The sequence below is a fragment of the Serratia myotis genome (genome assembly GCF_027474885.1).
Taxonomy (GTDB): domain Bacteria; phylum Pseudomonadota; class Gammaproteobacteria; order Enterobacterales; family Enterobacteriaceae; genus Serratia; species Serratia proteamaculans.
Genome location: NZ_CP099707.1, coordinates 4,254,007 through 4,307,978, shown reverse-complemented (window position 1 = coordinate 4,307,978; position 53,972 = coordinate 4,254,007). Strand labels below are relative to the sequence as shown.

61 protein-coding genes, 1 other RNA gene and 1 pseudogene (1 of these 63 running past the window's edge) are annotated in these 53,972 nt (G+C 53.0%); 34 read left to right on the top strand and 29 right to left on the bottom strand.

Annotated features, from left to right (window positions below; all coding sequences use genetic code 11):
• Positions 1–11: 11 nt before the first annotated feature.
• Positions 12–392: a DUF4440 domain-containing protein gene (locus NHG65_RS20320; RefSeq protein WP_219016831.1), complete on the bottom strand. Its 381-nt coding sequence runs from the start codon at positions 390–392 to the stop codon at positions 12–14.
• Positions 389–1,771, bottom strand: a complete 1,383-nt coding sequence (locus NHG65_RS20315; protein WP_262261949.1) for an MFS transporter — start codon at positions 1,769–1,771, stop codon at positions 389–391. Before NHG65_RS20315 ends, NHG65_RS20320 begins: the two co-directional genes overlap by 4 nt.
• A 106-nt stretch (positions 1,772–1,877) precedes the next feature.
• Here NHG65_RS20315 and NHG65_RS20310 point away from each other — a divergent pair, with 106 nt between their 5' ends.
• Positions 1,878–2,774, top strand: coding sequence for a LysR family transcriptional regulator (locus NHG65_RS20310; RefSeq protein ID WP_219016829.1), 897 nt, complete (start codon positions 1,878–1,880; stop codon positions 2,772–2,774).
• Here the strand turns inward: NHG65_RS20310 and NHG65_RS20305 are convergent.
• Positions 2,734–3,774: an alpha/beta hydrolase family protein gene (locus tag NHG65_RS20305; RefSeq protein ID WP_413478517.1), complete on the bottom strand. Its 1,041-nt coding sequence runs from the start codon at positions 3,772–3,774 to the stop codon at positions 2,734–2,736. The genes NHG65_RS20310 and NHG65_RS20305 overlap by 41 nt on opposite strands.
• A 128-nt stretch (positions 3,775–3,902) precedes the next feature.
• On the opposite strand from NHG65_RS20305, the gene NHG65_RS20300 reads away from it, so the two are divergent.
• The 3 genes from NHG65_RS20300 (at position 3,903) to NHG65_RS20290 (ending at position 6,642) form a co-directional block, all read left to right on the top strand.
• Positions 3,903–4,916 carry a helix-turn-helix domain-containing protein gene (locus NHG65_RS20300; RefSeq protein WP_413478515.1) on the top strand — a complete coding sequence of 338 codons (1,014 nt, stop codon included), beginning with the start codon at positions 3,903–3,905 and terminating at the stop codon, positions 4,914–4,916.
• 94 nt (positions 4,917–5,010) lie between these two features.
• Positions 5,011–6,201 carry an MFS transporter gene (locus NHG65_RS20295; protein WP_099062726.1) on the top strand — a complete coding sequence of 397 codons (1,191 nt, stop codon included), beginning with the start codon at positions 5,011–5,013 and terminating at the stop codon, positions 6,199–6,201.
• 102 nt (positions 6,202–6,303) lie between these two features.
• Positions 6,304–6,642 (top strand): DUF2002 family protein, encoded by a 339-nt coding sequence (locus tag NHG65_RS20290; protein WP_012146416.1) that lies wholly within the window; start codon positions 6,304–6,306, stop codon positions 6,640–6,642.
• Between the two features lie 29 nt (positions 6,643–6,671).
• On the opposite strand, the gene NHG65_RS20285 is transcribed toward NHG65_RS20290, so the two are convergent.
• Positions 6,672–7,118 (bottom strand): DUF1198 family protein, encoded by a 447-nt coding sequence (locus tag NHG65_RS20285; RefSeq protein WP_085118398.1) that lies wholly within the window; start codon positions 7,116–7,118, stop codon positions 6,672–6,674.
• A gap of 66 nt (positions 7,119–7,184) precedes the next feature.
• On the bottom strand, positions 7,185–7,523 hold the full coding sequence (locus NHG65_RS20280) for an MbeD/MobD family mobilization/exclusion family protein (RefSeq protein WP_099062725.1): 339 nt from the start codon (positions 7,521–7,523) through the stop codon (positions 7,185–7,187).
• Positions 7,524–7,695: 172 nt separating this feature from the next.
• Here NHG65_RS20280 and smrA point away from each other — a divergent pair, with 172 nt between their 5' ends.
• A complete protein-coding gene (gene smrA, locus NHG65_RS20275) occupies positions 7,696–8,268 on the top strand; it encodes a DNA endonuclease SmrA (protein WP_261427834.1) in 573 nt (190 codons plus the stop codon).
• 47 nt (positions 8,269–8,315) lie between these two features.
• Here the strand turns inward: smrA and NHG65_RS20270 are convergent, their stop codons facing one another.
• Positions 8,316–8,729, bottom strand: a complete 414-nt coding sequence (locus NHG65_RS20270) for a DoxX family protein (protein ID WP_085118394.1) — start codon at positions 8,727–8,729, stop codon at positions 8,316–8,318.
• Positions 8,730–9,034: 305 nt separating this feature from the next.
• On the opposite strand from NHG65_RS20270, the gene NHG65_RS20265 reads away from it, so the two are divergent.
• Positions 9,035–9,313, top strand: a complete 279-nt coding sequence (locus tag NHG65_RS20265) for a GNAT family N-acetyltransferase (RefSeq protein WP_085118392.1) — start codon at positions 9,035–9,037, stop codon at positions 9,311–9,313.
• Between the two features lie 81 nt (positions 9,314–9,394).
• Here NHG65_RS20265 and NHG65_RS20260 read toward each other — a convergent pair whose 3' ends face one another.
• Positions 9,395–10,129 (bottom strand): class I SAM-dependent methyltransferase, encoded by a 735-nt coding sequence (locus NHG65_RS20260; RefSeq protein WP_499182602.1) that lies wholly within the window; start codon positions 10,127–10,129, stop codon positions 9,395–9,397.
• A 120-nt stretch (positions 10,130–10,249) separates the two neighbouring features.
• Positions 10,250–11,113, bottom strand: coding sequence for an aldo/keto reductase family oxidoreductase (locus NHG65_RS20255; protein WP_099062722.1), 864 nt, complete (start codon positions 11,111–11,113; stop codon positions 10,250–10,252).
• A gap of 110 nt (positions 11,114–11,223) precedes the next feature.
• Between NHG65_RS20255 and NHG65_RS20250 the strand changes: the two genes are divergently transcribed.
• On the top strand, positions 11,224–12,132 hold the full coding sequence (locus NHG65_RS20250) for a LysR family transcriptional regulator (RefSeq protein ID WP_261258875.1): 909 nt from the start codon (positions 11,224–11,226) through the stop codon (positions 12,130–12,132).
• Between the two features lie 14 nt (positions 12,133–12,146).
• On the opposite strand, the gene NHG65_RS20245 is transcribed toward NHG65_RS20250, so the two are convergent.
• Positions 12,147–13,082: a LysR family transcriptional regulator gene (locus NHG65_RS20245; protein WP_413502920.1), complete on the bottom strand. Its 936-nt coding sequence runs from the start codon at positions 13,080–13,082 to the stop codon at positions 12,147–12,149.
• A gap of 137 nt (positions 13,083–13,219) precedes the next feature.
• Here NHG65_RS20245 and NHG65_RS20240 point away from each other — a divergent pair, with 137 nt between their 5' ends.
• From NHG65_RS20240 to NHG65_RS20210, 7 genes and pseudogenes are all read left to right on the top strand, one after another.
• Positions 13,220–13,873, top strand: coding sequence for a DUF3313 domain-containing protein (locus tag NHG65_RS20240; protein ID WP_261427840.1), 654 nt, complete (start codon positions 13,220–13,222; stop codon positions 13,871–13,873).
• Between the two features lie 40 nt (positions 13,874–13,913).
• Positions 13,914–14,261, top strand: coding sequence for a DUF3302 domain-containing protein (locus NHG65_RS20235; RefSeq protein ID WP_499182601.1), 348 nt, complete (start codon positions 13,914–13,916; stop codon positions 14,259–14,261).
• A gap of 9 nt (positions 14,262–14,270) precedes the next feature.
• Positions 14,271–15,407, top strand: coding sequence for an HlyD family secretion protein (locus tag NHG65_RS20230; protein ID WP_499182600.1), 1,137 nt, complete (start codon positions 14,271–14,273; stop codon positions 15,405–15,407).
• Positions 15,408–15,905: 498 nt separating this feature from the next.
• Positions 15,906–16,111 (top strand): annotated as a pseudogene (locus NHG65_RS20225) (recombinase family protein); the annotation flags it as partial.
• 149 nt (positions 16,112–16,260) lie between these two features.
• Positions 16,261–17,022, top strand: coding sequence for a dCTP deaminase (locus tag NHG65_RS20220; protein WP_499182599.1), 762 nt, complete (start codon positions 16,261–16,263; stop codon positions 17,020–17,022).
• A gap of 10 nt (positions 17,023–17,032) precedes the next feature.
• Positions 17,033–17,815, top strand: coding sequence for an FAD-dependent thymidylate synthase (thyX, locus tag NHG65_RS20215; RefSeq protein ID WP_499182598.1), 783 nt, complete (start codon positions 17,033–17,035; stop codon positions 17,813–17,815).
• A 290-nt stretch (positions 17,816–18,105) separates the two neighbouring features.
• The gene (locus NHG65_RS20210) at positions 18,106–18,453 is read left to right on the top strand and encodes a DUF6404 family protein (protein ID WP_499183500.1); all 348 of its coding nucleotides are present in this window, start codon (positions 18,106–18,108) and stop codon (positions 18,451–18,453) included.
• A 403-nt stretch (positions 18,454–18,856) separates the two neighbouring features.
• Here NHG65_RS20210 and NHG65_RS20205 read toward each other — a convergent pair whose 3' ends face one another.
• From NHG65_RS20205 to NHG65_RS20180, 6 genes are read right to left on the bottom strand one after another with little or no spacing between them, the layout of a single operon-like run.
• Positions 18,857–21,190, bottom strand: a complete 2,334-nt coding sequence (locus NHG65_RS20205) for a primase-helicase zinc-binding domain-containing protein (protein ID WP_499182597.1) — start codon at positions 21,188–21,190, stop codon at positions 18,857–18,859.
• A gap of 12 nt (positions 21,191–21,202) precedes the next feature.
• Positions 21,203–21,541 (bottom strand): DUF5375 family protein, encoded by a 339-nt coding sequence (locus NHG65_RS20200; protein WP_197821431.1) that lies wholly within the window; start codon positions 21,539–21,541, stop codon positions 21,203–21,205.
• Positions 21,538–21,801, bottom strand: a complete 264-nt coding sequence (locus tag NHG65_RS20195; RefSeq protein ID WP_499182596.1) for a hypothetical protein — start codon at positions 21,799–21,801, stop codon at positions 21,538–21,540. Before NHG65_RS20195 ends, NHG65_RS20200 begins: the two co-directional genes overlap by 4 nt.
• A complete protein-coding gene (locus NHG65_RS20190) occupies positions 21,798–22,343 on the bottom strand; it encodes a host cell division inhibitor Icd-like protein (protein ID WP_499182595.1) in 546 nt (181 codons plus the stop codon). The genes NHG65_RS20195 and NHG65_RS20190 overlap by 4 nt, the downstream gene beginning before the upstream one ends.
• 5 nt (positions 22,344–22,348) lie before the next feature.
• Positions 22,349–22,594, bottom strand: a complete 246-nt coding sequence (locus tag NHG65_RS20185; RefSeq protein WP_499182594.1) for a hypothetical protein — start codon at positions 22,592–22,594, stop codon at positions 22,349–22,351.
• On the bottom strand, positions 22,591–22,851 hold the full coding sequence (locus NHG65_RS20180; protein WP_261092931.1) for a helix-turn-helix transcriptional regulator: 261 nt from the start codon (positions 22,849–22,851) through the stop codon (positions 22,591–22,593). Before NHG65_RS20180 ends, NHG65_RS20185 begins: the two co-directional genes overlap by 4 nt.
• A gap of 545 nt (positions 22,852–23,396) precedes the next feature.
• Between NHG65_RS20180 and sid the strand changes: the two genes are divergently transcribed.
• Both sid and NHG65_RS20170 read left to right on the top strand, forming a co-directional pair.
• Complete coding sequence (gene sid / locus NHG65_RS20175) at positions 23,397–24,134, top strand: capsid size-determining scaffold Sid (protein ID WP_499182593.1); 738 nt, start codon at positions 23,397–23,399, stop codon at positions 24,132–24,134.
• Complete coding sequence (locus tag NHG65_RS20170) at positions 24,131–24,385, top strand: ogr/Delta-like zinc finger family protein (protein ID WP_499182592.1); 255 nt, start codon at positions 24,131–24,133, stop codon at positions 24,383–24,385. Before sid ends, NHG65_RS20170 begins: the two co-directional genes overlap by 4 nt.
• 656 nt (positions 24,386–25,041) lie before the next feature.
• Here NHG65_RS20170 and NHG65_RS20165 read toward each other — a convergent pair.
• The 4 genes from NHG65_RS20165 to smpB all read right to left on the bottom strand — a co-directional run bounded on the left by NHG65_RS20165 (position 25,042) and on the right by smpB (position 29,223).
• Complete coding sequence (locus tag NHG65_RS20165; protein ID WP_499182591.1) at positions 25,042–26,682, bottom strand: P-loop ATPase, Sll1717 family; 1,641 nt, start codon at positions 26,680–26,682, stop codon at positions 25,042–25,044.
• A 242-nt stretch (positions 26,683–26,924) separates the two neighbouring features.
• The gene (locus NHG65_RS20160) at positions 26,925–28,118 is read right to left on the bottom strand and encodes an integrase domain-containing protein (protein WP_499183499.1); all 1,194 of its coding nucleotides are present in this window, start codon (positions 28,116–28,118) and stop codon (positions 26,925–26,927) included.
• A 192-nt stretch (positions 28,119–28,310) separates the two neighbouring features.
• Positions 28,311–28,691: a transfer-messenger RNA gene (gene ssrA, locus NHG65_RS20155) on the bottom strand.
• A 49-nt stretch (positions 28,692–28,740) separates the two neighbouring features.
• The gene (gene smpB / locus NHG65_RS20150) at positions 28,741–29,223 is read right to left on the bottom strand and encodes an SsrA-binding protein SmpB (protein ID WP_085118380.1); all 483 of its coding nucleotides are present in this window, start codon (positions 29,221–29,223) and stop codon (positions 28,741–28,743) included.
• 161 nt (positions 29,224–29,384) lie between these two features.
• Between smpB and NHG65_RS20145 the strand changes: the two genes are divergently transcribed.
• Both NHG65_RS20145 and NHG65_RS20140 read left to right on the top strand, forming a co-directional pair.
• Positions 29,385–29,819 carry a type II toxin-antitoxin system RatA family toxin gene (locus tag NHG65_RS20145; protein ID WP_020828273.1) on the top strand — a complete coding sequence of 145 codons (435 nt, stop codon included), beginning with the start codon at positions 29,385–29,387 and terminating at the stop codon, positions 29,817–29,819.
• On the top strand, positions 29,812–30,096 hold the full coding sequence (locus tag NHG65_RS20140; RefSeq protein ID WP_099062716.1) for an RnfH family protein: 285 nt from the start codon (positions 29,812–29,814) through the stop codon (positions 30,094–30,096). Before NHG65_RS20145 ends, NHG65_RS20140 begins: the two co-directional genes overlap by 8 nt.
• 114 nt (positions 30,097–30,210) lie before the next feature.
• On the opposite strand, the gene bamE is transcribed toward NHG65_RS20140, so the two are convergent.
• The 3 genes from bamE to nadK form a co-directional block, all read right to left on the bottom strand.
• Entirely contained in the window at positions 30,211–30,549 is a 339-nt protein-coding gene (gene bamE / locus NHG65_RS20135) for an outer membrane protein assembly factor BamE (protein ID WP_012146393.1), read from the bottom strand.
• 113 nt (positions 30,550–30,662) lie between these two features.
• Entirely contained in the window at positions 30,663–32,324 is a 1,662-nt protein-coding gene (gene recN, locus NHG65_RS20130; RefSeq protein ID WP_499182590.1) for a DNA repair protein RecN, read from the bottom strand.
• A gap of 86 nt (positions 32,325–32,410) precedes the next feature.
• On the bottom strand, positions 32,411–33,289 hold the full coding sequence (gene nadK, locus NHG65_RS20125) for an NAD(+) kinase (protein ID WP_085118374.1): 879 nt from the start codon (positions 33,287–33,289) through the stop codon (positions 32,411–32,413).
• Between the two features lie 124 nt (positions 33,290–33,413).
• Here nadK and grpE point away from each other — a divergent pair, with 124 nt between their 5' ends.
• Entirely contained in the window at positions 33,414–33,986 is a 573-nt protein-coding gene (gene grpE / locus NHG65_RS20120) for a nucleotide exchange factor GrpE (RefSeq protein ID WP_261417018.1), read from the top strand.
• 12 nt (positions 33,987–33,998) lie between these two features.
• On the opposite strand, the gene NHG65_RS20115 is transcribed toward grpE, so the two are convergent.
• A protein-coding gene (locus tag NHG65_RS20115) for an IS3 family transposase (protein ID WP_499182589.1) occupies positions 33,999–35,251 on the bottom strand; the annotation gives its coding sequence in 2 pieces (ribosomal slippage) (positions 33,999–34,903 and positions 34,903–35,251; 1,254 coding nt in all).
• Positions 35,252–35,352: 101 nt separating this feature from the next.
• Positions 35,353–36,036 carry a uracil-DNA glycosylase gene (gene ung / locus NHG65_RS20110; RefSeq protein ID WP_112348575.1) on the bottom strand — a complete coding sequence of 228 codons (684 nt, stop codon included), beginning with the start codon at positions 36,034–36,036 and terminating at the stop codon, positions 35,353–35,355.
• Between the two features lie 345 nt (positions 36,037–36,381).
• On the opposite strand from ung, the gene grcA reads away from it, so the two are divergent.
• The 3 genes from grcA (at position 36,382) to NHG65_RS20095 (ending at position 38,662) form a co-directional block, all read left to right on the top strand.
• Entirely contained in the window at positions 36,382–36,765 is a 384-nt protein-coding gene (gene grcA / locus NHG65_RS20105; RefSeq protein WP_085118371.1) for an autonomous glycyl radical cofactor GrcA, read from the top strand.
• 186 nt (positions 36,766–36,951) lie between these two features.
• Positions 36,952–37,914, top strand: coding sequence for a Tle-like phospholipase domain-containing protein (locus NHG65_RS20100; RefSeq protein WP_099062713.1), 963 nt, complete (start codon positions 36,952–36,954; stop codon positions 37,912–37,914).
• Positions 37,907–38,662, top strand: a complete 756-nt coding sequence (locus tag NHG65_RS20095) for an ankyrin repeat domain-containing protein (RefSeq protein ID WP_207979557.1) — start codon at positions 37,907–37,909, stop codon at positions 38,660–38,662. The genes NHG65_RS20100 and NHG65_RS20095 overlap by 8 nt, the downstream gene beginning before the upstream one ends.
• 59 nt (positions 38,663–38,721) lie before the next feature.
• Here NHG65_RS20095 and srmB read toward each other — a convergent pair whose 3' ends face one another.
• Entirely contained in the window at positions 38,722–40,047 is a 1,326-nt protein-coding gene (srmB, locus tag NHG65_RS20090) for an ATP-dependent RNA helicase SrmB (protein ID WP_099062711.1), read from the bottom strand.
• A gap of 99 nt (positions 40,048–40,146) precedes the next feature.
• Here srmB and trmN point away from each other — a divergent pair, with 99 nt between their 5' ends.
• Positions 40,147–40,929 (top strand): tRNA(1)(Val) (adenine(37)-N(6))-methyltransferase TrmN, encoded by a 783-nt coding sequence (trmN, locus tag NHG65_RS20085; RefSeq protein WP_099062710.1) that lies wholly within the window; start codon positions 40,147–40,149, stop codon positions 40,927–40,929.
• Between the two features lie 39 nt (positions 40,930–40,968).
• Here the strand turns inward: trmN and nadB are convergent, their stop codons facing one another.
• On the bottom strand, positions 40,969–42,570 hold the full coding sequence (nadB, locus tag NHG65_RS20080; protein WP_170925066.1) for an L-aspartate oxidase: 1,602 nt from the start codon (positions 42,568–42,570) through the stop codon (positions 40,969–40,971).
• Between the two features lie 213 nt (positions 42,571–42,783).
• On the opposite strand from nadB, the gene rpoE reads away from it, so the two are divergent.
• From rpoE to rseC, 4 genes are read left to right on the top strand one after another with little or no spacing between them, the layout of a single operon-like run.
• A complete protein-coding gene (gene rpoE / locus NHG65_RS20075; protein ID WP_012146382.1) occupies positions 42,784–43,359 on the top strand; it encodes an RNA polymerase sigma factor RpoE in 576 nt (191 codons plus the stop codon).
• Positions 43,360–43,389: 30 nt separating this feature from the next.
• Complete coding sequence (rseA, locus tag NHG65_RS20070; protein ID WP_012146381.1) at positions 43,390–44,043, top strand: anti-sigma-E factor RseA; 654 nt, start codon at positions 43,390–43,392, stop codon at positions 44,041–44,043.
• On the top strand, positions 44,043–45,002 hold the full coding sequence (rseB, locus tag NHG65_RS20065) for a sigma-E factor regulatory protein RseB (protein WP_099062707.1): 960 nt from the start codon (positions 44,043–44,045) through the stop codon (positions 45,000–45,002). The genes rseA and rseB overlap by 1 nt, the downstream gene beginning before the upstream one ends.
• Entirely contained in the window at positions 44,999–45,475 is a 477-nt protein-coding gene (rseC, locus tag NHG65_RS20060; protein ID WP_099062706.1) for a SoxR-reducing system protein RseC, read from the top strand. The genes rseB and rseC overlap by 4 nt, the downstream gene beginning before the upstream one ends.
• Here rseC and NHG65_RS20055 read toward each other — a convergent pair.
• A complete protein-coding gene (locus NHG65_RS20055; protein WP_499182588.1) occupies positions 45,472–46,311 on the bottom strand; it encodes a hypothetical protein in 840 nt (279 codons plus the stop codon). The genes rseC and NHG65_RS20055 overlap by 4 nt on opposite strands.
• Positions 46,312–46,853: 542 nt before the next feature.
• On the opposite strand from NHG65_RS20055, the gene lepA reads away from it, so the two are divergent.
• The 7 genes from lepA to acpS all read left to right on the top strand — a co-directional run bounded on the left by lepA (position 46,854) and on the right by acpS (position 53,357).
• Entirely contained in the window at positions 46,854–48,650 is a 1,797-nt protein-coding gene (lepA, locus tag NHG65_RS20050) for a translation elongation factor 4 (RefSeq protein ID WP_112348584.1), read from the top strand.
• Positions 48,651–48,686: 36 nt separating this feature from the next.
• Positions 48,687–49,664, top strand: a complete 978-nt coding sequence (gene lepB, locus NHG65_RS20045) for a signal peptidase I (RefSeq protein ID WP_099062703.1) — start codon at positions 48,687–48,689, stop codon at positions 49,662–49,664.
• A gap of 182 nt (positions 49,665–49,846) precedes the next feature.
• Positions 49,847–50,527, top strand: coding sequence for a ribonuclease III (gene rnc, locus NHG65_RS20040; protein ID WP_012146375.1), 681 nt, complete (start codon positions 49,847–49,849; stop codon positions 50,525–50,527).
• The gene (era, locus tag NHG65_RS20035; RefSeq protein ID WP_085118353.1) at positions 50,524–51,432 is read left to right on the top strand and encodes a GTPase Era; all 909 of its coding nucleotides are present in this window, start codon (positions 50,524–50,526) and stop codon (positions 51,430–51,432) included. Before rnc ends, era begins: the two co-directional genes overlap by 4 nt.
• An 8-nt stretch (positions 51,433–51,440) precedes the next feature.
• Positions 51,441–52,172: a DNA repair protein RecO gene (recO, locus tag NHG65_RS20030; protein WP_099062702.1), complete on the top strand. Its 732-nt coding sequence runs from the start codon at positions 51,441–51,443 to the stop codon at positions 52,170–52,172.
• 73 nt (positions 52,173–52,245) lie between these two features.
• A complete protein-coding gene (pdxJ, locus tag NHG65_RS20025; RefSeq protein ID WP_012146372.1) occupies positions 52,246–52,977 on the top strand; it encodes a pyridoxine 5'-phosphate synthase in 732 nt (243 codons plus the stop codon).
• Positions 52,977–53,357: a holo-ACP synthase gene (gene acpS / locus NHG65_RS20020; RefSeq protein ID WP_099062701.1), complete on the top strand. Its 381-nt coding sequence runs from the start codon at positions 52,977–52,979 to the stop codon at positions 53,355–53,357. Before pdxJ ends, acpS begins: the two co-directional genes overlap by 1 nt.
• A gap of 65 nt (positions 53,358–53,422) precedes the next feature.
• On the opposite strand, the gene NHG65_RS20015 is transcribed toward acpS, so the two are convergent.
• Positions 53,423–53,683 (bottom strand): YfhL family 4Fe-4S dicluster ferredoxin, encoded by a 261-nt coding sequence (locus NHG65_RS20015; RefSeq protein ID WP_085118347.1) that lies wholly within the window; start codon positions 53,681–53,683, stop codon positions 53,423–53,425.
• A 108-nt stretch (positions 53,684–53,791) separates the two neighbouring features.
• Positions 53,792–53,972 carry the end of a phosphoethanolamine transferase gene (locus tag NHG65_RS20010; protein ID WP_499182587.1) on the bottom strand. 1,427 nt of this gene lie beyond the right edge of the window, so only the last 181 of its 1,608 coding nucleotides appear in the window; the start codon falls outside the window, past its right edge — the gene reads right to left on this strand; it ends in the stop codon at positions 53,792–53,794.

Genomic DNA, 53,972 nt, shown 5'->3' with positions numbered 1-53,972 from the left:
GTTTTCTCTGATTACTGTGCCAGCGTGGTTTCATGCAGGTGCCGCCAGCCCAGCCCGGTTTGGGTCTGCTCGAACACCACGGTGGAGTTGCGTAGCGTTACCGCCTGTCCAGGCAACATTTGTTTTTCACGATAGCTAACCACCGCGCCCGTTGGCCATTCGGCCACTAACGTCATCTCTTCTATAGTGATTTCCAGCCCTGGTTTAGCGGCGCGATGCGCGTGGAAAAAGGCGCTCAGTGCGGCGAAATCCAGTCGGCTGCCGTTCAGCGCGATCATGCTGAAGGCCGGATCAAAACGCGCCAGCAGCGCTGTTTCCTCCCCCATTCCTTTTTCCAGCCAGTTTTCAATGGCGACGTGAGCGTCGATCACTTCGGTAAAATATCGGTTCATGGAGCTTCCTGTTGAGTGTTGAGACGGTGCACGATGGCACGGTTAGCGATACGCAGGCACAGCAACAGCGGCACTAGCGTGCTGGCGGCGGCCAGGTAAAAACAGATTTTGTAGGCGGCAGCGGGCGAAAAATGCTCAAGCAGCAGATTTAACAGCAGGCTGAGCAGGGCGACACCCAGGCAAAAGCTGAGCTGGCGATTGATATTCCACAGTGCACTGGCATCCGCCAATTGTTCATCGGCAATCTGCAGGAAAGCGCTGCTTTGTGCGGTGCTGCTGCACAGGCTGCCGCCAAAGCCCATCAGGGCGAAGGCCGTCAACTGCAATCCGTAGTCCCCGGCGTGAGCAATCTGCGACAGCGTCAGAATACCCAGCCCCTGCAGCAGACAACCGAGGATAAACAGCGGCCGCGGGCCAAGGCGATTGAATTTCTTGCCGGTCAGGGTGATGGCCAGAAACGAGGCCAGCGACCAGGGCAGCATCAGGCTGCCGACCTGTGCGGCGCGCATGCCCAATTGGTTTTGCAAATACAGCATGGCCACCAGACTGACGCCGATAAACAGACCGGGAATACACTGATAAATCATCATTGAGGTGCGCAGCAGCGGATCTTGCATCAGCCGCAGGTTCAGCAGCGGTTGGGCGATGCGCAGGCTGCGCCGCAGGTAATAAGCCAACGTCAGCGCCCCGGCGGCCAACAGCAAAGCGCCCTGCAGCAGGCCATCGGCATCACCCAGCCGGGTCAGGCCCAGCAGGATCAGCGTCAGAGCGGTGCAGGCGCTGAGCAATCCGTTGACGTCGAGCGGCTTGCGTTGTAGCTCGGCTGCCTGAGGGCGCAACCACAGCGCGGCCAGCAACAGTGCCAGAGCTGCCAGTGGCAGGTTGGCGAAGAACACCCAGCGCCAGTCAAGATTGTCGACAATCAGCCCGCCCAGCGCCGGTGACAGCGCGGGTGCCAGCAGGCCAACCAGCATAATGGCGGCGGAAAGCCCGGCGCGTTCGTGGCTGCGATACAGTTGATAGGTTAGTGTTTGACCGATCGGGATCAGCAAACCGCCCCCCATACCTTGTAGCACTCGCCAACCAATCAACTCGCCAATTGAGCCGGCATAGCCCGCCGCGGTTGTTGCCAGCATAAACAGTGTCAGCGACAGCAAAAACACCCGCCGTCCACCGATGCGCTGCGCCAGCCAGGCGCTGAGCGGGATCACCAGCGTCAGGCCGAGAATATAACCGTTGCTGACCCAGGCCAGTTCACCGACCGAAGCCTGCAACGCATGACCGATCGACGGATAAGCGACGTTAGCGATAAACATGTTGATCAGATCGACAAAGAATCCGAGCAGATAGACGATTGCGACTTTGATGCGATAGGGCATGGGGCCTCCGGTTGAAGGCCAGCAGTGTAGCGGGCGGGAAACTGCGGATAAATCGGCTGCGAACGATTACACTGTCAAAATAATTTTGACAATAAGGCGTGACACTATGCTTAACCTGCAGCGTTTGGCGATCTTTGTGGCGGTGGTGGATGCCGGCAGCTTTACCGCTGCGGCGGTGGCGTTGGGGCAAACCAAGGCGGTGGTCAGTTTCAATGTCAAACAGCTGGAAAGTGAGTTGGGGGTGTCGTTGCTGGTGCGCAGTACCCGGCGGCTGGCGCTGACCGATGCCGGTGAACGCTTCTATCAACGCTGCCTGCGGTTGCTGCAGGATGCGGAAAACGTGCTGGATGACGTGCGCCGCGATCACCACGGTCTGAGTGGCGTATTGCGAATCACCACTACGCCGGAATACGGCGCGCAAGTGGTGGTGCCGGCGCTGGCGGCATTTTCCCGGTTGCATCCGCGCTTGCGCATTCAGCATGTTTCTTCTTCTTATCATGCCGATTTAATTTCGGAACGCTTCGATGTGGCGATCCGGCTGGGGCAACTGGCGGACTCCAGCCACCATGCGGCGCGGCTCGACAGTTTTGCCATCCTGCCGGTCGCCTCGCCGGAGTATCTGACCCGCCATCCGGTTGGCTCGCTGGCGCAACTGGCGCAGGCGCAGTGGATCGCCCACAGCCGCCTCAGTTCACCGTTGAGCTGGCAGGTGATTACCCCGGAGCGGCAGGCGGTGCTGTTTAAGGTTGAAGACGCCGCCACATTAATGGGCGACAGTGCCTCCGCGCTGCTGGCGTTTGCCCTGCACGGTGCCGGGGTGGCATTACTGCCCGAATGGCTGGTGCGGCCCGCCATTGCCGAAGGCAAACTGTGCCCGCTGCTGGCAGACCATCAATTTCCGGCCCAAAGCATTTATGCGCTGTACCCCAATACCCGCCATGTGCCGGAGAAGGTGCGGGCGTTTATTGATTTCCTGCGGGCGCGGATAGCCACGGGTGAATAAACGTCATGATGGCCGTCAATGTCTTCTGGTGTACCCATTCACGCTGTGTATTTGAGGAGGCGCATAACACCTCTGCATCTTTCTCCTCTGCAGCCAGAATTTGGCGTCCATTCGGCTGACAAAGCGGAATAAAATCAAAATGGTTACCGTTCGACAGCCGTAGTGCATCAATCGGTTGCTGTCCTGCGTCTTTGGCCAGTGTGGCACCGCCAAGACCGGGTATTTGGCTGTCTGGTTCGAAATGTTGAGGTTCGATAACCAATAAAGGGGCGCTGAGCCGATGCAGGCTGTCAGGCAGCAGATAAGGCACCATGCCGGGATCGAGGGCGACGGCAAAGCGAATGCGCGGGTCGGTATAATCGGCATCAAATTGCCGGGCGGAGAGCGCTTCTAAATCAACTTTGGCCCGGGTATAAAACTGGCAGTTGGGTGACTGTGGGGCTTGTTGGCAGCCGCTGACAAAATCGGCCAACCGGACTCGTCCACCGATGGCGGCAATGGCACTGTAACCGCCCTTGGAATGGCCGATAACGCCAATCACCTGGCGATTGACGACTTTACTCCACTGAGGATCGGTGGTGATGGCGCTGATCAGGCCGGAAATATCCTCGGTCTGTAACCACAGTTTGGCGGAGAGCGCCGGAACCGAGTTGCCGGTGGTGCTGCCTGGGTGATTGGCTGCCACGACAATCATTCCCTGCCGGACTAACGCCGCCGCCAGCCAGGCCTGACTGCTGTTATTGCCGCCGCTGCCGTGGCTGATCACGATCAGCGGAAAGTGTCCGTTCGCCACCGGCGCATCTGGCCGGCTGCTGATGCCAGTAAAGACCTTATTCGCACCGGTGAGCCATTGCCCATTCGTCTCGGTCGTGGGGTAGTAAATTCGGCTGTTCAACGAACGTGAACCGGCCTGAAAGACTTGATCGCGGGTGGCAACCTGATAGGGGGTGGCGCTGGCAATGCCGCACAGCAGTATCCACAACAACAACGCTCTGTTCATTTTCACTCCTCAAATGTTGACCTCGAGAGGGTGGCATGAGGGGCGTTATCCGGCGACCTCGATCGCGATCCGGGTCGTTAAAGGTTTGTTTTAACAGTACACTGCCGTTTCTGTGTGAACACAACAAGATGCCGACGATGCCGCTTATCCCCCTCACTTTTTTGTTTGGTCTGCTGTGCCTGGGGCTGCTGTATCGCCTGGGGCGACCACGGCCGCAGCGCTGGGTCTTCCAGTTATTGCTGTTGCTGTGCGCCTGGCAAAGCCTGCTGGTGGGGATCCGCTATGGTTATGGCGTGGCGCAGTTTAATGGACTGCAACCCTTCGGTGCGGTGGCGATCCCTACGCTGACGTATCTGGCCTTTCTGGTCAGCACCCAGGGCAGGCTGCGGCGACGTGAACTCGGGCACCTGATGCCGCTATGCCTGACGCTGCTGGCGAGCGTGTTCGCGCCTTTTTGGCTGGATGTGCTGATCGCTGGCGCTTATCTGGGTTATGGCACGGCGCTGCTGTACGCACTGCTGCGTGGTGAGAACGCTTTGCAGCAGGTGGCGCTGGCGGAAAGCTGGCTCAGCTATCGACTGTGGCGGGGGCTGGGCATCTTGCTGATGGGCGTGGCGGCGGCCGAACTGGTGATTACGCTCGATTTTTCACTGTTCGACGGGCGTCATGCCGGCAGGTTGGCGACCCTGGTTAATCTGCTGGTGGCGGTAAGCCTGTGTCTGGTGTTGTCCCGCAGCCGTCCCTCAGACAGCCCGGTAGAGCCGTTGCCGGAGCCGACGCAGGAGGTTGCCGAAGACGAGGAGCAACTGGCCGAGTGGTTTGACCAGGTGCAGCAGCGGCTGCGGCAGGACGACCTCTATCTGGAGCCTGAACTGAATCTGGCCCGCCTGGCGCGCAAGGTCGGTTTGCCGACGCGGCGGGTTTCACAGGCGATCAACCGCCATACGGGCATGAATGTGTCGCAATATGTGAATCAACTGCGCATCCGCCAGGCGGCCCAGTGGCTGCTGGACGGGGAGGATCCGGTGACAGATATCATGCAAAAGGCCGGATTCACCACTAAATCCAACTTTAACCGTGAGTTTCTGCGCATTCAGGGCATTAGCCCGAGCGAATGGCGCAGGCAGCAAAAGTTGAGTTAAATAATAATTGGTTATAACTCGCAGATTTATGATCGACCCCCGACCGGGTATGCTGAGTGCTGTTGCCTACCCGGTTTAATGCGAGCCACCTTCGATGACCGCCGTCAGTTCTAAAGAAAACAACTTTCAGCTTAACCAACGGATCCTGTCCGTGGTGATGTTTACCTTTGTCTGTTACCTGACCATAGGTTTGCCGTTGGCGGTATTACCAGGGTTTGTGCATAACGAGTTGGGGTATAACTCGGTACTGGCCGGTTTGATCATCAGCGCCCAGTATTTCGCCACTCTATTCAGCCGGCCACATGCCGGGCGCTATGCCGATCAGCTCGGGCCAAAAAAGGTAGTGCTGTTCGGGCTGGCCTGTTGCGGGGTGAGTGGTCTGTTTTACGCCATGGCTTTTTGGTTTGTCGGTATACCGCTGTTGAGCCTGATTTTGCTGTGCGTTGGCCGGGTATTTCTTGGCGTCGGCGAAAGCTTTGCCAGCACCGGTTCCACATTGTGGGGCATTGGTCTGGTGGGGCCGCTGCATACCGCTCGGGTGATTTCGTGGAACGGGGTGGCGACTTACGGTGCCATGGCGGCCGGAGCGCCGCTCGGCGTTTACCTTAACCAGCAATGGGGGCTGGCCGGGGTGGCGGCGCTGATCGTGTTGGCCGTCGCGATTTCGCTGTGGCTGGCGAGTGCCAAGCCCAATGTTTCGATCACTGCCGGCAAACGCCTCGCCTTTAGCGCGGTATTCGGCCGCATCTGGACCTATGGCCTCGGACTGGCGATGGGCACCGTGGGCTTTGGCGTGATCGCCACATTTATCACCCTCTACTATGCTGATAAGGGCTGGAGCGGGGCGGCATTCTCACTGACGCTGTTCAGCGTTGCCTTTGTCGGTATCCGCTTGATCTTCAGCCAGACCATTAATCGTCACGGCGGCTTAAAGGTCACGCTGGTGTCGTTCCTGATCGAGATTGTTGGATTGCTGCTGATATGGCAGGCCAGCGATCCGTTGATGGTGCAGGCGGGCGCGCTGTTGGCCGGTGCCGGTTTCTCGTTGGTGTTCCCGGCACTGGGCGTGGAGGCGGTTAAACAGGTGCCGCAGCAAAGTCAGGGCACCGCGCTGGGCACTTACTCGGCGTTTCTCGATCTGGCGTTGGGGATCACCGGGCCGCTGGCCGGGCTGCTGATGAGCCACATGGGCGTGCCGTCGATCTATCTGGCGGCAGCGCTGATGGTGTTTTTGGGCGTGCTGTTGACGCTGCGGTTACTGGTGCAAAACCGGCAAAACCCATAATTAAGGATTATTCCTAAACCCACATCCATACCGAAAAATTTATTGTTTCATCTCATGATTACGGTAAGGTCGCTCAGCGGTCCAGAACGAGAGGAGAAATCGATGTATTTACGGCCGGATGAAGTGGCTAGAGTGTTGGAGAATACTGGCTTTGAGCGTGATTATGTCACCGACCAGTCTTATGGTTACCGCAAGGGTGAGCACTACGTATATGTGAATCGTGAAGCGCGGATGGGCAGAACCGCGTTGGTGATCCACCCGGCGCTGAAAGAGAAAAGCGTGCATTTTGCCACGCCGACCTCGCCGGTACGCATCAGCAATCAGTATCTTGAGTTTCCCCTGGATTTAAGCAGCGATGCCCCGAGTGCGCGTTACGGCATTCCACACGGCTTCAGCTCGCGTGATGCGCTTTCGCGCTATATCTACAGCATGTTCCAGTAATGCTTCCCCCGCCTGCGGGGGACACATTCTTACCAGTTCGCAATGGCTTCCTGATTAAAACGCTCATTGTAAGCGCGGCGAAACTGCGCCAGTTCGAAGGCGTCAATATCCAGATCGGCAAAGTAAAACAGCGCGGCCTCGGTGTGTTCGGCATGCAGCTCCGGCGATAGCCCGGCGCGCAGCAGCGTTTCACGCCACAGGGCGATCTGTTGGTCATCCGCCTGCTTGATAAAGGTCAGGTAGATAAACAGCAAATAGGCCGCCTGGTGCATCTCTTCGGTGTAGCCGTTGTTCAACACGCGAATAAAGGTCTGGCTGTTGCGACTGCCCATCTCCTGAATCATGGATTCAATCAGCATCGGTTTTACTTTCAGCAGGTGGGCCAGAGAGTCGATGGCTTTGCGGGTATCGGAAGTCAGAATGCGGTAGCCAATAATAAATACAACGATCAGGGCAGCGATGATGATCCAGGTCATTTATGATTTATTACACTCTCAGAACGCCAGTATTTGGCAGGAGGCGCTGCGTGACAGCGCCCGGTGTCAACGCTGTTCGCCGCTGAAGTTGTCGGCTGCCCGCTGTTGATTGTGCAGGTGGTGGTTAAAGGTGGCGGCATCTTTGGCCAACGCGTCCAGATGAGCGCCCAGCATTTTGATTTGCTTCACTAACGCGTGCTGTTCCGGCACTGAACTGGCGGTGCTCAGTTTGCGCACCAACTGTTCATTCTGCATACGCAATGCGACTTCGCGCTGTTTAGCCTCTTCCAGCAACTGCTGCAGTGCCTGATAGCTGTGCTGCCATTCACGATGCTGCTTTTCGAAGCTGGCCTGCAACTCGCTCATGGCATTTTGAAACTGGGTTTCCAGCTCGCGCATTTTCATGGGATCGATCCTTTGCGGCACTCAATAATGGTTTAGCAGTATAACGAAAACTGCACAGAACCTCACCCGTTGACGACGATTGCGGAAAATTCCCGGCTTGCAACCGGGGTGAGGCGTCTTACAATCAGGGTCATTCCCGGCATTAAAGGCCCAGTCTAGGAGTGGCAGAGCGATGAGCAACCAGGACAAAGACTTTTTTGAACAGGCGATGGCGGATGTGATCCCGTTATCCAGCGCCCCCGAGACCCTGTACCTCAAGCCGCAGGAGACGGTGGATAAAAGCGCACGCCGTGAGGCCGAGGCGCTGCGGCAGGAAAACTTTCTCAGCACCGGTTTTCTTGAGCTGATCCCTTGCGAAGTCCCGCTGGAATACAAAGGCGAGGGCATTCAGCAGGGCGTTCTGGACAAGCTAAGCCATGGGCGCTATCCGTCGCAGGCCAGTCTGAACCTGCTGAAACAGTCGGTAGAGGCCTGTCGACAAGCGCTGTTCCGCTTTATTGTTCAGGCGGAAAAGCAAAACTTGCGCTCGCTGCTGATTGTCCACGGCCGTGGTCGCGAAGATGAAAGCCATGCCAACATTATCCGCAGTTATCTCGCCAAATGGCTGGCGCAGTTTGAACAGGTACAGGCCTTTTGCCGCGCGTTGCCGCGTGACGGCGGGGAAGGTGCTTGCTACGTCACGCTGCGTAAATCGGCGCAGGCCAAAGCCGACAATTTCGAGCGTCACGCCAAGCGCAGTCGTTAGGGAATTGCGGAGCAGCAGCCGGCAGCGATGCTGCCGGCTGAATAAAGCTATTTATTGAAGAATTTATAATCCAGCGAATAACGCCCGGCACCGGTGACCGCCAACAGCAGCAGCCCGCCGATAATGCTGATATTTTTAAAGAAGTTTATTTCATTGCCCATCATTTCCATACCGGTCATTTTCCAGAATGGATGACCGATAAAGGCGGTGCCGAGAACATAAACGGCAAAAATAACCGCGATAGGCCGGGTAAATAACCCGAGAATAAGCGCGATGCCAAAAAAGAATTCAACCACCACGGCGATGATCGCCGCTAAATAGGGCATTGGCGTGCCGTACCCTTCCATCGCTGTCACGGTTGCGCCAAAACTGGTCAATTTCATCCAGCCAAAAATGATAAACAGGATCATCAACAATATTCGGGATAGTAGAATTACGCCGTCTTTTGAGCCTTCACCCATTTTGAACTCCTCAGCCACTGTCACAATTATGTTGTATTACTGATTAAATAGTAGACTAATATCAGGTTTGTTCTAGACCCGTCATCTTTCAAGCTGCAGCGTTGTTACCTGCTTATAAGGCCCATCCATGGTCCTTGCCCTTTCAGGGCCGCTGCAAGCAGCGTTCAAATCTGTTCCCGACAGATTTGTCGCTCACCCCAGTTACTTACTGAAGTAAGCGCCTGGGGATGAGCGAGCTGGGCGCCTAGCTGCAGCTTGAAAGCTATAGGGTATAAATTTATGTATTTTTAAAATGGGATAAATGTATGGATCTTGAAATTCTGTCAGACGAGAAACGTTTCTATATAAACGATCAGCAGGGAAAAATGATCGCCGAGATATCTTTTGTGCCGAGCGGGGATAAATTAACCATTATCGATCACACCTGGGTGGATGAGGTGCTGAAAGGTCAGGGCGTCGGTAAAAAGCTGGTGGCGCTGGTGGTAGCAAAAATGCGGGAAGAGAACCGTAAAATCATTCCGTTGTGCCCGTTTGCCAAACACGAGTTTGATACGACGCCAGAATATCAGGATATCCGTGCCTGAAGAGTGGGTGAGGCGGGAGTTTGGGGGGAGGTAACCTCCCCAAAATTGGATGTGTTAAGAATTTACTGTGACGAATACTAACTACGCGGGTTTATGGGCGGCCAGAATAAAGATCATCGGGCGTTCTTGCTCTTCGTCGAGCGCCGGATTTTCTGCGATTTGCTGTGCCGAAGGGCCCCATTCATTCAGATAGGTGACGACGAACCCTTGCTGCACCAGCAGATTAAGGTAGCTGCCGAGCATACGGTGCTGCTTGATCACCCCTTCCGCCAGCCAGTTGGAAATGCGCTGGCCTTCCTGCTGATAACCATTGACCGGCCAGTATTTTTGCCCGTTTTCGTCTACCTGCCAGCCTTGGTGCTTTGGCGCGGTATAGATCGGGTGTTCGGCGGTGAAGATAAATTGCCCGCCCGGCACTATCGTCTGATAAACCGTGGCGAACAACCGTGCCAGATCTTCGATGTAGTGCAGCGTCAGCGAACTGTAGGCCAGATCAAAACAGGCCGTTGGCAGTTGAAGCTGCTCCAGATCCTGCTGGTGATATTCGATACCGGCGTCTTGCGTCAGCGTGCGGGCTTTGTTGAGCATTTTCTCCGACAGATCCAGACCGAGAACCCTGGCAGCGCCCTGTTCACGCGCGCTGCGACAGAACCAGCCATAACCACAGCCCAGATCGACCACCTGCTTGCCATGTAAGTCCGGCAGGATACTGCGGATGGTCGGCCACTCCGGCGCACCGTCCAGCCCGTCTACCGAGCGGCTGAGCTGCGCATAGCCGTCGAAGAAGGTTTGGTTGTCATAAATATTTTGCGTCATAACGACTCCTGTTTGAGTTAAACCGCTGCCGTATATTTAGGCAGCGTCGTCATGTTATCCGCACATCCCGCTGATTTCCATGTTAAATAAGGTAGGCATGATCGGGCGGTCAGCTTGCTGTCAGGCAATGGCGTCCAGCGCTTGGGCAATCTCTTCTGTCCAGGGCAAGTCAGGGACCGCGAGATTTTCTCGCAGGTGCGCCACGGAGGAAGTCCCCGGTATCAGCAGAATATTGGGCGAACGGTGATACAGCCAGGCCAGGGCGGTTTGCAGCGGGGTGGCCCCGAGGCGCTGGGCTATATCGGATAAGGCCGAAGACTGGATCGGACTAAAACCACCGAGTGGGAAAAAGGGTACGTAGGCAGTGCCTTCACGCGCCAGGCTGTCAATCAGGGCATCATCGCTGCGATTGACCAGGTTGTAGTGATTTTGTACGCAGACAATACGACAAATATTACGTGCCTGGGCGATCTGGGTCGATGTGACATTACTCAGGCCGATATGCCGTACCAGCCCCTGATGCTGGAGTTCCGCTAATGCGGTTAAAGGGGCTTCGATAGAACCTTCTGCCGGGCCATGGGCACTGAACATAATCCTCAGGTTAACCACATCCAGCGTCTCAAGACCCAGATTGCGCAGGTTGTCATGCACTGCACTGGTCAACTCTTCGGCGGAAAATGCCGGTAACCATGAGGCATCGGTTCCCCGTCGCGCACCGATTTTGGTAACCAGAGTCAGGTCGTCCGGGTAAGGCGCCAGCGCGGCTTTAATCAGTTGGTTAGTGACGTGCGGGCCGTAGAAGTCACTGGTGTCGATATGGTTAACGCCAGAGGCTACCGCTTCGCGCAGTACCGCCAGTGCGGCATCAGTATCCTTCGGTGGCCCGAACACGCCAGGGCCGGCCAGTTGCATGGCTCCGTAGCCAAGTCGCTTGACGTTTCGATCGCCGAGGTTGAAGGTGTTGTGTTGATCGCGATTGAACATAACCAGTCTCCTAGAGGGTAAGCGGGGCTACCGCATCCATTTATAATAAGCGTTGCCGCCGACGGTGATAAGTAGCGGGGTAGTGGACGGGTTGTACGGGGAAACGCACAATGAACACCGATTTAGATGATTTGCATGCCTTTCTCGCCGTGGCGCGTACGGGGGGATTCCGTGAAGGTGCCAGAACCCTGGGGCGCAGTGCCTCCGGCGTTAGTGATGCGGTGCGTCGTCTGGAGAAACAGCTCGGTGTCAGGCTGTTCAACCGCACCACGCGCAGCGTCACGGCCACCGCCGCTGGTTATGGCCTGCTGGAAAGGCTGGGGCCGGCGCTGGCTGAAGTGCAGGGGGCGCTCGATGTGGTCAATGGTTTTCGCGATAAGCCTGCCGGTTCACTGAAGCTGAATGTGCCGACCAGCGTGGCGCGGCTGGTGTTGCCGGCGCTGATCCCGGCATTTCTCGCTGCCTATCCGGAGATCAAGCTGGAGGTGCAGACGGACGAAAGCTTTGTCGATGTGCTGGCCGCGGGCTGCGACGCCGGTATCCGTTATGAAGAACGGCTGGAAAAGGACATGATCGCGGTGCCTATCGGCCCGAGAATACAACGCTTTGCCGCTGCTGCTGCGCCGGACTACCTTGATCGCTGTGGGCGGCCTGAACATCCGCAGGATCTGTTCAGCCATGCTTGCCTGCAAGGGCGTTTTCCCAGTGGTAAAACCTATCCCTGGGAGTTTGAGAGGCAGGGTGAGAAACGGGTTATTCACCCGGAGGGCCCGCTGACGGTGCAGGCGGGGGGCGCTACCGATCTGGCCATAGAGGCTGCCGTGGCTGGCGTGGGGATTATCTATTTATTTGAGGACTGGTTAAGGCCTTATTTGACCCGAGGCGAGTTGGAGCCGGTGCTCGAAGCCTGGTGGCCGCAGTTTTCAGGGCCCTATCTCTATTATTCCGACCGACGATTCATACCCGCGCCATTGCGGGCATTTATCGATTTTATCAAACAGGCACAGGACCACGGCTGACAGGGCCGGTGGGGTTAGATCAGGCGATGCTCATGTATTTTGATGGTATTCATGATGCTGTCCATCATCACCTGCACCCGGTGGGGGAGCACGCCGCGTTGACGGTAAATAAGGTAAGCCTGCATATCGATGCAGCGCTCGCGCTCGATGCAAGGCAACAGTGAACCTGATTCCAGCGCGGAAGCCACCGAGTAATAGGGGGCATAGACAATGCCCAGGCCCTGTTTGGCCAGCTCGATCGCCGGCAGGATATTGTCACAGATACTGGTGCCGTTGACCGCCACATCGACCAACTGGCCCTGCGCGTTGTAAAAACTCCAGGTATTGCGGCTGCCGCCCAACACTCGCAGAGTAATACAACGATGTTGCGCCAGCTCGGTCGGCTCGATAAGCGGTGAGCGGGCAATATAATCCGGCGATGCGAATAAGCCAACGCGGAAACGGGTCAACGGCCGGGCGATCAGGCTTTCATTCTGCGGCTGGAAGAGGCTAATCAGCAGGTCGCAGTCGCAATCAAAAACCGCACCGTATTTTTTCTCGCGTTCATCCGGGTTGCGGGTGACCAAATCGACGATCAGTTCGGGGGATCCACGCAGCAGGGGCGGCAGCAGATAACGGGTCAGGAAGGAATGGATACCGTTTGGCGCACCCAGGGTCACCATGCCGCTCAGGCTTTGTTTATAGGTGCCGGACATGTCGAGCAGGTCGTTATGCTCATCTAAAAGCTGAGTGGCACGGCGTAGAAATTGCTCACCGAACTCGGTTAATGACAGCGTTCGTGGGCTGCGCAAAAAGATCTCCAGGCCCAGCCGCCGCTCAAGTGCCGTCAGGGTGCGTGACACATTGGATTGCGGCATATCCAACAGCTGCGCTGCTTTGCTGACGCTGGCGGTTTCTGCAATGGTGCGAACGATCCTGAGCTCGTCAATCCTGAAGTCTTTTGATTTCACAGTGCGTACCAAACTGAGTTTGTATATCAAAAATGATATACATTTTTGCCGGTATTGTCATATGACTTATCACTGACCGGCGGGTATTCTTTTGGTCAATTATTTGCTATGCATTAAAGTTGACATGGAAGATTATAATGAAAATAACCTGCGCGATCATTTTGCCATTGACGTTAACGCTGACCGCCTGTTCGTCGTCGGTCACTGAAAAAGAGAAATATTCGACGTTTTTGCCTAATTATAATGATATTACCAAAAGCCAATCTGCTTCTGGTAAGGACGTATTATATTGGAAAGATAGTAACGTTGATTTTTCCAAATATAAATATTTGGTTTACCAACCGATGATCTATTTCCCACGGCCAAAACCTAGCGAGATGGTGAGCCAGCGTGCACTCGATAATATCCTGAGCTACACCAATCAGCAGTTCAGGCAGGCGATGGGCTCACACTTCATCCTGGAGGATGTACCGCGTGAAAATACGCTGATTTTCCGTGGGGCTATCACGGCTATCGATACGCAGAAGAAGGGGCTGCAGGTGTATGAAGTGCTGCCGATTACGCTGCTGGTTGCCGCAACGCAAAGCGTCACCGGCCACCGCACCATGGAAAGTGCCGTATATATGGAAGGGGAATTTATCGATGCCTCAACCCACCAACCGGTGATCAAAGTGGTGAGGAAAGCGTCCGGAGAGAACCTGAATAATGAAAAGTCACAGTTAAAAGTGGCCGATGTTAAAAATGCCATCGATACCATTGCCAAAGATATTAAAGAATATAAAACCACATAAATATTGCTAAATAATTTAGCCTTACCAACCAGGATACTGCATGTTTCTAGATTACTTCGCTTTAGGGGTATTGATCGCCGTATTTTTAATTTTATTTTACGGTGTGATCATTATCCACGATATTCCTTATCTGCTGGCCAAGAAACGGCAGCATCCTCATCAGGATGCCATTCATGTGGCGGGCTGGGTCAGTCTGTTTACCCTGCATGCCATTTGGCCACTGCTGTGGATTTGGGCGACATTATATCGACCGGAACGGGGTTGGGGGATGGCCGACAAGCCTGAGCCACCTGACGTGCTGCAGGCGCGAATAAATCAGCTCGAAGGTGAGTTGCAGCGTATGCAGCTACAGGTTGCCGAACAACGCTTGTCGTCCAACAAAGGTTAAGCAAACAGTATGGATCTCTTAATTATCCTCAGCTACGTCGCGCTGAGCTACGGCGTATTCAAACTGTTCCGTATCCCGGTCAATAAATGGACGGTACCGACGGCGGTGCTCGGCGGTATTTTTATTGTTGGCGCCTTAATTCTGGGCATGAATTACAACCATCCTTATACCTACCGGGCGCAGAAGATCGCCATTTCAGTGCCGATCGTCCCGCAAGTCTCGGGCGTGATTGTTGAGGTCACGGATAAAACCAATGTGCTGTTGCACAAAGGGGACCTGTTGTTTCGCCTTGACGATACCCGTTACCGCGCACGCTTAAGCAAGCTGCAGGCGGAACTTGCCGGCGCAGAAGCGGATGTGCGGGCGCGCCAGGCTACATTAAATGAGTCTGCCGCGAATGTTCAGCGGGTAAATGCCGAGTATGAACGGGCCCGCAAGGATTATCAGCGCTATGCCAAAGGCGCGACCATGGCGGTCAATCCTTTTTCCGAGCAAGACATCAGCCATGCGCAGCAACAGTTCCAGGCACAATCTGCCGCATTGCAGGCTGCCAGGGCACAGCATCAGCAGGCTAAGGAACAACTTTCTGGTCGTTATAACGGCGAAGATGCGTATATTGCCGGCCTGAAATCGCAGATTGCCGAGGCGACTTATAACCTGGAACAAACCATTGTTCGCGCACCGAGCGACGGTTATGTCACTCAAGTGCTGGCCAGACCGGGCACCACGGCAGTGCGCTTGCCTTTCAAGCCGGTGATGATTTTTATTCCGCAGCAAAAGCGGCAGGTGGTGGCGGTATTCCGTCAAAACTCGATCCTGCGTTTAACCCAGGGAGATAAGGCCGAGGTGGTATTTAACGGTTTGCCGGGCAAAATCTATGGCGGCTCGGTAACGCGAGTGCTGCCAGTGGTGCCGGACGGCAGCTATCAGGCCAGTGGCGTATTGCAGGGATTAAATGCCGGCGCCCAGCAGGAAGGGGTCTATGTGATGATCGATCTGGATCCTACTGCGGATCTCGACAAACTGCCCGATGGGGTAACTGCCCAAACTGCGGTGTATACCGAGCACTTTGAGCACCTTTCCATTATGCGCAAAGTCCTGCTGCGGATGACCAGCTGGATGCACTATCTCTATTTGGATCACTAGTTGTTATCTGTTTACAGGCACAAAAAAGCCCGCAACGTGAATTGCGGGCTTTTTCGTTATTGTCACCGGATCTATCTGGTATCACCGGTGACCTATTTGGTGGAGCTGGGGGGATTTGAATAACCTGGCTAGTTTATTGTAATTATTGATAAAAAACGAGTTCAGATTTGTAGGATATACCTAAACGTATACCAATGCAGGAAAGTGATACCGACTTAGAGGGTGATTTTAGAATCCGGCATCAGCAGCTATCCCTTAAATGAGCCTGTTTTTGGGGCAGCCCCATGATAGATCCAATCTGTCATCTCGCTCAGAAAAAAAAGATTTATAGAAAAACTGGTCACAGTGTTCACTTTTTAATTTAGTCTTTTAAAAACAACGAATTAATCAGTGACCAGTTGGTGATGAGTTTGCCCCAACTGATCACTTCCCGTGAACAGTCAGCCCTAAAATGCAAAATACCGGCCTGAGCCGATTATTGAGTTGCTTCCCACGATGATGTCGGTGATTTCTGCTGTGGTAGAATTTGTGCGGGATCTGTTGCTTGAGCTCACACACTCAGGTACAGCGAGGAAAAAACAGCAGGAAAGCGATTTTCTCGTCATTTAGTACTGAATAACGAACGGTAACTTACTGTATTTAAAAGCATAAACGCCGGAATCAGTATCAACACCATTGCACGGGAATTTGATACCATCCGGTAAATATTACTCCGGGTTGACAGTTTGCTATGTGTCAGGAGGGGGCGACGGTTCAATCATACTATGTTAATTTAACCGCGAACCAATTATTATAAGAATAATATTTCATATCTAAATTTCACAGATGGCTTATTACTCATAGGAAAAAATAAATGCTTGCTGAAAATGAGTTAAACAACGAGTTAAGATCAGGAAAAATTTTCGCTCTGACTAATACTAACATTTCAAAGTTCAAGATACAGCCATCAAGTATTGATTTAACTATAAAGTTAATTCATATTCCTGATAATAATAAAATAAAAAAATCTCATTCAATTGATCCTGGTGAAACCGTGATATTAGAGATCAACGAGGTTTTTTCATTATCAAGTGATATTTCTGGTATTGTATTCCCTAAAAACACGCTTTCAAAAAATGGAATTATAATGACAAATCCCGGTCATGTTGACCCAGGTTATAACGGTATACTAACTTTGTATCTCGTGAATATGTCCAAAGAAACATTTAATCTAAGAGAGCAAGATGCTGTTGCAAGATTGTTGCTGTTTAAAACATCGTCAATTACGTCAGGATATCAGGGGAACTCAGTTACGCGAGTTGATGAAGATCAATTGAACAGGATGGGTAAGGATTTTGCCGGGTTAAATAAGCGAATAAAATTTGCACTTGGGGCGGTATTAGCAAAATGGTCCGTAGGGCTTTTTGTATTGGTGGCTATAATGCTTTCGATTGTTGGAATGGCCGTACCCATAGCATTTACAATGACATCATCATATTTTGATAATACAAAAGATTTAAAACAAAGTATCAAACAGCAAGAGGAAAAAATAGAAAAGTTAAACAAAGAAATAGCACTTCTAAGTTCACGAGAACCATTGCAAAGTGCTACAATCCCCAAAAGAGTTGGTAAGTGATGGTTGTAAAATGATAAAAATTGCTGAATTATCAATAAAATGTATCTCGCACCCAAGTTTTGAACAAGACGTTTTCACAGAATTTCTCACAGAAAATGGTCTCACGTGGGTGCAGAGGGGAGTAGCCACTGATGCCGAACATCTTGTTGAGGCATCTGGGCGGCTATGTTACATGTCTTTTGGTGAATTAAACCAATCCCCGAAGAATAGTGTTGAATATATAATGAATTTAATTGACCAAGGACATGAAAGTGTACTTGAACATTTAAATTGGACTTTTTTAATAACCGGTGTATCCAGAGCTTTTACACACCAACTAGTTCGTCATCGTGCAGGGTTTTCTTATAGCCAATTATCCCAACAGTACCATGATGAGTCTGATGCCAAATTTGTAGTCCCAATTGAAGTAAAAAACAACCCTGCGCTTTTTGATGCATGGGAAAAACATATTGAAACTTGCCTAGAATTTTATAGATCGTCTTTGTTAGATATAAAATCCAATCAGAAAATGGATAATTACTCTAAAAAAGAAAGTATGAGGGCACTAAGAAGCGCTTCAAGATCAATATTACCAAATGCAACAGAAACAAAAATCATCGTGACTGCCAATGCACGTGCCATTCGCCATTTCCTAAAAATGCGAGGTTCTCTGGATGGTGATTATGAAATGAGAATGGTTTCTGAGAAGATATATGGAATAGTTAGCAATGATGCACCAGCCTTGTTTCAAGACTTTAAAGTTTTAAATGAAAAAACTGGTAATGCCAAAGTGGTAAAATTATTCACCACATAAAAATATAACTCTTTATTAACATTGCGCTTGAAATCCCGGCATTGGAGGGACAAGCGCGAAATATAAATATAATTACCCTGCAATACGAACTATTAACTTTAAGAGACATTTCTGCATTTCAGTTGGCATAACTTACGCTATTTGCTCAAAGCTGCCTGTCAGAACCTGTTTGCCTAAAAATTCTTAGAGTGAGATTTTTCCATTTTCCAAACGGCTCCCTCTATGACTGACTCTGGATAAGGCATATTATTAGGCAGTCTTTATTGATACCCAATGAAAGGATTCGGATGATGGCATTTGAAGATAAGAAGAAAAAGGCAATAGCCCTGATGGAAGATAAAAAGATGTGGCGGAGCAATTATGCGCCACCGATCTTGCGTTTGTTTTGGAAGTTGGGGGGTAAAATGCCACCGCCACCGTTTGCCCCCTTCTGGCTGAATACGTTGTTCTTCACCGTCTGGTTTGGCCCGCTATACGGCATTCTCATGTGGTTTCGTAGCGGGGAAAATGAAGGTTTCAGCGTATCGCTTGCGGTGTTAAACGCCCTCTTTGCCGGTTTGCTGTTTGGTGTATTCATGGCGTTAATTCACTCTTGGCGCAAGCGGGCCAACAAACTGCCTGACTGGAAGAGTCTCTAATGGGGCGACAATCTAAACCTCAGGAAAAAAAGATTTATAGAAAAACTGGTCACACTGTTCACTTTTGTTTTTAGTTGTTTAAAAACAATAAATTAACCAGTGATTAGTTGGTGATGAGTTTGCCCTGACTGGTCACTTACCGTGAACAGTCAGACCCAAAAATGCAAAATACCGGCCTGAGCCGGTGATTGATTGCACAGTGGGTGAGCGACAGTGAGAGATTTCAGGTAAAGAAAAGGCCTGCAATGCAGGCCTGAGTACTCACCGCTACGGGGTTCCCCGGTGTTGGGTGTATGCGGTTTGTACAGAACGACTATAAGCGGCCCCGCGCAACAGCGTCCAATGGGTTCGGCAGATCAATAACCGCGTATTGATCGGCAGAAACGATCGTGACGCTATTTGCTCAGCGCATTTCACACTTGGGGAGCCAGTCGGCTTCACAGTCTTCGCTTAATATCAGGTTGGTCTGCATCCCCTGATTGGTCTTGCGTTTCAACAGCGCTATTTCGTACTCACGCAGGGTTTGCGGCACCGCACGCCCGAACGCGGTCAGATTCAAGGGGTACTTGTGTCCCCGGGCCTCCATGTAAGAGAGGTACGCGTGATACAGATATTTGCGTGGGTTCGCCGGGGTAATGTTGGCATTACCGATATAGAGGCCGTCGGGCGCACTGACCGCCAGCAGGTAGCCGCAAAAATCGACCAGCGGATCGGCACTGCGTTTAATCTCCAGCGCTTCATCGGAGTTCTGTTGGGCCTCGAGTAATACGCGTGCGTCATTGGGCGCGGCAAAACGCTGCATCAGGTGGCGCACGATCACCGCCAATTCACCGGTGATTTTTGCCAGCAACTGCGGGTCACGTTCATGGGCCGGTATCACCTCCGGGAACGGCAGGATCACCCGGCGGCGGGAGACACCGCCGCTGCGGTCACTGAACTGCATCGGGTTGTTATTCACCGCCAGAATCACCGCCGGAATGTGCGTGGAGTAGGCATCCCGGTATTTCGGGTCGATAGCCACCGCATCGCCGCCGGTGATCGCTTTGATGCCCGCCCCGTCACCGCTCCATTTCTCTTGGTCAGGCAGGATAATCAGCGAGAATCCGACCACGGAGGCGCGTTCCCGTGAGGATTCCAACGTATCGATGGTGGCCGAGGTGGTGTTGTCTTTCCCCGCCAGCAGGCTGGCTATCGCGGCCATCACGCTTTTACCGCTGCCACCGGGGCCGGTGACCTCAAGGAACAGTTGCCAGTCATAACGGTTCGCCAGCACCATAAACAACGCGGCAAGAATACGCGCCTGCTTTTCGGGCTGATGCCCGGCGGCGCGGGTTAGCCAGCGCCAGAAGTGCGGGGCATGGTCGGCCAGATTCTCCCCGGCCTTGGGCGGCGTGTAGTCCACGCTGTTGACGGTACGCAGCCATTGCGTTTTCTGGTGTGCGCTGAATTGCCCGGTGGTGGTGTCAAATACCCCGTTACGGAAACCAATCAGGTGCCGTGCCGGCGTGCCCATTTGCGGCACCATCAGCCTGAGTGTGTCCAAAATGCTGTTGATACCCGCAGCCGAGAACGGGGCGCGGATTTTCTGGAACAGGGCGGCAATCTCCCGGCTGAGTACCCGGTACGGCAACACCTGCCATGCGCCGTTTTCATAGCGACACAGGTCTTCACCGACCGGTGGCACGGCCAGCAGGTGCTGGTAGTGCTCTGCCAGCAATTCGGCCTTTTCACTGGCGCTCAGGGCTTTCAGGTCGGCATCGCTGAGCGTATCAAACGGGCTGGGTTGTTTGGGCTGGCTAAAGGCCGCCAACTGCGCAAGCGCGGCTAGCTTTCCCTGTTGCAGATAAACGTCATTCCAGTCGCCTGTTTCTGACGGTAACGCTGGTTTGCCGCCGCTCAGTTGCGCGGCCTCGGCGGCGCGGGCCTGCCCGGTGCCGTTCTCGTCATTGTCGGCCGCCAGCAGCAACAGCGCATCAGGGTAGTGAGCACGCAACTGCTGCGCCATGGCGGGCAGGTTATTGGCGCTGAGGGCAACACAGACACTTTCCCCGGTCAGTTCATGCACGGTCAGGCCGGTAGCGTAGCCTTCCGTTAGCCAGATAACGGCATTATCTTGCCCGTGCAGAAAATGGCAGGCGTGTTTTATTTGCCCTCCGGCCAACGTGCGTTTGTCGCCTGCAGCATTAATTAACTGGACGTTGACCACCTCCCCGGCGCAGTCGGTCAGGGGTAACAGCAGGTCGCCGGGCTGGTAAGTGATACCGCCCACGCGCAGTGACGGCCCCTGTAGTGTCAGAGTGTCGCTATCCGGCCAACCTTTGTCGGTCAGGTAGGCATTCCCAGCCTGTTGCCGGGCGCTGGCGAGCAGTTGTCTGGCCTGCTGTGCTGCGTTATTTCGCGCCTGTGCTTTGTCCAGCTGTTCCTGTTGGGGATTGTATTTGGGCAACGTACTGCCCGACGGCTCACCCAATACCCCGGCCACCTTCACGGCGGCCTCTTTGGCGGTCACGGCCAGTGCTTTTTCGACCAGATTCAGGCCATCGCCACCGCCACACTGGTTACAAAACCATGTCCCGCGCCCTTGCAGGTTATCAAAGCGAAAGCGGTCTTTGCCGCCGCAGACCGGGCAGGGCTGTGCCCGGCCCCCTGCAGTAATGTGAATGCCCAGTGCGGGAAGCAAGACCGGCCAGTGACCGGTAGCAGCACGTGAGGTGTGAGAAACGCTTAATGCAGTCATTGTTTTTCCTCCTCAGTGCACGGTGGTGTTGCGGGTGACGGCCATCCGGCCACAGCACAGCTCATCCATCATCTTTTGGCCAAGCGTTGTCAGGCGCGGGGGCGCTACCAGAATATCCGGTTGCACCATGTCACTGAGCATGGTGCAGGCCATGTCCATGCCCACCTCCGCGCCGTGCTGGCGGACAAAGTAGCCTTCAATGTCCATTGCAATCGCCATTTGCAGCTCATCCAGCGTGTAGCCGGGGTTCACCCGGTAAAAGGCGCAGGTATCGAGATAGGCATGGGCCAATGCACGACGGTAAACAGCGGTACGGACTTCAACGGGTAAACAAGACTGTGGGGTGTTCATGCGGCGGAAGCCTCCATGCTGGCGATAATGTGGGAGTCACAGGTTTTTACGACCTGCCCGAGCTGGTCAGTGAGTACCGCAATGACAGACGCGAAAGCGGCTTTTTGAGTGGCGTCCGGACACTGGCCGGTCGATTCAAGCGTGTCCAGCATGTCGAGGAATAGCACGCCGGTAGAATGCGCGTGCTGAAGACGCAAGAAGTCAGCATGTGGAATGGGGTAATAGGTTTCACTGTGGAAACGGGCGGCCAGCGTATTCATGCCACCCCCTGTACAGGCAGACGGCCCGCAAACGACAGAATGTAGTCACGCGCCAGCAGGCGGCGGGCGCTGTGTTCAGAATCCGCCACGGTGCGCAGCATGCACGGAGTTGCCGTCAGGGCAGTACGGCGAATGGCCGCAAACAGGAAACAGAATTCAGGGTGAGTCGGGGTGAGGGTCGTAGCCATGGCGGCAGCCTCCAATAAGTATTGGTTATTGCTACCACCGAAGTTTCCACGCTTATGGGTGGTAGCCCAGACGGGGGTGGAAATACCGGCCTTATTGGAAACCGGCCTGACCGAAGTCAGCCCCGCCTGAGCCACCATTGTTTGACAGCCACAGTAGCATAAACACCACTGTGCAAAAAATGAGCGCACTAAGGCTACGACATAAAAAAACACGCATGGCGCGTGTTGTGTCGCCAATAAGTTACACGGGTTTCCACGCCCGGCCGTCGATTGTGCGACAGCGGGGGGACTATAGCGCAGGGCCGGACGTGGGGGCAAGCCGTAAGACGCCCCCGGATGTTCAATCGATCGCATAGTGATCAACAGTCGGTAAGCGAGTCATTGCGGGTATCGGCTCCCGCATCGGTCAAGGGGATCGGCCCGGCGCGGAATAAACGCGGTTCGGCCAGGCTACTGGCCAGACGGATCATGCCGTGTTTATCGCTGCGGTGTTCCGGTAAGGCAATATCCGGCTGTTTGCGTTGCAACAGGATGGCTTCTGCGACAAACAGTGCGTCGTTGTCGTTCAGGGTAAAGCTCTGTCGGCCCAGAGTTAACTGCATCATGCCGCGGCCCCCTGATGACGGTTGGCGATGCGCTCAGCCATCCAGTTTTCGATTTCTGATTCGAGCCATGCCACGGTTTTACCGCCAAGGGAAATTTGGGCCGGGAACTGCTTGCGGGTCATCATCTCGTAGACGGTAGAGCGTGACAGCCCGGTGGTGTACAGGACTTCCGGCAGGCGAATGAAACGCTCACGGGGCGTGTAATCGACCGGGACGGGCGGGAATGTGGAAGGGGTCTGTGTGGCAACTGCAAACATGGAATGCTACCTCGTTTATACCCGGTGGGATCTCACCGGTGCTGTGTGGGTTCGTCTGGTAGCGCCCTATTATGAGAATATTTTGCGGGGTGGCAACAAGGGGATGTTGTGTGGTGGGCTAGGGAATTGTACGTAAAAACAACGAATTGCACTAAGTTGCATTAACCCATCACTCCTCGTACTTCCTCACCTTTAGTCCATAGTTTTCAGCAATCAATAAGCGATTTATAAATAGGCAGGAACAGCAAAAATAAATCTAACCATGGCTAGCCAGAGAAAAGGTCTTTTTTAGAAGAGTGAACAGTAGTGAACACTGTGTGATGAGTTTTAGATAAACTAGCCACTAGTTTATTAACTGATTTAATTACCTTTTTTATTAAAGTGAACAGTAGTGAATAGTTTTTATAAGAACTAAAACTTCGTTGGTGGTTTTACAGTCAATTTTTGGGACTGTTGTCCTGCGGACAGTCCAACCGGGATGAATGGCGATGTTGTACGGCAGTCAGCAGAATAGCCTCATATTGACTGACACCGGAGATAACCCCATGAGCACGACTGCATTACCCCAACACATCAACGACAAGCTGCAAGCCCTGCGTGATGCCCGCGCCGCCCACGACAAAAACTATCAGGCGCTCACGGACGTCATTACGGGGATTGCCCGCTGCCATCAACAGAAGAAAGACACGGAAGTGGAAAGTCATGAGGCGGAAGGCCAGTGGCGCACTCTGTTCCGCAAACTGCGTGGGGAAATGACCCCGGAGCTGCAAGCACAGCACCACAACCGGATCTCCAAGCGGGAGCTGACGAAGGAATTCGACGGCCTGATTGAAGAAATGGAGATGGATAAAATACAGCTCCACCTCAATTGCGGCGGCACCGCTCCGACATTAAAAGATGCGCACCGGTCTGCCATGCTGGCATTTGGTGACCACGCAATGGATAAGGCTGTAGAGGCCATTCAAGCTGCCGTTATCAATGATGATGTTATCAAAGCTTGCGCAGTGGCAAAGCAGGCCTATGGTGTATATCGGCGTTTCCCAATGGAGGTGATTGAAAAACGTTTGATGAGTGTAGTCAGTCTCCTCATAACAACGCATATGATGCTAAATACAGCAAAGCAACCGGTGTTATCCCCTGTGCTGGATGAAATCGGGTTGATACCACCAGACGCGCCAGGCGTATCGGAAAAACTGCAAAATAGCCCAGCCTACCGAACACAGGTGGTAAGAGAACTGGCAGAAAAACGCCAGAGGTTACAACTGAAAGGGGCAAAATCATGATGCGTTGCCCACTGTGTACTCATTCGTCTTATACCCGTACCAGCCGTTATGTCACGGAACAGACGAAAGAGGCTTATTACCAGTGCCAAAATATCGTGTGCTCCTGCACCTTTAAAACGGTAGAAAGCGTCGATAAGATTTTATGTCAGCCCATTCAAGCGGGAACGGTAACCGGCGATGATTTACCGCCGCCGGAAAAAAGGACATTAAATCGTTACCGTCGTTATAGCCAAAATCAAACACTTCACTGATTGAGCAAGCCCCGTTGCAATGTTGATTTTGCTGCGGGGCTTTTACCCATCCCCAAGCCCGAAAACAGCCTTTTTTTCTGGCTAGCCTGCCTTAAATCGAGCGTGCATGCATAGGGTGCATGATTTTGCATTAATCCCCTAGCCCTCAAAACAGCCAAAACCCCGCGCTACAAGGGCTTACAGAGCCTCTGTGTCATGCATGAAATGTGCATGATAAAGTCACAGCGCGTAGGCGAGGGAGTATTGCGCGCGCGCGAGGTTTGAGCCACTTTTCATTTAAAGCGTCAGCGTGTCTCTGAGCCGTTTAGGTATGTTTATTTAAGCTAGGTGAGTAATGGAGTTATCGCTCACTAACAGGCCTCTAGTGAACTTTTTCTGATTTGTGAATGGAAGATGGCAGAGACGCTCATGCACATTGGGGGCTGCTACTCATTGATTAACATCGCATGATGTTAGCAACATCTGCTTCTTGCACTGGACGACCCCGGTACCGCTCACTGACAGCTTTGAGCGAAAAATGGACGTACAAGTATCTTAATCTATATGATCTGCCAAGTTACAACAAACTCACTAATAACAATTATATATGTCAATCATTGGGGGATAAGTCAGGTGCGCAATAATTATTATCATTATCACGCATCAATATAGTCACATTAAATATTTCCTTCATGAAATTTAATATCTAATGTTTTATGTAGCATCTTGTGTATTTTAAGCTGACTTGTGCGCTCTGCCTCTCCACTTGACACAGCACTTTTATTCCTATAGGACCAAATGAAAGTATTATTGGTTTCAAGTTTAATACCAATTGCACCAACCTTATAAAGACATGATAAAACAGTGCTAATAATTTCATTTTCCGTCGAGCCAGTAACTTCAAAGTACTCCTTTGCTATAACGACACAAGGATCTGCAGTTTTCTTGGTGGATAACTTAGTAATTACCGATTCAAATTGAGAGTTTTTAAAATCACTAAAATTGAATGTGGACTTCCTACCCCTCAAAATTTCAATTGTATCTTCAAAAGATGGATATGTTTCACCCCATTCTTCCTTCAAAGACCTTAATCTTTTTTCGGAATAAGCCGTTTCTGCTTCATGAATCAATGTCCATGTTATTTTGTCTTTATCTACACCTACTTTAAATGTTTCATTTACAAACTGAAGAATATCTCTAGGCCTTAGGAGTGTACGCTCTAATATATATTCCATTGGCGTTTTACCATGGGCTACCTTTCGCGCCTCAGGAAATATATCAGAGATAGTCACTTGATCTTTTGTGTAAACTCTCCTAAAAGTTTCCCTAACTCTTTTTTCAACTAAATCAATCAACTCTGATGAGGACCATTGGATTTGTAAAATATAAGATTCGTACTTTTCTTCTTGAAACCCTGCGCCGCGTGTTTTATCAAAAACCAAGTCTATCAAATCTTTCCTAAGCGCAACCAATATTTTTACGTGACTTATTTTTCGAAATCCCTTTACTTCTTCGATTAATGCCCTAATGAATTTACATCTTGTATTGGTATCTGCCCAATCTTCATCAAGTTGATCGATTAAGAGATAGTAGTGTTTTTGAGGATCTTTAAATGAATATTCTGCCAGCATATCTAACATTTCATTTAATTGTTTTATCTGTAAACCACTGACGACTTGGCTTGCCCTCTGTGTTATTTCAGTTTTTTGTTCGTCGCTGAGCTTGCTTGCTCCACTTAGTGAAACGTCAATACCCGAATATTTAACACCTAAATTAGCCTTGGTCTCATCCTCAAGCTTTCTTGTTATTTGCTTTAATTGCTCGTCAGTATCTAACCAGAATTTATCTCCCCAATCTCTAAAATAATTAATTGCTTTTTGTTTAACCTCATCTCGTTTGAACCTATCCACTAACCCTCTAAAAAAACTTTCATTATCCTCTTCATTTCTAATTTTATATCGAAGTCTAACTAATTCAATTATTAGAATATGACGCCAAAGCATTTTGTAGAACAAATCAAGATTAACCCCAAGTTTATCCATAAATTGAATTATGTCAGAATGCTCAAGAAACTTAACAGAAATATCATTAGGATCAATTTTTTTATAGTTATCTATAGATGAACTTACTTTATACAGAAGAGCGCTCTTACCAGCCCCTGTTCTACCTACTATAATAGAACGTGGACTTTTAACATCTAATAAATCTTCCAAATACCCTTTATCGATAAAGCATGTATCTAAAAATTCGTTATCAGTCTCAGCATCTAAATCACCTATGCTTAAATTTCTTTTGATTTTAACTGGGTTCTTGTCCATATATTTACCTCAAAAATAAAGTACAGCAAGCTAAACTTAACATCTATACCCCAAAGAAAAAACCTAATCTAGTAGTTTTAAAAAAAAACATAACCCGACATTATAACCTGTGATCTGCTTCCTATAAATTAAGATATTGTGATGTCAGTAACATCCGGTTCGGGCACAGAGCTGCCTGTCAGATTAGGTATAACCCTGAAGTGTAAAGGTGTCATCTCAGATCTGAATTGACACATATAAGCCTATTTTTTTGCGTATACTTCCGCTCCCCACCAAGTCATTAACTCTTTGCGTTGTTCAAGGTACGTTGAGCGATTATAAGCACGTCGTACCTCGTTTTTGTCACTATGGGCTAACGCCGCTTCAATCACATCAGCACTAAATCCAGCTTCATTCATAGCTGTACTCGCTATCGAGCGTAAACCATGTGCGACTAATTTCCCGCCATAACCTATACGTTTCAACGCCGCATTCGCTGTTTGGCTGTTCATGGCCTTACGCGGGTCATTGCGGCTTGGGAATACGTGCTCGCGTCTACCGCTTATAGGGCGCATGATTTCCAGGATCTCTACGGCTTGTTCTGAGAGAGGAACAATATGATCACGTTTAGCCTTCATCCGTTCCGCCGGGATACGCCATTCACGTTTCTCAATGTCGATCTCGGCCCATGCGGTTGCAGAAGCTTCAGCAGGGCGTATCAGCGTCAGCAACTGCCATTCAAGCAAGCAGCGGGTAGGTATCGATAGATTGCTCATCGAGATTGTACGCATCAGTTTAGGCAGTTCTTCGGGCCGTATGGTCGGCATATGCTGCTTCTTAGGCCGTTCGAATGCGTTACCAATACCAGAGGCCGGGTTAGCATCAATCAATCCGGTGTTAACTGCGTAGATCATGATTTCGTTGATGCGTTGAACTAATCTACGAACGGTTTCTAATGCACCACGGGCCTTGATAGGTTCCAGCACCTGGATTAGCAAACGCGCTTTGATGTCTTGAACAGGGACATTTTCGATAGATGGCAGTATGTCTTTTTCAAGAGAACGCCAGATGTCCTCCGCATGCTTCGCGCTAACGCTGGCCTGCTTCAACGCGAACCATTGCTTTGCCACATTCAGGAAAATGCTTTCTTGGGCTACCTGCTTTTGTTCCGCCTCTTCTGCTTCTTTGGCCTGTGGGTCAATGCCTCTTGCCAGTATCGCGAGCTTTTCGGCACGTATTTGCCGGGCGTCGGCAAGTGACAGGGCAGGGTAGGCACCGAGGCTAACCATAGTCCGTGAACTGGTGCCGGGGCGGAGGTAGCGGAAACGCCACAGTTTCTTGCCGGTGGTTTTGACTAATAGGAATAGGCCGTCACCATCATGCAGGGTGAGGTCTTTCTCGATTGCTTTGGCTTTTTGTACTTCGGTATGTGTGAGGGGGCGTGTAGTCCGCGCCATGTAAGGATTCTTCCATAATTGGTATACGTTTATGGCATACATTTTAACGTATACCTAAACGTATACCAATAAATCCCGGATTTAGCTGGATATACTCGGACTACTACAGACACAAAAAAGCCCGCAAACCTAGGTGGTATGCGGGCTTTCCGTACTTCTCCGGACTTATCTGGTAATACCCGGATCATCATTTGGTGGAGCTGGGGGGATTTGAACCCCCGTCCGGAATTACTACACCGTCGGCACTACATGCTTAGTCCAATCTTCACATTCGCCGGTCAGCTGCGGATGGACACGCCACTAACAAACTAGCCTGATTGGGTTTAACGCTTCAGCCCCAGGCAGGACATCCACGCGATCTCTTTTGGGTTTGACCTCTCTTGATCCCCGTCCTAAGAGCGGAGGCTAGGGAGAGAGGGAATCTTCAGTTTCTTAGGCTGATTAAGCTGCTAAAGCAGCAGATTCGAATTGCGAGTCGTTTGCAATTATTTTTTTTGCGGCTTTTTACGAGGCAAACCGCCCCTCGGCATGCTCCTAAGGCCTCACAATCCCGTCGAATCCAGAATCAGCCCCAAGTTACGTCGCGCAGTATAACAGAAGTTTATCCCGTTAAGCCAGAGGCTTATCGGTTGGCGTGCTTCATGATACGGGATTTCGCCGTCTGCCATTCACGATCTTTGATGTCATCGCGCTTATCGTGTTCTTTCTTACCTTTGGCTACGCCGATTTTGATCTTGGCCCAGGCATTTTTCCAATACATGGACAAGGCAACCACGGTGTAACCGTCACGGTTTACACGGCCGAGCAGTGAGTCCAGCTCACGCTTTTTCAGCAGGAGTTTACGGGTACGTGTCGGATCGCAGACCACATGAGTAGAAGCTACGTTGAGCGGTGAGACAGTGGCGCCAAACAGGTAGGCTTCACCATCGCGAAAAGTCACGTAGCTGTCACTGATGTTGGCTTTGCCGGCACGCAGCGATTTGACTTCCCACCCTTGCAGAGACAGGCCCGCTTCGAATTCTTCCTCAATGGCGTATTCGAAACGCGCACGCTTGTTTTGCGCAATGGTGGCAGAGCCGGGTTTGTGTGCTTTTTTCTTTGTCATAGTGTGTTCATTATACTGGATGCGTCAGCGAAAGAAATCCTTTCCCGCTCAGCACCTGCGCAATTTTTCGCATTTTTGGCCTCTGTGTTGCATAGCAGATTTTTTGTTTGCCGATAGATAAATGGTATGATTTGTATGTTTTGTGTCTCACAGGAAATGATATGCCCCAGATCAGTCGATCTGCGTTAGTGCCATTCAGCGCCGAGCAGATGTATCAGTTGGTTAACGATGTTCATTCTTATCCCGATTTTCTGCCAGGTTGCACCGGTAGCCGGGTGATTAACGCGTCCAACAATGAAATGACCGCCGCGGTGGATGTTGCCAAAGCCGGTATCAGTAAAACTTTTACCACGCGCAACACGCTGCTGGATAACCAGAGCATCAATATGCAACTGGTTGACGGTCCGTTCCGCAAGCTGATGGGGGGCTGGCACTTCACGCCGCTCAGTCCGGAAGCCTGCAAGGTTGAGTTGCACCTGGATTTCGAATTTACCAACAAACTGATCGAGTTGGCGTTCGGCAAGGTGTTTAAAGAGCTGGCGGGTAACATGGTGCAGGCATTCACCCAGCGGGCGAAAGAGGTTTACAGTGTCTGAGATACGGGTCGAGGTGGTTTACGCCTTGCCGGAACGTCAGTATCTGCGCAACGTCACGTTGGCCGAGGGCAGCAGCGTTGAGCAGGCGATTGTCGCCTCCGGGCTGCTGGAGCTGCGTGGTGACATTGATCTGCAAAGTAACAAGGTGGGTATCTATAGCCGACCGGCCAAGTTGGGTGATGTGCTCAATGATGGCGACCGGGTGGAAATTTATCGCCCCTTGATTGCCGACCCCAAAGAGCTGCGCCGTCAACGGGCAGAGAAGGCAAAAAAATAAGGCGCTGAATGCGCCTTGTTTTTTATCAGAATTTTATCTTCCGAGTTGCAGCCTGGTACTGTCATGAAGAACTTGACGCGTCCCTCACGGGCCGGACGATAGTTCCTGCGCAGATTACTTGGTCAGCGCTGGCTTGTTCTGAATATCGGTCAATACACCCGCGCTGTTAAAGGTCAGCGTCAGGGTTTGCTGGGTGATATTTTCATGACCAGGTTGCTGGCGGAACACATAGAACCACGTCTGAGTACCGAACGGGTCCTGCAACATTGGGGTTCCCAATGTATAAGCGACCTGTTGCTGGGTCATACCTTTTTGGATTTTAGCTACGTCGGTTGACGTCAGGTAGTTCCCTTGGTTGATGTCAGGCCGGTAAACCACCTTCTCAAAAGTAGAACAGCCTGCAGTCAGCATCACAAGAACCACAGCGGCGGCAGTCAGCGTTTTACAGCGCATAGTAATCACATTCCTTTAGGGCATAGGATGCCGATGATAATAGACCTTGCAGCAGTTGGAAACCTTTACAGGGCCCCAATATGACCTCAGGAAAGTAAAAAAGTTGAGCTTTTCTATGCAGCAAGCAGTTCTTTTGCGTTTGCCAGGGTGTTTCGGGTGACTTCACTGCCGCCGAGAAGGCGCGCCAATTCTTGCAAACGGGCACGTTTATCCAGGGGTGACATCTGTGTTTCGGTTTCGGTGCCGTCGGTCTGTTTGCTGACAAACAGATGCTGATGCCCACAACCTGCCACCTGCGGCAAGTGAGTAACGCACATCACCTGGGTTGATTCCCCCAACTGGCGCAGCAGGCGGCCGACGATGGCGGCGGTTGGGCCGCTGATACCTACGTCCACTTCGTCGAAAATCAGCGCCGGTGTTTCCATCTTGCGGGCGGTAATCACCTGGATTGCCAGCGCGATGCGCGACAGTTCGCCGCCAGAGGCTACTTTCGCCAAGGCCTGCAGCGGTTGGCCCGGGTTGGTGGAAACGCAGAACTCGGTACGGGTCGCGCCTTCAGCACTCAAATATTGCGGCTCGAAGCAAACATCGATATTGAATTTGCCGTGTGGCATGGAAAGCGCCTGCATGCTGTCGGTAATCAACGTAGTCAGTTCGGCGGCATAATGCTGGCGCTTCTGATGAAGTTGCTCTGCCAGCAACAGCGCTTGCTGATGATGCAGCGTGACCGCCTCGGCCAGGTGTTCGTGGTCGTTTTCTTGCTGTGATAACAGTTGTTGTTCATCCAGCATTTGCTGGTGCAACTGTGGCAGTTCCTCTGGCGCGACGTGGTGTTTACGCGCCAGGTTAATTTGGCGCGACAGGCGCTGTTCCAGTTCTTGCAGGCGGTTTGGATCCAAATCCATGCGATCGGCATAGTGGCGCAGTTCATCGCTGGCCTCACTGATTTGGATTGACGCCTCTTCCAGCATATCCAGCAGGCCACTGAGCTTTTCATCCATACTGACCAGCTCAACCAGCAGGTGTTTGGCGGTGTAGAGCTGGCTCAGCATATTGTTTTCTTCGCTATCAGCCAATAATTGCAGGGTTTGCTGGCTGATAGTCAGCAACTGGCCGCTGTTGGCCAGGCGTTTGAATTCGGTATCGATTTGTTCAAACTCACCGGCCTGCGGCGCAAACTCGTTCAGCTCTTTCAATTGGTATTGCAGCAGCTGTTTGCGTGCGTCACGCTCGATGGACTGTTGCTGATGGTGAGCCAGTTCACGACAGCTTTGATGCCAGCGCTGGTAAGCCTGCTGCATTTGCACCAGCAGGGCCGGTTCGTCGGCGTAGGCGTCGAGCAGTTGTTTTTGGTGCTCAGGCTTGAGCAGTAACTGGTGGGCATGCTGGCCGTGGATTTGAATCAGGCGCTGGCCGAGTTCGCGCAGTTGCGAAAGCGGTACGGCGGTACCGTTGATAAAGCCACGTGAGCGGCCGTCGGCGTTGATCACCCGGCGCAGCAGGCACTCATTGCTGTCGTCCAACTGGTTTTGCTCGAGCCACTGTCTTGCAGACGGAGTGTCCGCTAGTGAGAAGCGGGCGCAGATATCGGCACGGGCGGCTCCCAATCGAACGACATTACCGTCGGCGCGATTACCGAGGCACAGCCCCAGCGCGTCGATGGCGATCGATTTGCCGGCGCCGGTTTCACCGGTAATCGCCGTCATACCCGGTTGAAAATCAATTTCCAACTCACGAACGATAGCAAAATTGCTGATGGTCAATTGCGCCAGCATGGGAACCTTCCTGTGTATAAACACATAACTGTAGTTTCATACAGTATAGACTGGTTTTATATACAGTAAAGAGGCTGGCGCAGTTTTTAGAATAATTTTTTTGACCAGCCCAGCTTGGTGCTTAACGTGTTGAAATAGCTGTAGTCCTTTGGATGAATAAGATTCAAATGGAAATCACTACGGCGTATCAATACCTCTTCACCTTCCTGGATCGGCAACGCGATTTGGCTGTCGCAGCTGATTTCCAGATCGCTGCCAATTTGCGAAAACTTCAGCCGAATGGTGCTGTTGCCGTTGATCACCAATGGGCGAGCCGAAAGGGTGTGCGGGAACATCGGCACCAGCGCGATGGCCTCCAGCGAAGGCGTCAGGATCGGCCCACCGGCAGAGAGTGAGTAGGCGGTCGAACCGGTCGGGGTGGCGATGATCAGGCCGTCAGAGCGTTGCGAGAAGGCGAAACGATCGTCGATATACACTTCGAACTCAATCATGTGCGCCACTTTACCGGGGTGCAACACCACTTCGTTGATCGCGGTGCTGATGCGGCACTGCTGGTTCTCTTTGTGTACGATGGTTTCCAGCAGGAAGCGCTGTTCATCGATGTATTCGCCTTCCAGCACGTCGGCCAATTGCTGCAATGCGTTGTCAGGATCAAGATCGGTCAGGAAGCCGAGATTACCGCGGTTAACACCGATCACTTTAATGTCGTAGCGTGCCAGCACGCGTGCAGCGCCCAGCATATTACCGTCGCCGCCGACCACCACGGCCAGGTCGGCCTTTTGGCCAATCTCTGCCAGGCTACCGGTCACGGCGTCTTGCAGCCCCAAATCCTTGGCTATCTGCCGTTCAACCATCACTGAATAGCCTCGGGCGACCAACCAGTGAAATAACATCTCATGCGTTGCCAGCGCCGAAGGGTGACGCGGGTGGCCAACAATGCCAATACAGGCGAATTTTTTATTCATTGTTGTGATTTTCCTCACCGGGACCAGTTTATGCCCCACATTGTGACCGGTTGACTTGAAACCCCGGTTTTGATCCCCATAATAAGCCAAGTTGCGAGATTAATGCTAAAACGCGGAGATATTCATGAGTAGTAAAGAACAGAAGACGCCAAACGAGCAAGTCTCGGAAGAAATGGAACAGCAGGAAGTCTTGCCGGAAGCGGCTGAGGGCGTCGATCTGCGGGATGAGCGCATTGCTGAGCTGGAAGCTCAACTGGCCGAAGCCCAGCAGCATGAACGCGACAGCCTGCTGCGTGCCAAAGCGGAAATGGAAAACGTCCGTCGCCGCACCGAGCTGGATATTGAAAAAGCGCACAAATTTGCTCTGGAGAAATTCTCCGGTGACCTGCTGCCGGTGCTTGATAACCTGGAGCGTGCGTTGGATCTGGCGGATAAAAACAATCCGGAACTGACGGCGATGATCGAAGGTATCGAACTGACGCTGAAGTCCCTGCAGGACGTCGTGCGTAAGTACGGTATCGAAATCGTTGGCGACACTAACGTGCCGTTCAACCCGGAAGTGCACCAGGCGATGAGCCTGATGGAATCTGCCGAGCACCAGCCAAATCACGTAATGATGGTGATGCAGAAAGGCTATACGCTGAATGGTCGTCTGCTGCGCCCGGCGATGGTTGCGGTTTCCAAAGCCAAGGCTTAAGCGAAATTATGACTAGTCCTGGCATAGGTTGACACTTTGATGCCTGTAAAACGCCTGATGCACTGCATCGGGCGTTTTGTATTTCAGCGACTGCTGAGGGCGCTCTCTGTTGTAAATATCTATCGATTCTTTCACCATCTTTCTTGCCTGTTCCAGATCTGCCGGGCGTGACAGCAAAAACTCCGTCTTCAGTATTCCGTTCACCCTTTCCGCCAATGCGTTCTGATAGCAGTCATAGCCATCTGTCATTGAGCAGATTAGCCCGTATCTTTCATGGACTGCCTGGTAACTTGCTGAACAATATTGTATTCCACGGTCTGAGTGATGGATTAGCGGCTGGGTCGTTTTTCTCAGCTTTAAGGCCTGTTTTAGAGCCTGCACGACATTATCAGTACGCAGATCACTGTGCACATGATGACCCATAATTCTCCTTGAGCAGACATCCGTTATCAGGCTCAGGTAGACCATGCCACTCCGGGTTGGCAGATAAGTAATATCCGCCACCCAGACCTGTTCTGGCCGCCTTACCACCACCTGTTCCGGCCCCGCCTTTAATAAATTGGGATGTCGCCGAAAACGGTGATGACTGTCCGTTGTTTTATGGTACGCCCGTCTGACAGGAACCAATAGCCTGCGTTCCTTTAGCAGGGAGAACAACCGGTCACGTCCGATATGTAATCCATCATCTGATTGTTTATTCAGCAGATAATGCAACTTACGGGTTCCGATACGCGCCTGACGAACTCTTATTGTTTTAACAAAATCGACGATCCGGACGTCACGACTCCGCAGCTTACTGAGCCGTGTATTGTGTTGATACCAGGCCTGTCGGCTGTGCCCCAGGAACAGGCAGACCCGGGTAATGGTTATTTTTTTGGTCTGTTTTTGCGTGAGGACTTGCCTGGCCGCTTTTTTATGACGCTGATCCCATAGTCATTTTTCAGCACGTTAACGACGGCATCCAGGAACTCAGCTTTCTGGGTGACCAGCTCAAGCTGTTCTTCAAGTTCCCTGATCCTTTGTTCAGGTGTTAAAGGGAGGACAGGTTGATTCATGGGGAGCTCCCGGTTGGCGAGATGGGGAAGACCCGGAGCCCAGTTAAGGTGGCCATGCTTTCGCAACCAGGTCAGAACGGTCGAACGTCCCTGAATACCATAGCGCAGTTGAGCCTGTTTGTAGGTCATTTCGCCTTTTTCAACCTGCTCAACAACAGCAATTTTAAAAGACAAAGGATAGTCACGTTGTGTGCGTTTAAACTCAGCCATTATCACGTTCTCCGGATTTAAGGCGAAAACGTGTCAACGCTATTCAGGACGGGTCATTAAGTAAAGAAAAGGCACCTCCGGGTGCCTTTTTTGCGTCTGAATCAGGCCTGCGGCAGTTGCGGCAACCAGTCGATAGGCTTTAGCCCCTGTTGTTCCAACAGCTGGTTGGCCTGCGAGAAGTGACGGCAGCCGAGGAAACCACGGTGGGCGGAAAGCGGCGAAGGGTGCGGCGCTTTCAACACGTGGTGACGGTTGCTGTCGATAAAGTTGCCTTTCTTCTGGGCATGCGCGCCCCACAGCAGGAACACCACACCTTCGCGATTTTCATTCAATGCGGCGATCACCTTGTCGGTAAAGGTCTCCCAGCCCAGCTTGGCATGAGAGTGCGCCTGGCCGCCTTCAACGGTCAACACCGTGTTCAGCAGCAGCACGCCCTGTTCTGCCCAGCTTTGCAGGCAGCCGTGGCTGGGGCGCTCAAAACCCGGGATATCCGTTGCCAGCTCTTTATACATATTCACCAGCGAAGGGGGCGCAGGCACGCCAGGGAGCACCGAGAAAGACAGACCGTGAGCCTGATTCGGGCCGTGATAGGGATCCTGACCGAGGATCACCACTTTCACGTCTGCCAGTTCGGTATAACGAAAGGCGTTGAACACGTCTTTTTGTGGTGGGTAAATGGTCTTACCAGCTTGGCGTTCAGCGGCAACAAAGGCAAGCGTTTCATGAAAATAGGGCTGCTCTTTCTCCTTGCCGATGACATCATGCCAGGTGAGGGAGGTGGACATAAACGCTCTCCTTTGTTTTCGTTAACAATTCACTGGGCATAGCTTACCGTTTAGCTCCACACAGTGAAACCCGCTTTTATCCTGGCGTTATCGCGACAGATGCAAAAATTGTTGATAATTTACAAAAATAATTGCGAAGTGCTTTGTGGGGAAAATTGACATAAAACATAAACTTGCCCCTTGTCGCCGTGTGGGTACCCCGTGAAAATTGACTTTAATCAAAGAATTGCCCCGGCCAGACTGGTATACAGAACAACAAGACAACAATGGTTTTACCAAATGGCCGAAACCAGGATTGGTTTTTTCTCGAAGTAGAATTTTTCGCCCTTGTACGGAGGCAACAAAATGATTACTGGTATTCAAATCACTAAAGCGAACGACCAGGCGCTACTGAACTCTTTCTGGCTGCTGGATGATGAAACATCCGAAGCCCGCTGCGTTTGCGCTAAAGCCAAATACACAGAAGACCAGGTCGTACCGGTCAGCGATCTGGGCCAGATCGAGTACCGTGAAGTGCCGCTGGAAATGCAATCTACCGTGCGCGTGGAAGGTGGGCAGCACCTGAACGTGAACGTACTGCGTCGTGAGACGCTGGAAGATGCGGTTAAGCACCCAGAAAAATACCCGCAATTGACCATTCGTGTGTCCGGCTATGCGGTGCGTTTCAACTCGCTGACGCCAGAACAACAACGTGACGTGATTACACGTACCTTTACAGAAAGCCTGTAATTACCCGCGTGGTTAATAAGGGAGCTTCGGCTCCCTTTTTTATTGCTGTACTCGCCAGAAACTGAACCCGGATCACATTCCTCGCAAAGATAATCGCCCGAATTACAGAACTGCTCCGACCTGCCGATAGCTAAAGCAGCACCCATTGGGGTGCGGCATAGATAAGTCTATCGACAAGGAGTCGGCATGAGTATGTCTTTGAGTTTTACCTCTGCGGTGAGTTCCGCGGCCATCCAGCCCCCAGTGGCGCGCGCGTTGCCCGAACCACCGAGTTCACCTCAGCTCACAGAAACCCCACCGACCAAGGCACCGGCGTCCACGCTTTCCACTAACAGCCTGAATGCGCAGCACCTGCTGAATACGCTGGTGAGCGATATGTCGGCCGCTGCACCGGTGGCTGCTAATCAGGGCGTGACGCGTGGGCAACAGTCCCAGCAAGGGGACTATACCCTGGCGTTATTGGCTAAAGACGTTTACAGCATCACCGGCCAGGGTGTTGACGGATTTAGCCGGTTGAGCGACAGCGCCTTGCTCGGCGCAGGCATTGATCCCGCCAGCCTGCATGACTCGGCATCGGGTTTTCAGGCCGGCATTTACAGCGATAATCAGCAATATGTATTGGCCTTCGCGGGTACCAATGATATGCGCGACTGGTTGAGCAATGTGCGGCAGGCAACCGGTTATGATGATGTGCAGTACAATCAGGCGGTCGCGGTTGCCAAAAGCGCCAAGGCGGCGTTTGGTGATGCGTTGGTGATTGCCGGGCATTCGTTAGGGGGTGGCCTGGCGGCAACGGCGGCGCTGGCGACCGGCACGGTGGCGGTCACCTTTAACGCTGCGGGCGTGTCCGATTACACGCTGAACCGTATGGGGATCGATCCGGCAGCGGCGAAACAGGATGCGCAAGCCGGAGGCATCCGCCGTTACAGCGAGCAATACGACATGCTGACCGGCACGCAGGAATCCACTTCGCTGATCCCGGACGCTATCGGGCATAAAATCACGTTGGCCAATAACGACACTCTGAGCGGCATTGACGACTGGCGGCCAAGCAAACATGTGGATCGCAGCCTGACCGCGCACGGTATCGATAAGGTGATCGGTTCGATGGCGGAGCAAAAGCCCTGGGAGGCGAAAGCCAATGCCTGACAGGCGACGAGTACGGCAGGCGTTAATTATCGCCATGCTGTTGCTGACGGCGATCGCCGGTTTGCTGATGATGGCTAAGGAACAACAGATGAATCAGGATATCTCTCCGTTCAACGGACACGGCAATGCGGCGCTGGCTCAGGCGGTGGCGCGCGGTGATGTGCAGAGTATTGCCGAACATGCCACCCAAGGGCGACTGCGCGAGCAGGGCGACCGTCAGGTCACTTTGCTGCAATGGGCGATACTGTCGCAGCAACCGTCAAGTCTGGGCTCACTGCTAGAGCTGGGGGCCGATGCCGCCACGCCGGGGCTGGATGGCAACAGCGCACTGCATACCGCCGCGGCGGTGCAGGATCCGCAGTATTTGCGGCTGTTGCTGGAGCAGGGTGTAGCGGTTAACCCGCGTAATGCGGTGACCGGTGCCACGCCGCTGGCGGCTGCGGTGTTGGCGGGGCGAGAGGAGCAACTGCGGCTGCTGTTGGTCTCTGGGGCGGATGTTACGCTGAGCGATCGGCTGGGGGATACACCTTTGCACGTAGCGGCAAAAATCAATGCACCGCAATTGGCGTTGATGCTATTGCAGGCCGGGGCCGATGCCAAAGCCCGCAACCAGCAGGGAGTGACCTTCCAGTTCTATTTCTCACAGACCCCGACGTCGTTGCAAAGTGAAGAAATGCGCGATCGTTACCGTCAACTGAATGCCTGGCTGAAAGCCCATCAGCAGGCGACGCATTACGTGCAGCCGTAACGGGCATAAAAAAACCGCCTTCAGGTCAATGGAGGCGGTTTTTATTCACTACGGCAGCATTATTTCGCGCCATTGCCCTCAGGCTTGGCCTTTGGCTGGCGGCGTTTGCCGACGTTTTTCGCATCGCGATGGCGCACTTTCACCTTGGCTTTTTCTTTGTTCTTTTCTTTGTCGACAGCGCGCTTGGCTATCACCTTCTTGGAAGGTTTGCCGTTGCTTTTTTCGCTTGGCACTTTGGTTGATGGACGCAGCTCTTCGATCACCCGCGCTTTCAGCGGCTCGTTCAGGTAACGGCCCACTTTGCCCAACAGCAGGTGGTCGTGTGCCTCAACCAGCGAGATGGCGGTGCCTTTGCGTCCGGCACGACCGGTACGGCCGATGCGGTGCAGGTAGGTATCCGCAGTGCGCGGCATGTCGAAGTTGAACACGTGGGTGATATCCAGGATATCCAGACCACGAGCGGCAACGTCGGTAGCGACCAGCACGTTGACCCGGCCGTCCATCATGCGTTTTACCGCTTCGTTACGCTTGGCCTGCACCATTTCACCTTCGAGGTAACAGGTGTTGATGCCCGCCTCGCGCAGCCAGGCTGCCAGTTCATGCACGCGCTCACGCTTACGCACGAAGATCACGGATTTCTGCACGTCCGGTTGCTGCAGCAAATGCACCAACAGGGCGGTTTTGTGCACTACGTCGTCTGCACGGTAGTACCACTGCAGGATCTTTTTGCGCTCGCGGCGTGACGGGTCAGCTTCGACTTCTACCGGCTCTTTCAGAATGCGTTCGGCGAATTCGCGGATGGCATCGCCTTCCAGCGTCGCGGAGAACAGCAGGGTCTGGTTACGCCAGCGGGTCTCGGCAGAAATCGTTTCGATGTCCTGCGCGAAGCCCATATCGAGCATACGGTCGGCTTCATCGAGGATCAGCGTTTCTACCGCGCGGCAGTCGAAGTTTTCTTCTTTAATGTACTGCAGCAGACGACCGGTAGTGGCAACGACCACGTCCTGGTTTTCGCTGAAGACTTCTGCGTGGTTCATATAAGCGACGCCACCGGTGATGGTAGCGATATCCAGCGAAGTATGAGCAGCCAGTTCACGTGCCTGATCGGCTACCTGCATCGCCAGCTCGCGTGTCGGGGTCAGGATCAGTACGCGCGGTGGGCCGGACTTCTTGCGTGGGAAGTCGAGCAGATGTTGCAATACCGGCAGCAAAAATGCAGCGGTCTTGCCGGTGCCGGTCGGCGCCGAACCCAATACGTCGCGCCCATCCATCGCAGGCGGGATCGCCTCGGCTTGAATGGCGGTTGGGCGTTCGTAGCCTTTATCGCGCAGGGCGTTTATCAGGCGTTCATCGAGTTCGAGCTCGGAAAAATTGGTTACTGTCATGGTCTACCTCTACTTGGGGCGCCGATTATAGACGGGTTGGCCGCGTTCTTCACCTATTTAAGCGGAAAGCATGTCTTTTCCCAAAAATCAGATTGCCTTATGCTACGCGAGTTTTGTATTCAGGTGGTTATTGTGAGCACTCAATCGAAAGCGAATTTTACTCCGCGTCGCGGCGGTTTTACCTTCAAACAATTTTTTGTTGCCCACGACCGCTGTGCAATGAAAGTGGGCACCGACGGCGTGTTGCTCGGCGCATGGGCACCCTTGGCGCAGGCGCAACGAATGCTGGATATCGGCAGCGGCAGCGGATTGATCGCGCTGATGCTGGCGCAGCGGTCGGCCGAGAACGTGCTGATCGACGCGGTGGAACTGGACGAGGCCGCTGCCGCACAGGCACGTGACAACGTGCAGGAATCCCCCTGGCCGCAGCGCATTCAGGTCCACGCACAGGACATTCATCATTTTGCCCAGCATCATGCCGGTGAATATGATTTGATCGTCAGTAACCCGCCGTATTTCGAGCCGGCGGTTGCCTGCCGTGACCAGGCGCGCCACAACGCACGCTATACCGAAACCCTGACCCACGATGCTCTGTTGGCCAGTGCGGAGCAGTTGATCGCACCAAAGGGGACATTTTGCGTAGTGCTGCCCCATGACATTGGTGGCGCTTTCGAAAGCAATGCACAGCTACGTGGCTGGCATACTGCGCAGCGGCTGAATGTCAGCGATCGCGCGGATACGCCAATGCATCGGATATTATTGGCCCTGACGCGTCAGCCCGCCGAACAAGAAACCGAACAGAAGCTGGCTATCAAGTTGGACGATGGCAGTTACACCGATGATTTCCGCCGTCTGATTACCGATTTTTACCTGTTCTACTGAAATGAACAGGGCACCTTTATGGGTGCCCTGACGGTATCATTATGGTTGCAGGATGGTCGGTAGCGCTTCCGGCAGCAAATCCGGGTAGTCCAGCGTGTAGTGCAACCCGCGGCTTTCTTTACGCTCCATGGCGCTGCGGACGATTAATTCTGCCACCTGCACCAAATTACGCAGTTCCAACAGGTTGTTGGAGATGCGGAAGTTGGCGTAGTACTCGTCAATTTCTGCCTGCAACGTATTGATGCGGCGTAGTGCGCGCTCCAGCCGTTTGGTGGTACGCACGATCCCCACGTAGTCCCACATGAACAGCCGTAGCTCATGCCAGTTGTGCTGGATCACCACTCGTTCATCGGCGTCGTCCACCCGGCTTTCATCCCACTGCGGTAGCTGTTTGGCCAGCTTGATAAACGGCAGACGCGTCATGATGTCTTCTGCCGCCGACCAGCCATAAACCAGGCATTCCAGCAGTGAGTTTGACGCCATGCGGTTGGCCCCGTGCAGGCCGGTGTAGCTAACCTCGCCAATGGCGTATAGCCCGTCGAGATCGGTGCGACCGTGCTGATCGACCATCACGCCGCCACAGGTATAGTGCGCTGCGGGGACGATAGGGATCGGCTGGCTTGTCAGGTCAAAGCCCAGCGTCAGCAGTTTTTCATGGATCATCGGGAAATGCTGGGTAATGAATTCGGCTGGCTTATGGCTGATGTCCAGATACATGCAGTCCGCACCCAGACGCTTCATTTCATGGTCGATGGCGCGTGCCACGACGTCTCGCGGTGCCAGTTCGCCGCGTGGGTCAAAATCGGGCATAAAGCGGCTGCCGTCCGGGCGCTTCAGATAAGCCCCTTCACCGCGTAACGCTTCGGTCAGCAGGAAGTTACGTGCCTGCGGGTGGAACAGGCAGGTCGGGTGGAACTGGTTGAATTCAAGGTTGGCGACCCGGCAACCGGCGCGCCAGGCCATGGCGATGCCGTCTCCGGAAGAGATATCCGGGTTGGTGGTGTATTGATACACCTTGGCCGCACCACCGGTCGCCAGCACGACCGTTTTGGCGCGGTAAGTTTCTACCTGCTCCCGTTCGCGGTTCCAGACATAGGCGCCGACCACGCGACGGGTGCCCGGCAGGCCAATTTTGTTTGAGGTGATCAGATCGACCGCATTACGGCGTTCCATCACGCAAATATTCGGGTGGTTGCTTGCTTTCCCAACCAGGGTGGTCTCTACTTCTTTGCCAGTAGCATCGGCCGCATGCAGGATACGGCGATGGCTGTGCCCGCCTTCCCGCGTCAGGTGGTAATGTGCCTCGCCCTGAGCGTTGACCTCGGTGTCGAACAAGACCCCCTGATCGATCAACCACTGCACGCAGTGGCGAGCATTGCCGGCGATAAACTCAACGGCGTCTTTGTCGCACAGGCCGGCTCCGGCAATCAAAGTGTCATCAACGTGTGAGGCAATGCTGTCCGTTTCATCGAAAACCGCGGCGATCCCGCCTTGGGCATAAAAGGTGGCGCCTTCGTTGAGTGGCCCCTTGCTGAGTACGGTAACCTTGCAATGCTGCGCCAGGCGCAACGCCAGTGACAGGCCGGCAGCACCGCTGCCGACGATCAGTACATCGCTAACATGTTCAGATGATGGTTGCATAGCGTATGATGTGTGCAGAAGAAGAGTGAATTTCATGTTAGCCTAATTGTCCGGGCAAAAGCCACGGATGGGTGACATCAACATAAAAAACAATGGCAATACGGAACTTCGTGTTCTGTATGAACTCCAAGCGAGTGCTTGCTCAGGAAAATAATGTATGGCTGGCAGTACAATTTTACGCGTGGAGACGGATTTGGGGAGAGTTTACCTCGGATGAGCGAGCAGTTAACGGATCAAGTTCTGGTTGAGCGGGTCCAAAAGGGCGATCAGAAATCGTTTAACTTACTGGTGATTCGTTACCAGCATAAAGTGGCGAGTCTCGTTTCCCGGTATGTACCGCAGGGCGATGTGCCGGATGTGGTACAGGAGTCGTTTATTAAAGCCTATCGCGCACTGGAATCATTCCGTGGGGATAGCGCTTTCTATACCTGGTTGTATCGAATTGCTGTGAATACGGCAAAAAATTATTTGGTGGCTCAGGGCCGTCGTCCGCCATCCAGCGATGTGGATGCCAACGATGCCGAAAATTACGAAAGTGCGGGCGCACTGAAAGAAATTTCGAACCCTGAGAACTTAATGTTGTCAGAAGAACTGAGACAGATAGTTTTCCGTACCATTGAGTCTCTCCCTGAGGATCTTCGCATGGCGATTACCCTGCGGGAGTTGGATGGTCTAAGCTACGAAGAAATAGCTGCCATCATGGATTGCCCGGTCGGAACCGTACGTTCGCGTATTTTCCGCGCCAGGGAGGCTATCGATAATAAAGTTCAACCGCTGATTCAACGTTAGCAATGGCGAACACAGGAAGGGTACTTAGGCATGCAGAAAGAAAAGCTTTCCGCTCTGATGGATGGAGAATCGCTCGACAGCGAGCTACTGAGTTCATTGTCTAAAGACAGGGCGCTTCAACAAAGCTGGCAGAGCTATCACCTGATACGTGACACACTACGGGGTGATATCGGACAAGTCATGCATCTCGATATCGCAGATCGTGTTGCTGCTGCACTTGAGAAAGAACCTGCACGTCTGGTTCCTTCTGCAGTTCCGGAATCTCAGCCGCAACCGCACACCTGGCAGAAGATGCCGTTCTGGCACAAAGTCCGCCCTTGGGCGAGCCAGATCACTCAGATTGGTATGGCGGCCTGCGTGTCGCTGGCGGTGATTGTAGGCGTACAGCAATACAATCAACCGGCTGCACAATCTGGCGCTGCTGAATCACCGGCGTTCAATACCCTGCCGATCATGGGGCAGGCGTCACCGGTTAGCCTTGGCGTGCCGGCAGACAGTTTCTCCACTGGCAGCGGTCAACAGCAGCAGGTGCAGGAACAACGCAAACGTATTAACGCTATGCTGCAAGATTATGAGTTGCAACGTCGTTTGCATTCTGATCAGTTGCAGCTTGAGCAAAGCACCCCACAACAGGCTGCCGTTCAGGTACCCGGAACTCAGTCTTTAGGAATGCAACAGCAGTAATGAAGCAACTTTGGTTCTCCGTCTGTCTATTGACGGGCAGCCTGCTCTACTCAAACATCGCCCCGGCGCAGCCCTCTGCGTCCGGGGCGTTGTTACAACAGATGAGCAGTGCCAGCCGTTCACTCAATTATGAACTCGCCTATATCAGCATCAGCAAGCAGGGGATCGAATCGCTGCGCTACCGCCACGCGATGATCGACCAGCAGCCGCTCGGCCAATTACTGCATATGGACGGCCCACGCCGTGAAGTACTGCAGCGCGGCGGGGGTATCAGCTATTTCGAACCCGGTCTGGAGCCCTTCACGCTGTCTGGCGATCACATCGTCGATGCGTTGCCGGCCATTGTTTATGCTGATTTTGACCGCCTGGCGAAATATTACGATTTCATCTCCGTCGGCAGCACCCGCATTTCCGATCGTCCCTGCGAAGTGATCCGCGTGGTGGCTCGCGATGGTTCACGCTATAGCTATATTGTCTGGATGGATGAAGCCACCAAGCTGCCGCTGAGGGTGGATTTGATCGACCGCGACGGCGAAACGCTGGAGCAATACCGGGTGATTTCGTTCGTGGTCGGGCCGCAGGTGCAAAGTGCAATGGAGGGGCTGATCAAGGCTAGCCTGCCACCGTTGTTGTCGCTTCCTGCAGTGGATAAAATCAAGCTGAGCTGGAGCACGGGCTGGTTACCGGCTGGGGTGGATGAAATTGCACGTAATCGCCGCAAACTGCCGAACGTGACTGAGCCTGTTGAATCGCGGCTCTACAGCGATGGTCTGTTCAGCTTCTCGGTTAACGTCAGCCCTGCGGGCAGCGGTGCCGGTCAGCAGTATTATCGTCAGGGGCGTCGCACTATCCAGACCGAAGTCCGTAACGGCAATGAGATCACTATCGTTGGCGAATTGCCGCCGGCGACGGCTAAACGAATTGCTGACAGTATTTCCTTCAAGGTGCCACCACAATGATGAAAGAGTGGGCCACGGTTGTTTCGTGGCAACAAGGTGTTGCGCTGCTGCGCTGTGAGCCGAAAGCAGGATGTGGCAGTTGTACGGCCCGTTCTGGCTGTGGCGCACGCGCGTTGAATGAGCTGGTGCCGGAAACCGAACACCAACTGCAGGTGCGTATTGAGCAGCCGCTCGAGCCGGGCCAGCGGGTTGAGGTGGGTATTGCTGAAGGCAGCCTATTGCGTTCAGCCATGCTGGTTTATCTGACGCCGCTGCTGGGCATGATGCTGGGGGGCAGCCTGTTGCAATATTGGCTGGGCACCGATGCATCTGCCGCGCTGGGCGCACTGCTTGGCGGGGTTGCGGCCTTTATGCTGGCACGCAGTCTGGCACATCGTCTCGGTGAACAGGCGAATTACCAACCCATCGTTCTGCAAATTGGTTTACCGCCTGGGGCCATGCGCCTGCAGACGGAAAACTCACCTCAGCTTTAAAACTGCTGCCGCGTCATCGCCGGGTTATGGTAGGCGGTGATGCGGGTGTAGATCATATGTTCCAGCAGCGCGATAAACAGATCGGCGCTGAGCAGCGAAAAATATCCGATGGTAAATAACGCATTGCCCTGATTATCCAACAGGCGAATAGTGCCGCGCTGCGGATTATTTTCCAGTTCGCGGATCTGCTCAATCGGGATAGATCCCTGTGCCGTGATCAGTGCCGTTGAGCTCAGACTCAGTGTTTGGGTTGACGGCCGTTTCCGCTGTCCAGGCAGTAATTGATTCAGCCAGCGAGCGCCGCAGCTGAGGTAGTGAAACGACAGCATTTCCCCCTGATACAGCGCATTTAAGGCTTGCGGCCCACGCTGTTGGATCTGCTGAGCGATAATGGTATCTGCCAGCCGCCAGGAATGGGAAACATTGCTGAATACCGGGCACCAGGGCTGTTCAACCGAGGTGCGAAAAGCCATCACATCGAATACCCCACCAAACAGACGCCCACCGCGAAAACGATAAATATCACCGATTTTTTCAAAGGGGATAAATCGTTCTTTATGACTATGCGGGTTAATCACCCGAACACCGTGCTCGTACAGGCGATAGGTCAACGTTGGCCGCAGACAATGGCGCAGCGCCAGCAGAATGCAGTCGAGTACAATAGTTGCTGCGCCGGTTTGCAGTAAGGTCAGTACCTCATTTTCATCCATGTTGCTCAGTAGTGGCAGTAACAGCAGTGCCGCACCGAGAGTTAACAACAGCGCTGCCGCTGCCAGAATGCCCCAATTGACCTTTGAAAAATCGTGCCGGCTCAGCATTGGCCCTTTATCGATCATTTTGCACCTTCCAATCAATACGCAGAGATAGGCTGATGAACCCCGGTGGGCATGCCGATGTAGTGCCCTGAATTATGTTTTATCGCGGTGTTCACCCACATTTCTATAGAAGCAGCCGGTCAGCGTATATCGGGTTTTTCCTAAAGCCTGGGGAGTGAAGTGCAATTCTAAGATGTTGATCCAGATATTATTTTATCCAGAATTAGGAGGGGGTTTATTGCGTTATTGGCGGTTATGTATTAACGCCCGATCCCGCAGGCGGCAGGTGAGGGGATAGGGGAAGGAAAGGTTGTCATAACTGACCGTTTTGACTGCGTTGGGTTTTGTTAACATCTGCTTTCATAACCCGGAGCGCCCTGTAACATTAAAGTGTACATAATAGAATGCCTTCACTGCACCGATCGCTAGGTTTTCAGTGTTGTGGCATGTAGAATGCAGCGATTCAGGCGCAAGACGGCCGAACCCATTCACTGTCGCTTTAGGTCCATGCGGGTTTCTATAGGCGAGTAATTCAGAAATACCAAGGCAGAAAAACTTTTATAATGAAGCATATACGAAATTTCTCCATTATTGCCCACATTGACCACGGTAAGTCGACGCTGTCCGACCGTATTATCCAAATTTGCGGTGGCTTGTCCGAACGTGAAATGGCCGCACAGGTGCTCGATTCTATGGATCTTGAGCGCGAGCGCGGCATCACCATTAAAGCGCAAAGCGTGACGCTGGATTATAAGGCGCAGGATGGCCAAACCTACCAGCTCAACTTTATCGACACGCCTGGACACGTTGACTTCTCCTACGAAGTTTCCCGTTCACTGGCCGCCTGTGAAGGCGCACTGCTGGTGGTCGATGCCGGGCAGGGCGTAGAAGCCCAGACGCTGGCTAACTGCTACACCGCACTGGATATGAATCTGGAAGTGGTGCCGGTACTGAACAAAATTGACTTGCCAGCTGCCGATCCCGATCGCGCTGCGCAGGAAATTGAAGATATCGTTGGCATCGACGCTACCGATGCGGTGCGTTGCTCGGCCAAAACCGGCGTCGGCGTGCCAGAAGTGCTCGAACGCCTGGTGCGTGATATTCCGAGCCCGGCAGGCGATCCGGAAGCGCCACTGCAGGCACTGATCATCGACTCCTGGTTCGATAACTACCTGGGTGTCGTTTCCCTGGTGCGCGTTAAGAACGGCACCATGCGCAAGGGCGACAAGATCAAGGTCATGAGCACCGGCCAAACCTATAATGCCGATCGCCTGGGCATCTTTACCCCGAAACGTGTCGATCGCGACGTGTTGAACTGTGGTGAAGTAGGCTGGTTGGTCTGTGCAATTAAAGACATCCTTGGCGCACCGGTGGGCGATACCCTGACACTGGCTCGCCAACCGGCTGACAAAGCCTTGCCGGGCTTCAAAAAAGTGAAGCCGCAGGTTTATGCGGGCCTGTTCCCGATCAGCTCCGACGACTATGAATCCTTCCGTGACGCGCTGGGCAAACTGAGCCTGAACGACGCCTCCCTGTTCTACGAGCCAGAGAGCTCCACCGCGTTGGGCTTCGGCTTCCGCTGTGGCTTCCTCGGCCTGCTGCACATGGAGATCATTCAGGAGCGTCTGGAGCGTGAATACGATCTGGAATTGATCACCACCGCGCCAACGGTAGTGTATGAAGTGGAAACCACCAGCAAAGAGACTATCTACGTTGATAGCCCATCCAAGCTGCCGCCACTGAATAACATCGAAGAGCTGCGTGAACCGATCGCCGAATGTCACATGCTGATGCCGCAGGAGTTCCTGGGTAACGTGATCACCCTGTGTATCGAGAAACGTGGTGTGCAGACCAACATGGTTTACCACGGTAACCAGGTTGCGCTGACCTACGAAATCCCGATGGCGGAAGTGGTGCTCGACTTCTTCGACCGTCTGAAATCCACCTCGCGTGGTTATGCGTCACTGGATTACAACTTCAAACGCTTCCAGACCTCTGACATGGTGCGTGTCGACGTGCTGATCAACAACGAGCGCGTGGATGCGCTGGCGCTGATCACTCACCGCGACAACTCGCAGTACCGTGGCCGTGAGCTGGTAGAGAAGATGAAAGAGCTGATCCCACGTCAGCAGTTCGATATTGCCATTCAGGCCGCTATCGGAACCCATATCATCGCGCGTGCGACGGTGAAACAGCTGCGTAAAAACGTTCTGGCGAAATGCTATGGCGGTGACGTCAGCCGTAAGAAGAAGCTGCTGCAGAAACAGAAAGACGGTAAGAAACGCATGAAGCAGGTCGGTAACGTAGAGCTGCCGCAAGAAGCGTTCCTGGCCATTCTGCACGTTGGCAAGGACAAGTAAGTAACAGCGATAGAGTCGCGTAACTAGGGAGTTTGCATGGCGAATATGTTTGCCCTGATCCTGGCACTGGCCACATTGGTTACCGGGATCATCTGGGCCTTTGAGCGCTTCAGATGGGCGCCGGCCCGCCAAGCCAAGATTGCGGCGGTGAATGCACAGACTGCGGGCGCTGTAGACGATAAAACGCTGGCAAAAGTGGCGAAACAACCGGGTTGGATTGAAACCGGCGCGTCGGTTTTCCCGGTATTGTTGCTGGTCTTCGTGGTGCGTTCGTTTATTTACGAACCTTTCCAGATCCCGTCCGGTTCTATGATGCCGACGTTGTTGATTGGCGATTTTATTCTGGTGGAGAAATATGCCTACGGCATTAAAGATCCTATTACCCAGACCACGCTAATTGAAACCGGTCATCCGAAACGCGGTGATATTGCGGTATTTAAATATCCGCTGGATCCGAAACTGGATTATATCAAGCGTGTGATTGGCCTGCCGGGCGACCGTGTGAGTTATGATCCGATCAATAAGCGTGTGACCGTTCAGCCTTCGTGTAACAGCGGGCAGTCATGCGATACCGCATTGGCCGTGACTTACAACGATGCGCAGCCAAGCGACTTTGTCCAGTTGTTCAGCCGCAGCGGCATGGGCGAAGCCAGCAACGGTTTCTACCAAATCCCGTTGAGCGAAAACGTGCCGCAGGGTGGCATCCGTCTGCGTGAACGCCAGGAAAGTCTGGGTAATGTTTCTCACCATATTCTGACCGTGCCGGGCACGCAGGATCAGGTGGGCGCTTATTACCAGCAGCCGGGTAAACAGTTGGCGGAGTGGGTTGTGCCAGCGGGTCATTACTTCATGATGGGTGATAACCGCGACAACAGCGCCGACAGCCGTTATTGGGGCTTCGTACCAGAGAAAAATCTGGTTGGTAAGGCCACGGCTATCTGGATGAGTTTTGAAAAGCAGGAAGGCGAATGGCCTACCGGCGTAAGATTTAGCCGCATCGGTGGAATTCATTAATCCGGCGTCTATTAACGCAGCATTATATTTCCACTCGTTGTAGAATACCGGCTCGAGCGATAAAAAGTTGGCTCCCTGTTGGGGGCCACTGCAAACGAAACAGCTTTGGATTGGCTTTCAGCGAAGCAGGCCTGTTCCGTATGCTGCAAGTTTTTGACGCATTCTTGATCTATTGGTAACTCATGAATCCCATCGTAATAAATAGGCTGCAGCGGAAGCTGGGCTACACTTTTCAACAGCAGGAGCTCTTACTGCAAGCGTTAACTCACCGTAGCGCCAGCAGTAAACACAATGAACGTCTTGAGTTTCTGGGTGACTCCATTCTCAGTTTTGTCATCGCCAATGCGCTGTTCCAGCGTTTCCCTCGCGTAGACGAGGGCGATATGAGCCGTATGCGCGCCACGCTGGTGCGCGGTAATACGCTGGCGGAGATGGGACGTGAGTTCGATCTGGGCGAATGTCTGCGTCTCGGCCCGGGTGAGCTGAAAAGTGGTGGATTCCGCCGCGAATCAATCCTGGCGGATACGGTGGAAGCCTTAATTGGCGGTGTGTTCCTGGACAGTGATATCCAAACTGTTGAACGACTGATTTTGGACTGGTATCGCAGCCGGTTGGACGAAATCAGCCCCGGTGATAAGCAGAAAGACCCAAAAACCCGTTTGCAGGAGTTTTTACAGGGTCGTCATCTGCCGTTACCTTCTTATCTGGTGGTGCAGGTTCGCGGTGAGGCGCACGATCAGGAGTTTACTATCCACTGTCAGGTGAGTGGTTTGAGCGAACCCGTAGTGGGAACCGGCTCAAGCCGCCGTAAAGCCGAACAAGCGGCAGCGGAACAAGCGTTAATAAAGCTGGAGCTTGAATGAGCGAAGAAAAACAATACTGTGGTTTTATTGCGATAGTCGGTCGTCCCAACGTGGGCAAATCCACGTTGCTGAACCAACTGCTGGGGCAAAAAGTCTCTATCACCTCGCGTAAACCACAGACGACCCGTCACCGCATTATGGGTATCGATACCGATGGCGCCTATCAGGCCATCTACGTCGACACCCCGGGTCTGCATATCGAAGAAAAGCGCGCCATCAACCGTTTGATGAACCGTGCGGCCAGCAGCTCAATCGGCGACGTCGAGCTGGTGATCTTCGTGGTAGAAGGCACTAACTGGACTGCCGATGATGAAATGGTGGTCAACAAGCTGCGCAACCTGAAAAGTCCGGTCCTGCTGGCGATCAACAAGGTCGACAACGTTACCGACAAATCCAAGCTGTTACCGCACATTGCGTTCCTCAGCCAGCAGATGAATTTCCTCGACGTGGTGCCAATTTCTGCCGAAAAAGGCATGAACGTGGACACTATCGCGGCTATCGCGCGCAAGGTGCTGCCGGAAGCGGAACACCACTTCCCGGACGATTACATCACCGACCGTTCCCAGCGCTTTATGGCGTCGGAAATCATCCGTGAAAAGCTGATGCGTTTCCTGGGTGAAGAACTGCCTTACTCGGTGACGGTTGAGATCGAACAATTTGTGCCGAATGAGCGCGGTGGTTACAACGTGCACGGGTTGATCCTGGTTGAGCGCGAAGGCCAGAAAAAAATGGTCATCGGCAACAAGGGCTCGAAGATCAAAACCATCGGTATCGAAGCCCGTCAGGATATGGAACAGATGTTTGAAACCAAAGTGCATCTGGAACTGTGGGTGAAAGTGAAATCGGGCTGGGCGGACGACGAACGTGCGTTGCGTAGTCTGGGCTATACCGACGACCTGAAATAAACTATCCAATGGACGGCTGGGAGCGCGCTTTCGTCCTGCATGGACGACCGTACAGTGAAACCAGCCTGATGCTGGATATGTTTACCGAAGGTCATGGGCGGGTGCGTTTGCTGGCAAAAGGCGCGCGCAGCCGCCGTTCCAATCTAAAGGGTTGCCTGCAACCCTTTACTCCCCTGCTGGTGCGCTGGGGCGGTCGTGGCGAAGTCAAAACGCTGCGCAACGCCGAAGCGGTCTCCCTCGGTTTACCCCTCAGCGGCATGATGCTGTACAGCGGCCTGTACGTGAATGAACTGCTGTCACGGGTGCTGGAGCAGGAAGCCAACTACTCGGTATTATTCTTCGATTATCTGCAATGTTTGCAGGCGCTGGCGGCAGAAGATGTTTCGCCGGAACAGGCGCTGCGACAGTTCGAATTGGCCTTGCTGAATCACCTGGGCTACGGCCTGGACTTCCTGCACTGCGCTGGCAGCGGCCTGCCGGTAGATGACGGCATGACCTATCGTTACCGCGAAGAAAAAGGCTTTATCGCCAGTCTGGTGGTTGATCATTACAGCTTTACCGGCCGCGAGTTGCGCGCATTGGCGGAGCGCCAGTTTCCCGATGTGCACACCTTACGTGCAGCCAAACGTTTTACCCGCATGGCGCTCAAACCTTACCTGGGCGGTAAACCGCTGAAGAGCCGCGAGCTGTTTCGTCAGTTTGTCCGCAAACAGCCGGATTCGCCGGTCGACGACGCCTGACCTTTTCCCCTTTTGCAGCACTGTCCCCGCGTGTAAACTACGGCCACTGAAAATCGTTTTTTAGAGGGTTGTCATGGCTGATTTGCTGCTGGGCGTCAATATCGATCACATCGCCACGTTACGTAACGCGCGCGGAACCCAATACCCGGATCCGGTACAGGCGGCATTTATTGCCGAGCAAGCCGGGGCCGACGGGATCACCGTACACCTGCGTGAAGACCGCCGTCATATCACCGATCGCGATGTTCGCATTTTGCGCCAGACCATTCAGACCCGAATGAATCTGGAAATGGCCGTGACCGATGAGATGCTGGATATCGCCATAGAGTTAAAGCCACATTTTTGTTGTCTGGTGCCGGAAAAACGCGAAGAAGTGACCACCGAAGGTGGGCTGGACGTTGCCGGGCAGCAAGACAAAATGGCCGTCGCGGTTGAGCAACTGGCGAAGGCCGGCATTCTGGTTTCGCTGTTTATCGATCCAGATCACCGCCAAATCGATGCGGCGGTCGCTGTAGGTGCACCCTATATTGAGATTCATACCGGCGCCTATGCAGAAGCCGAAGGCGAACTGGCAGTAAAAGCCGAGCTGCGCCGTATTGCAGTTGCCGCGACCTACGCCGCTGAGAAAGGCCTGAAGGTCAACGCCGGCCATGGCCTGACTTACCATAATGTTCAGCCGATCGCGGCCCTGCCTGAAATGCATGAGTTGAATATCGGCCATGCTATTATCGGCCAGGCGGTGATGTGTGGGTTACCAGCAGCGGTGACTGACATGAAATTGCTGATGCGTGAAGCGCGTCGCTAATGGCAGTGCTGGGGCTGGGTACCGACATTGTCGAAATGGCACGCATAGAAGCGGTCGTGGAGCGCAGTGGCGATCGTCTGGCACGTCGCGTACTGAGCGAAGCCGAATGGCAGTTGTACCAGCAGCATCAGCAGCCGGTGCGCTTTTTGGCCAAGCGTTTTGCGGTGAAAGAGGCGGTTGCCAAGGCATTTGGTACCGGTATTCGCAACGGGCTGGCGTTTAATCAGTTTGAAGTGTTCAACGACGGGCTCGGCAAGCCGAATATTCGTCTGCATGCACGTGCCGCCGAACTGGCGCAGGAAATGGGGGTGACCTCCATTCACGTTTCGCTGGCCGATGAACGCCGCTATGCCTGTGCTACGGTGATTATCGAAGGGTAATAGTCTTATCCGGCTGTAAAACAAAAGGGCGCCTGTTGGCGCCCTTGTTGATCTGACCGCTGCGGTCAGAGTCGGTCGGCGTGATGCAATACCACAAACTTATCCCACAGCTGCTCGTTGGTTTCGTTGTGCTGCGGGTCAACCACAATGGTGTTATCGATTGGGCACACCTGCTGACAGGTGGGAATATCGTAATGGCCAACGCATTCGGTGCAGCGATCGGTATCTATCTGGTAGATATCATCGCCCATCGAAATGGCCTGATTAGGGCATTCCGGTTCGCACATATCGCAGTTGATGCATTTTTTGGTAATCAGCAGTGCCATATCAGTTATCTTTTAATCGGTGCACACGAACAGGCGCGCAATCTATCATAAAACCCATTTTACCGGGCATTTTTCCACCTGTAGCGGCAAATACGGTTAACCGGGGCGTCATAGTAACGCTGGCGGGTCGTTGGCCAACTGATCAAAATCAACCATTTCCTGACCATTGAAGACATGCCTCTTGCCTTGTGCCGTTACCGCTGAAGACAATTGTGGCTGGGCAATGGTAATCCCAGCCTGTTGGGCAAACAGACTGATAAAGTCAAAGGCGCTGTAAGGATCCTCAATA

Bases quoted from the DNA above. Each gene is read 5' to 3' on its own strand.
- NHG65_RS20320 (WP_219016831.1), bottom strand. From the start codon at position 392: ATGAACCGATATTTTACCGAAGTGATCGACGCTCACGTCGCCATTGAA.
- NHG65_RS20315 (WP_262261949.1), bottom strand. From the start codon at position 1,771: ATGCCCTATCGCATCAAAGTCGCAATCGTCTATCTGCTCGGATTCTTT.
- NHG65_RS20310 (WP_219016829.1), top strand. From the start codon at position 1,878: ATGCTTAACCTGCAGCGTTTGGCGATCTTTGTGGCGGTGGTGGATGCC.
- NHG65_RS20305 (WP_413478517.1), bottom strand. From the start codon at position 3,774: ATGAACAGAGCGTTGTTGTTGTGGATACTGCTGTGCGGCATTGCCAGC.
- NHG65_RS20300 (WP_413478515.1), top strand. From the start codon at position 3,903: ATGCCGACGATGCCGCTTATCCCCCTCACTTTTTTGTTTGGTCTGCTG.
- NHG65_RS20295 (WP_099062726.1), top strand. From the start codon at position 5,011: ATGACCGCCGTCAGTTCTAAAGAAAACAACTTTCAGCTTAACCAACGG.
- NHG65_RS20290 (WP_012146416.1), top strand. From the start codon at position 6,304: ATGTATTTACGGCCGGATGAAGTGGCTAGAGTGTTGGAGAATACTGGC.
- NHG65_RS20285 (WP_085118398.1), bottom strand. From the start codon at position 7,118: ATGACCTGGATCATCATCGCTGCCCTGATCGTTGTATTTATTATTGGC.
- NHG65_RS20280 (WP_099062725.1), bottom strand. From the start codon at position 7,523: ATGAAAATGCGCGAGCTGGAAACCCAGTTTCAAAATGCCATGAGCGAG.
- smrA (WP_261427834.1), top strand. From the start codon at position 7,696: ATGAGCAACCAGGACAAAGACTTTTTTGAACAGGCGATGGCGGATGTG.
- NHG65_RS20270 (WP_085118394.1), bottom strand. From the start codon at position 8,729: ATGGGTGAAGGCTCAAAAGACGGCGTAATTCTACTATCCCGAATATTG.
- NHG65_RS20265 (WP_085118392.1), top strand. From the start codon at position 9,035: ATGGATCTTGAAATTCTGTCAGACGAGAAACGTTTCTATATAAACGAT.
- NHG65_RS20260 (WP_499182602.1), bottom strand. From the start codon at position 10,129: ATGACGCAAAATATTTATGACAACCAAACCTTCTTCGACGGCTATGCG.
- NHG65_RS20255 (WP_099062722.1), bottom strand. From the start codon at position 11,113: ATGTTCAATCGCGATCAACACAACACCTTCAACCTCGGCGATCGAAAC.
- NHG65_RS20250 (WP_261258875.1), top strand. From the start codon at position 11,224: ATGAACACCGATTTAGATGATTTGCATGCCTTTCTCGCCGTGGCGCGT.
- NHG65_RS20240 (WP_261427840.1), top strand. From the start codon at position 13,220: ATGAAAATAACCTGCGCGATCATTTTGCCATTGACGTTAACGCTGACC.
- NHG65_RS20235 (WP_499182601.1), top strand. From the start codon at position 13,914: ATGTTTCTAGATTACTTCGCTTTAGGGGTATTGATCGCCGTATTTTTA.
- NHG65_RS20230 (WP_499182600.1), top strand. From the start codon at position 14,271: ATGGATCTCTTAATTATCCTCAGCTACGTCGCGCTGAGCTACGGCGTA.
- NHG65_RS20220 (WP_499182599.1), top strand. From the start codon at position 16,261: ATGCTTGCTGAAAATGAGTTAAACAACGAGTTAAGATCAGGAAAAATT.
- thyX (WP_499182598.1), top strand. From the start codon at position 17,033: ATGATAAAAATTGCTGAATTATCAATAAAATGTATCTCGCACCCAAGT.
- NHG65_RS20210 (WP_499183500.1), top strand. From the start codon at position 18,106: ATGGCATTTGAAGATAAGAAGAAAAAGGCAATAGCCCTGATGGAAGAT.
- NHG65_RS20205 (WP_499182597.1), bottom strand. From the start codon at position 21,190: ATGACTGCATTAAGCGTTTCTCACACCTCACGTGCTGCTACCGGTCAC.
- NHG65_RS20200 (WP_197821431.1), bottom strand. From the start codon at position 21,541: ATGAACACCCCACAGTCTTGTTTACCCGTTGAAGTCCGTACCGCTGTT.
- NHG65_RS20195 (WP_499182596.1), bottom strand. From the start codon at position 21,801: ATGAATACGCTGGCCGCCCGTTTCCACAGTGAAACCTATTACCCCATT.
- NHG65_RS20190 (WP_499182595.1), bottom strand. From the start codon at position 22,343: ATGCGATCGATTGAACATCCGGGGGCGTCTTACGGCTTGCCCCCACGT.
- NHG65_RS20185 (WP_499182594.1), bottom strand. From the start codon at position 22,594: ATGATGCAGTTAACTCTGGGCCGACAGAGCTTTACCCTGAACGACAAC.
- NHG65_RS20180 (WP_261092931.1), bottom strand. From the start codon at position 22,851: ATGTTTGCAGTTGCCACACAGACCCCTTCCACATTCCCGCCCGTCCCG.
- sid (WP_499182593.1), top strand. From the start codon at position 23,397: ATGAGCACGACTGCATTACCCCAACACATCAACGACAAGCTGCAAGCC.
- NHG65_RS20170 (WP_499182592.1), top strand. From the start codon at position 24,131: ATGATGCGTTGCCCACTGTGTACTCATTCGTCTTATACCCGTACCAGC.
- NHG65_RS20165 (WP_499182591.1), bottom strand. From the start codon at position 26,682: ATGGACAAGAACCCAGTTAAAATCAAAAGAAATTTAAGCATAGGTGAT.
- NHG65_RS20160 (WP_499183499.1), bottom strand. From the start codon at position 28,118: ATGGCGCGGACTACACGCCCCCTCACACATACCGAAGTACAAAAAGCC.
- smpB (WP_085118380.1), bottom strand. From the start codon at position 29,223: ATGACAAAGAAAAAAGCACACAAACCCGGCTCTGCCACCATTGCGCAA.
- NHG65_RS20145 (WP_020828273.1), top strand. From the start codon at position 29,385: ATGCCCCAGATCAGTCGATCTGCGTTAGTGCCATTCAGCGCCGAGCAG.
- bamE (WP_012146393.1), bottom strand. From the start codon at position 30,549: ATGCGCTGTAAAACGCTGACTGCCGCCGCTGTGGTTCTTGTGATGCTG.
- recN (WP_499182590.1), bottom strand. From the start codon at position 32,324: ATGCTGGCGCAATTGACCATCAGCAATTTTGCTATCGTTCGTGAGTTG.
- nadK (WP_085118374.1), bottom strand. From the start codon at position 33,289: ATGAATAAAAAATTCGCCTGTATTGGCATTGTTGGCCACCCGCGTCAC.
- grpE (WP_261417018.1), top strand. From the start codon at position 33,414: ATGAGTAGTAAAGAACAGAAGACGCCAAACGAGCAAGTCTCGGAAGAA.
- ung (WP_112348575.1), bottom strand. From the start codon at position 36,036: ATGTCCACCTCCCTCACCTGGCATGATGTCATCGGCAAGGAGAAAGAG.
- grcA (WP_085118371.1), top strand. From the start codon at position 36,382: ATGATTACTGGTATTCAAATCACTAAAGCGAACGACCAGGCGCTACTG.
- NHG65_RS20100 (WP_099062713.1), top strand. From the start codon at position 36,952: ATGAGTATGTCTTTGAGTTTTACCTCTGCGGTGAGTTCCGCGGCCATC.
- NHG65_RS20095 (WP_207979557.1), top strand. From the start codon at position 37,907: ATGCCTGACAGGCGACGAGTACGGCAGGCGTTAATTATCGCCATGCTG.
- srmB (WP_099062711.1), bottom strand. From the start codon at position 40,047: ATGACAGTAACCAATTTTTCCGAGCTCGAACTCGATGAACGCCTGATA.
- trmN (WP_099062710.1), top strand. From the start codon at position 40,147: ATGCTACGCGAGTTTTGTATTCAGGTGGTTATTGTGAGCACTCAATCG.
- nadB (WP_170925066.1), bottom strand. From the start codon at position 42,570: ATGCAACCATCATCTGAACATGTTAGCGATGTACTGATCGTCGGCAGC.
- rpoE (WP_012146382.1), top strand. From the start codon at position 42,784: ATGAGCGAGCAGTTAACGGATCAAGTTCTGGTTGAGCGGGTCCAAAAG.
- rseA (WP_012146381.1), top strand. From the start codon at position 43,390: ATGCAGAAAGAAAAGCTTTCCGCTCTGATGGATGGAGAATCGCTCGAC.
- rseB (WP_099062707.1), top strand. From the start codon at position 44,043: ATGAAGCAACTTTGGTTCTCCGTCTGTCTATTGACGGGCAGCCTGCTC.
- rseC (WP_099062706.1), top strand. From the start codon at position 44,999: ATGATGAAAGAGTGGGCCACGGTTGTTTCGTGGCAACAAGGTGTTGCG.
- NHG65_RS20055 (WP_499182588.1), bottom strand. From the start codon at position 46,311: ATGATCGATAAAGGGCCAATGCTGAGCCGGCACGATTTTTCAAAGGTC.
- lepA (WP_112348584.1), top strand. From the start codon at position 46,854: ATGAAGCATATACGAAATTTCTCCATTATTGCCCACATTGACCACGGT.
- lepB (WP_099062703.1), top strand. From the start codon at position 48,687: ATGGCGAATATGTTTGCCCTGATCCTGGCACTGGCCACATTGGTTACC.
- rnc (WP_012146375.1), top strand. From the start codon at position 49,847: ATGAATCCCATCGTAATAAATAGGCTGCAGCGGAAGCTGGGCTACACT.
- era (WP_085118353.1), top strand. From the start codon at position 50,524: ATGAGCGAAGAAAAACAATACTGTGGTTTTATTGCGATAGTCGGTCGT.
- recO (WP_099062702.1), top strand. From the start codon at position 51,441: ATGGACGGCTGGGAGCGCGCTTTCGTCCTGCATGGACGACCGTACAGT.
- pdxJ (WP_012146372.1), top strand. From the start codon at position 52,246: ATGGCTGATTTGCTGCTGGGCGTCAATATCGATCACATCGCCACGTTA.
- acpS (WP_099062701.1), top strand. From the start codon at position 52,977: ATGGCAGTGCTGGGGCTGGGTACCGACATTGTCGAAATGGCACGCATA.
- NHG65_RS20015 (WP_085118347.1), bottom strand. From the start codon at position 53,683: ATGGCACTGCTGATTACCAAAAAATGCATCAACTGCGATATGTGCGAA.